Annotated in this window: 32 protein-coding genes; 20 read left to right on the top strand and 12 right to left on the bottom strand. The window is 56.1% G+C overall.

The features are described 5' to 3' along the window. Window positions 1–496 precede the first annotated feature (496 nt). On the top strand, window positions 497–1291 hold the full coding sequence (locus VFE46_17435) for a M90 family metallopeptidase (GenBank protein ID HZZ29782.1): 795 nt from the start codon (window positions 497–499) through the stop codon (window positions 1289–1291). Window positions 1292–1331: 40 nt separating this feature from the next. On the opposite strand, the gene VFE46_17430 is transcribed toward VFE46_17435, so the two are convergent. Then, window positions 1332–1730, bottom strand: a complete 399-nt coding sequence (locus VFE46_17430; GenBank protein HZZ29781.1) for a hypothetical protein — start codon at window positions 1728–1730, stop codon at window positions 1332–1334. 156 nt (window positions 1731–1886) lie between these two features. Beyond that, complete coding sequence (locus VFE46_17425; GenBank protein ID HZZ29780.1) at window positions 1887–2039, bottom strand: hypothetical protein; 153 nt, start codon at window positions 2037–2039, stop codon at window positions 1887–1889. Window positions 2040–2215: 176 nt separating this feature from the next. On the opposite strand from VFE46_17425, the gene VFE46_17420 reads away from it, so the two are divergent. Continuing rightward, entirely contained in the window at window positions 2216–2629 is a 414-nt protein-coding gene (locus VFE46_17420) for a VOC family protein (protein ID HZZ29779.1), read from the top strand. Window positions 2630–2686: 57 nt separating this feature from the next. Here the strand turns inward: VFE46_17420 and VFE46_17415 are convergent, their stop codons facing one another. Further along, window positions 2687–3709, bottom strand: a complete 1023-nt coding sequence (locus tag VFE46_17415; GenBank protein ID HZZ29778.1) for a hypothetical protein — start codon at window positions 3707–3709, stop codon at window positions 2687–2689. A 95-nt stretch (window positions 3710–3804) separates the two neighbouring features. Between VFE46_17415 and VFE46_17410 the strand changes: the two genes are divergently transcribed. From VFE46_17410 to VFE46_17400, 3 genes are all read left to right on the top strand, one after another. Beyond that, a complete protein-coding gene (locus tag VFE46_17410; protein HZZ29777.1) occupies window positions 3805–5319 on the top strand; it encodes an APC family permease in 1515 nt (504 codons plus the stop codon). Window positions 5320–5386: 67 nt separating this feature from the next. Then, a complete protein-coding gene (locus VFE46_17405) occupies window positions 5387–7927 on the top strand; it encodes a phospholipase C, phosphocholine-specific (GenBank protein ID HZZ29776.1) in 2541 nt (846 codons plus the stop codon). A 116-nt stretch (window positions 7928–8043) separates the two neighbouring features. Further along, the gene (locus VFE46_17400) at window positions 8044–9465 is read left to right on the top strand and encodes a PQQ-dependent sugar dehydrogenase (protein HZZ29775.1); all 1422 of its coding nucleotides are present in this window, start codon (window positions 8044–8046) and stop codon (window positions 9463–9465) included. Here the strand turns inward: VFE46_17400 and VFE46_17395 are convergent. Genes VFE46_17395 through VFE46_17385 form a run of 3 tightly spaced genes read right to left on the bottom strand, consistent with a single transcriptional unit; the run spans window position 9462 to window position 14395 of the window. Next, entirely contained in the window at window positions 9462–10055 is a 594-nt protein-coding gene (locus VFE46_17395) for a hypothetical protein (GenBank protein ID HZZ29774.1), read from the bottom strand. The genes VFE46_17400 and VFE46_17395 overlap by 4 nt on opposite strands. Window positions 10056–10060: 5 nt before the next feature. Further along, window positions 10061–10906: a hypothetical protein gene (locus VFE46_17390; GenBank protein ID HZZ29773.1), complete on the bottom strand. Its 846-nt coding sequence runs from the start codon at window positions 10904–10906 to the stop codon at window positions 10061–10063. A gap of 45 nt (window positions 10907–10951) precedes the next feature. Further along, window positions 10952–14395, bottom strand: coding sequence for a pyruvate carboxylase (locus tag VFE46_17385; protein ID HZZ29772.1), 3444 nt, complete (start codon window positions 14393–14395; stop codon window positions 10952–10954). A gap of 287 nt (window positions 14396–14682) precedes the next feature. Between VFE46_17385 and VFE46_17380 the strand changes: the two genes are divergently transcribed. From VFE46_17380 to VFE46_17370, 3 genes are all read left to right on the top strand, one after another. Beyond that, window positions 14683–15147 carry a YhcH/YjgK/YiaL family protein gene (locus VFE46_17380; GenBank protein ID HZZ29771.1) on the top strand — a complete coding sequence of 155 codons (465 nt, stop codon included), beginning with the start codon at window positions 14683–14685 and terminating at the stop codon, window positions 15145–15147. Between the two features lie 97 nt (window positions 15148–15244). After that, window positions 15245–15985 (top strand): endonuclease/exonuclease/phosphatase family protein, encoded by a 741-nt coding sequence (locus VFE46_17375; protein ID HZZ29770.1) that lies wholly within the window; start codon window positions 15245–15247, stop codon window positions 15983–15985. 196 nt (window positions 15986–16181) lie between these two features. Beyond that, entirely contained in the window at window positions 16182–19211 is a 3030-nt protein-coding gene (locus tag VFE46_17370; protein HZZ29769.1) for a hypothetical protein, read from the top strand. Between the two features lie 40 nt (window positions 19212–19251). Here the strand turns inward: VFE46_17370 and hemL are convergent, their stop codons facing one another. From hemL to VFE46_17355, 3 genes are all read right to left on the bottom strand, one after another. Then, on the bottom strand, window positions 19252–20532 hold the full coding sequence (gene hemL / locus VFE46_17365; GenBank protein ID HZZ29768.1) for a glutamate-1-semialdehyde 2,1-aminomutase: 1281 nt from the start codon (window positions 20530–20532) through the stop codon (window positions 19252–19254). A gap of 121 nt (window positions 20533–20653) precedes the next feature. Beyond that, window positions 20654–21670: a porphobilinogen synthase gene (hemB, locus tag VFE46_17360; protein HZZ29767.1), complete on the bottom strand. Its 1017-nt coding sequence runs from the start codon at window positions 21668–21670 to the stop codon at window positions 20654–20656. A 225-nt stretch (window positions 21671–21895) separates the two neighbouring features. After that, a complete protein-coding gene (locus VFE46_17355) occupies window positions 21896–23854 on the bottom strand; it encodes a serine/threonine-protein kinase (GenBank protein ID HZZ29766.1) in 1959 nt (652 codons plus the stop codon). Window positions 23855–24004: 150 nt separating this feature from the next. Here VFE46_17355 and VFE46_17350 point away from each other — a divergent pair, with 150 nt between their 5' ends. The 12 genes from VFE46_17350 to VFE46_17295 all read left to right on the top strand — a co-directional run bounded on the left by VFE46_17350 (window position 24005) and on the right by VFE46_17295 (window position 44935). Then, window positions 24005–25579, top strand: coding sequence for an MmgE/PrpD family protein (locus VFE46_17350; protein HZZ29765.1), 1575 nt, complete (start codon window positions 24005–24007; stop codon window positions 25577–25579). Window positions 25580–25637: 58 nt separating this feature from the next. After that, window positions 25638–26018 carry a clan AA aspartic protease gene (locus VFE46_17345; GenBank protein ID HZZ29764.1) on the top strand — a complete coding sequence of 127 codons (381 nt, stop codon included), beginning with the start codon at window positions 25638–25640 and terminating at the stop codon, window positions 26016–26018. Between the two features lie 55 nt (window positions 26019–26073). Then, window positions 26074–26961, top strand: a complete 888-nt coding sequence (gene truB / locus VFE46_17340; GenBank protein HZZ29763.1) for a tRNA pseudouridine(55) synthase TruB — start codon at window positions 26074–26076, stop codon at window positions 26959–26961. A gap of 300 nt (window positions 26962–27261) precedes the next feature. Continuing rightward, entirely contained in the window at window positions 27262–30210 is a 2949-nt protein-coding gene (locus tag VFE46_17335) for a DNA translocase FtsK 4TM domain-containing protein (protein HZZ29762.1), read from the top strand. Window positions 30211–30564: 354 nt separating this feature from the next. After that, window positions 30565–31425: a PEP-CTERM sorting domain-containing protein gene (locus VFE46_17330; protein HZZ29761.1), complete on the top strand. Its 861-nt coding sequence runs from the start codon at window positions 30565–30567 to the stop codon at window positions 31423–31425. Window positions 31426–31657: 232 nt separating this feature from the next. Then, window positions 31658–33688, top strand: a complete 2031-nt coding sequence (locus VFE46_17325) for a tetratricopeptide repeat protein (GenBank protein HZZ29760.1) — start codon at window positions 31658–31660, stop codon at window positions 33686–33688. A gap of 216 nt (window positions 33689–33904) precedes the next feature. After that, on the top strand, window positions 33905–36007 hold the full coding sequence (locus tag VFE46_17320) for a tetratricopeptide repeat protein (protein ID HZZ29759.1): 2103 nt from the start codon (window positions 33905–33907) through the stop codon (window positions 36005–36007). Between the two features lie 18 nt (window positions 36008–36025). Continuing rightward, a complete protein-coding gene (locus VFE46_17315) occupies window positions 36026–38074 on the top strand; it encodes a tetratricopeptide repeat protein (GenBank protein HZZ29758.1) in 2049 nt (682 codons plus the stop codon). A gap of 17 nt (window positions 38075–38091) precedes the next feature. Next, window positions 38092–38349: a hypothetical protein gene (locus tag VFE46_17310; protein HZZ29757.1), complete on the top strand. Its 258-nt coding sequence runs from the start codon at window positions 38092–38094 to the stop codon at window positions 38347–38349. A 478-nt stretch (window positions 38350–38827) separates the two neighbouring features. Beyond that, window positions 38828–40474: a citramalate synthase gene (gene cimA / locus VFE46_17305; protein HZZ29756.1), complete on the top strand. Its 1647-nt coding sequence runs from the start codon at window positions 38828–38830 to the stop codon at window positions 40472–40474. A 407-nt stretch (window positions 40475–40881) separates the two neighbouring features. Further along, a complete protein-coding gene (locus tag VFE46_17300; GenBank protein ID HZZ29755.1) occupies window positions 40882–44412 on the top strand; it encodes a valine--tRNA ligase in 3531 nt (1176 codons plus the stop codon). 118 nt (window positions 44413–44530) lie between these two features. Next, window positions 44531–44935 (top strand): bifunctional nuclease family protein, encoded by a 405-nt coding sequence (locus tag VFE46_17295; protein ID HZZ29754.1) that lies wholly within the window; start codon window positions 44531–44533, stop codon window positions 44933–44935. Window positions 44936–44999: 64 nt separating this feature from the next. Here VFE46_17295 and VFE46_17290 read toward each other — a convergent pair whose 3' ends face one another. The 3 genes from VFE46_17290 to VFE46_17280 form a co-directional block, all read right to left on the bottom strand. Next, window positions 45000–46766: an aspartate kinase gene (locus VFE46_17290; GenBank protein ID HZZ29753.1), complete on the bottom strand. Its 1767-nt coding sequence runs from the start codon at window positions 46764–46766 to the stop codon at window positions 45000–45002. Between the two features lie 53 nt (window positions 46767–46819). Continuing rightward, complete coding sequence (locus VFE46_17285) at window positions 46820–48031, bottom strand: cofactor-independent phosphoglycerate mutase (GenBank protein ID HZZ29752.1); 1212 nt, start codon at window positions 48029–48031, stop codon at window positions 46820–46822. Between the two features lie 477 nt (window positions 48032–48508). Next, on the bottom strand, window positions 48509–50188 hold the full coding sequence (locus VFE46_17280; protein ID HZZ29751.1) for a polymorphic toxin-type HINT domain-containing protein: 1680 nt from the start codon (window positions 50186–50188) through the stop codon (window positions 48509–48511). Between the last annotated feature and the right edge of the window lie 303 nt (window positions 50189–50491).

Raw genomic sequence — 50491 nt, 5'->3', positions numbered from 1 at the left:
CCGGCGTGGGCGAAAGTCCACCGTGGGTTCGAATCCCTCCCCATCCGCTTGTTATCCAATCGCTCGTAATGCCGCCGGAAAAAGAACGTAGATTTTTTGAAATTTGCTTGCGTCGGACAGTGTTCCTGAGTATTATTCACTCGGAATCTTTGGCAGAGGCACGGTTATTTTCTCTTTCCGTAGAGCCTCGGCCGTAATGGGGTACAGCTCTGGCCCTTTTTTGCTTCAACGACAATCGGCGTTTTCGCCCGTCGAAAATTCCGGACTTCGTCCCGATTGGGATGACGTTGTGGTGCACGCATAGGTTATCAAATGAACCGTATTGCCCGCCGTTGCGCGGCCTGAGGGCTGGCGCGGGTCGTGGTCGCGACTGACAGAGGCGCGGCGGGCTCTTTTTAATTCACTTGATTTCCTGCTTAGCAATTCTCTGTTGCCGCCCTGCAATCGTCTTGCTGGCTGACGTTCACAGTTTTTTTGACGCAAGGTGAACCAATCAATGTTCTCTTGGTTCCGCGCACGCCATCGGCAGCAACTGCTACGCGAACCGTTTCCGGCGGAGTGGTTCAGCGTGCTAAGCCAGCAGGTGCGGCATTATCGGTACTTGGATGCTGAAAAACGCGCCCGCCTGCAAGGTTGTGTACAAGTGATGGTCGCCGAAAAGGATTGGTTTGGCGGCAGCGGATTTCAGTTAACAGACACCATGAAGATTACCATTGCCGGTTACGCCGCCGTGATGACATTGGGACTGGACGAACCGTATTACTTCGACAGATTGAAATCGATCATCGTTTATTCGGGCGCGTACATGTCGCATGTGAGCCAATACGATCTCCATCCGCCACTGGGTTCACTTGGGCCTCGGTTAGGGGAAGCATGGCACCACGGTCCGGTGGTTTTGTCATGGCAGGAAATCGCCGGCGCACAGAAAAGTCGGCCTGGCAATAATTTGGTCGTCCATGAATTTGCGCATCATGTCGACGGGCTAGATGGCAGTGTCGACGGAACTCCGGCCATTGTCGGTCGCGAACAAAGCCGCACCTGGTATCGCGTGACCGAAACGGAGTACGAACGGATTTGCAGCGAAGCAGCTCGTGGGGAAGCAACGCTCTTAGATCGATACGGCGCGAGCAACCGGGCCGAATTTTTTGCGGTCGCCAGCGAATGCTTCTTCGAACGACCACACGCCCTGCGCGAGCGCCATCCCGCGTTGTATGAGGTGCTATCCAACTTTTACTGTCAGGATGTCGCTGTCTGGCTTCCAGACGCCATAGATTTACAAACGCCACCATAATACGGTCGTTCGCCTTCGAGGGAACCAAGGCAAAAAAGCTTCAGCTCAATTCCCTGCGTACCGCACGACGAGCAATTCGACGAGCTCGGCGCGTGCGGATTCGCGAGCGGGCCCCCTGCAGCATGCTCCTGATCGGCCGTTCAAACGCGGTATGCTCGCTCTCGGCAATCCGTTGCATTTCGGCATGCAATTGTTCCTTCGCCGCTTGCCGGCTGGAAAGTTTTACATCGCCGGCAACCCAACGAAACAAGCCCCGTTCATCGGTGCACAAAACTACATAAGCCCAGGAATTGTTGCAACGGTGATAAATGACCGTGCCCAGCACTCGGTCATCGTCAGTAGCGTACCAAGCTTTTTCGACCGCGAAAAACTGCAGAACCGGATCACGATGTGGCACTAGCACTTGAACAATGTTGTCGTCGATTTCTCGAATCTGCATACGTCACCTCGCTTTCGCACAGGGCTGTGAGACTTCCCCGCAAACCGAATGCCGAAAGCAAAATGTGACGCAGTTTTTCGTTAAAAACGGATAAAACGGGATTGCGCAAGACCGGTCTGGCAGCGCGTCAAGCACCTGCCCGCGACCTTAATCCCGTTACAGGGGTGGCAAAGGACGCTGGTATTTCCACCGTTGCGCATGTGCTTGTGCGTGATCGGTCGGATCGGACCGCCGCGACCGATCGGCACCGAGAAATAGGTAGGCAGTAAATAATGTACCGGTTAAATAACCGGTAATGAACAGCAACATGGCTCTGCGCTCGCCCTCTTGGAAAAATCCATTTGTTGCAGCAAGAGACAACTCCGCCCGGCCGGGGTTCGCCAATTGAGCAAGAATTTGCGATAGAAATCTGCGCGCAGGCGTCTTACGATAGAGCCTTCGCTTACCGTTATTGATTTTCGCGCTGCCGCACGCATTCGCTCCCTATGCCAAAAATCACAGGCGTTTTAGAAACTTCGCTGTATGTGGCCGACGTAAATCGGGCGGCCCATTTTTATGAAAGCTTATTTGGCTTTCACCGAATGTTTACCGACGATCGGCTGTGCGCGCTGTCCGTCGACGAGAAGCAAGTGTTGTTGATCTTTCAGCGCGGGGCTTCGGTCGAACCTATTCCACTGGCCGGCGATGTGCTGCCCCCGCACGATGGCACGGGCTCCTTGCATTTGGCATTTGCATGCACAGCACAAGAGCTGTCGCACTGGGAAGAACACTTGGCGCAGCACGAAGTACCCATCGAAAGTCGAATCCGCTGGGAACGCGGCGGCCAGAGCATTTATTTTCGTGATCCGGACGATAATCTCATTGAACTGGCGACGCCTGGCATTTGGCCCATTTACTAACCGTCACAATTTGGCAAGGCGATTGCGCGCCCGCGCAATATTAATCGCAGGCTGATTTCACGGATTGGCGTACTTATTTCGGTCACATTGAATTTTGCCGTCCGCGTCGAGAGTTAACTCGGCTAGTTGAATTACGCTGCGGCGGTTGGCCTCGGTAAAGTAATAAATCAAACATTGATCGCCCTGCACGATAATCGCGGGGTGTTTTCCGACACGATTATCTTGCGGCCGCTTGCCTTCGGTGCCGGCGAGCACGGTGTTGTTCAGCACCCAATCGCCCGTGCCTGTTTCGGAACGATAAACCGGCAAGCTGCGGCCGGCGTCGACAATGAGCCAATAGACTCCTTTCCAATACCACGTAAACGGCGCCTCGTGGCCGTGCCCGCCAACCACTTCTTTATCGACGGTCCAATCGTTCAAATCGCTGGAATGGGCCATCCAGGTGTGCGAGCCGGCCGCTTCGTCTTTGTACCACAAGTAATACATGTCGCCGATTTTTAGCACCATGGGATCAATGCAACGCAGCGACGATAACTTGAGTGTGGAGTTGAATTTCCAGTTCACCCCATCATCGCTGGTAAAGTGCTCGATCGTGCGGTCTCCCGTCCAATTGCTGAAAATGCCGTGCACTTGCACGACGAACATGTGCAGCGTCCCGCCTTCCCAAAGTAAACAAGGCGCCCACCAAGTAATCGACGCCGAAAGTGGATCGCCTAAATGTCGGTCTCCCTGGCAAACACCAGCATATTTCCAATGCAGGCCGTCAGGGGAAGTCGCTATGCCAATGGCGCTGCCGTGAACCCAATCGACTCCTTTGGGGTTTTCCAGCGACGCCCGCCGCTGCGTGTAATACATCCACCACTCGCCCTTGCGATCGCCTCCCTTGCCGGGCATCCAAATGACATACGGATCGGTCGCGCCGTGCCAAATGGGGTCATCGTACATGGGGGCGGGGGCATGTTCGACGTCGATATGCGTTGGCCGGTCGCCCGAAGCGGAAGGTTCAGCGGTCCAAGCCACGCTCCATTGCTGAAGCCTGACCGTGAAAAGCAAAGCAAGCAAAACGAAGCGGTGCATCATCAAAGCATCCTGTTGTTTCGTATCCGTGCTTCGAGTATACCCGATGACACTGCGCGAACCCAATCTTTTGCTGCCCGTATGTAATGACCAACGACATGCCTGCCTCTGCCAGCGATTCAAGCGATGCTCGCCAGCCGCACTTCCAACGCACTTTGGGATTGTGGCCAGCAGTAGCGGTGAACATGACGCAAATGTGCGGAATCGGGCCGTTCATTACCATTCCGCTGGTGGTGGCCGCGATGGGCGGCGCGCAAGCCATTTTAGCTTGGGTGCTGGGCGCAGTGATTGTGTTGGCCGACGGCCTGGTCTGGGCGGAGCTCGGCGCCGCGATGCCCGGAGCGGGCGGAACCTATTTGTACCTGCGGGAAGCGTTTCAATATCGAACCGGGCGGCTGATGCCGTTTTTGTTCATCTGGACGGCAATCTTGGCCATTCCGCTGATTATGTCGACCGGCGTGATCGGTTTGTTGAAGTATATCGCCTATTACGGACCCGTCTTAGTTCATTCCAACGCGATCGCAAACGCGGACGTTGATTCCAGTTGGAGTTTGATCGCTCTCACCCCGACGGGAATTGTTGCAGCGTTCGGGATTGTCCTGATTGTGGTGATCGCCCTGTATCGAAAAAACTCGTCGGTTGAAAAGCTGGCCATCGCCTTATGGATAGTAATGTTTGTGTCCATCGCGGGGGTCATGGCCGCTTCGTTCAGCCACTTCGATGTGCGCCAGGCTTTTCATTTTCCGCCAGGGGCTTTTCGAATGGATCGTGCATTTTTTTTGGGGCTGGGGGCAGCGCTGGTGTTATCTGTTTACGACTATTTGGGCTACAACACCACGGCCTATATGGGATCCGAATTGCGCGACCCGGGGCGAGTGATTCCGCGGTCGATTACTTACTCGATCCTGGGCATGATGGTTATTTACTTGGTAATGAACATCGGAATTTTGGGCGCTTTGCCGGTGGATCAGATTAAAAACTCCGATTTCTTTGCTTCCATCGTGATCGAGCAGAATTGGGGGAAGTTGGCGGCCAAGATATTAACCGGGCTGATCGTGGTGACGGCACTCGCTTCGATATTTACCGGCCTCTTGGGTGGATCGCGCGTGCCGTTTAATGCCGCGCGCGATAAACTATTTTTGCCAGTGTTTGGCCGGCTGCATCCGCGGCTGAACATTCCACATGTGGCAATTTTGGTGATGGGATTGATTACGGCCCTCGGCTCATTGTTTAAGCTCGATGCGGTCATTAACATGCTCACGGCCGTTACCGTGTTAGTGCAGGGCATTGCACAAATTGCGGCGCTCAGTGTGTTGCGCTATCGGCAACCAGAACTAAAGCGGCCATATCGAATGTTTTGCTATCCGCTGCCGAGTATCATCGCGCTGGTCGGATGGATTTACATTTATGTGGCCGCCGGCTGGCCCATGCTGCTCGATCCCCAATCGGTGGAGAAACTGCATGGGGCCGAGTATTGGCAGGCCGTTTTATTGGCCCCCGGCCCGTTGTCGTTGGCGTGGTTGTTGCTAGGCGTCATTGCCTTTCTGACTTGGGCGCGCATTGAAAAAACGTGGCCGTTCGGTCCGAAGGAAATTCGCCACGATTTTGCCTAAACCACGCCTTGCCGATTAAGATGAACAAACCAAAACCGCTCGTTTAGCAAATCGGGACAAAATCGCCATGCAAACTCGACGCGAGTTTTTGAAAAACGCCGCATTATTCTCCGGTTCGATGGCGCTGTGGGGCGCGCTCGACGGCCCCATTCGCAAGGCACTGGCCATTGATCCTGAGCCAGGCAGCACTTTTTTGGACGCCGAACACATTGTCCTTTTGATGCAGGAGAACCGCTCGTTCGACCATTGTTTTGGAACACTTCAAGGCGTGCGCGGCTATAACGATCCGCGCGCCATTACGCTCGCTAACAACAATCCCGTTTGGGTGCAAACGAGCGCAGCCGGAAAAAGCTACGTTCCCTTCCGGTTGAACATCAACGATACCAAAGCCACGTGGATGGGCTTCTTGCCGCACAATTGGGCCAGCCAGGTCGATGCCCGCAATCACGGCCAGTACGACAAGTGGCTGGAAGCCAAGCGCTCCGGCCACAAGGAATATGCCGACATTCCGCTCACCTTGGGCTACTACAATCGGCAAGATATTCCCTTTTACTACTCGCTCGCCGATGCCTTTACGGTGTGCGATCAGCATTTTTGCTCATCGATTACGCCCACGCTGCCCAACCGGCTGTATTACTGGACGGGCTCCGTCCGTCAGCAGCAAACGCCGGAGTCCGCGGCGTGCGTGCGCAATGAACAAATCATGGATGAACTTTTGGTCGGCTGGAAAACGTTCCCTGAACGTCTGGAAGATTTGGGCATTTCGTGGCGAATTTACCAAAACGAGCTAACCGTGCCGACCGGTTTGACTAAAGAAGAAGAACCGTGGCTAGGCAGCTTTGGCTGCAATGTGATGGAATACTTTCAGCAATATCACGTGCGGGCCAACCCACGGCATCGGGCATACTTTCTCAAGATACAGCCCGAACTGCCGAGAAAAATTGCGGCGCTGAAGCAGCAATTGTCTGACGAAAAGATCTCGGCGGCGGAAACAACGCGGCTCAAAAAAGAGCTGGAAGATTTGACGAAAGAACTCAAGCAAGTGGAGTTGGAGCGCGCTCATTGGGACGAGGAAGAGTTCGACAAACTCCCGCCTCGCGCCAAAAGTTTGTATGAAAAGGCGTTTACCACCAACTCCGGCGATCCTGCCTATCGGCAGCTTAGCGAGTTAACGTACAGCGCCGATGGCGCCCATCGCCACGTTCAAGTGCCCAAAGGAGATGTGCTGCATCAATTCCGCGAAGATGTCGCCAACGGAAAATTGCCGACGGTTACCTGGCTGGTGGCGCCGGAGCGGCTTTCCGACCATCCGGAGTCGGCCTGGTACGGAGCCTGGTACATTTCCGAATCGCTGAAAATTCTTACCGACAACCCCGAAGTCTGGAAGAAAACCGTTTTCATTTTGACGTACGACGAAAATGACGGCTATTACGATCATCAGCCGCCGTTTGTTTGCCCCAATCCGCTTAAACCCGAAACCGGTTTTGCTTCCAAGGGGGTCGACACCAGTTTGGATTACGTGCAACTGGCGGCCGACGAAAAACTGCAAGGAAAAGTGCGCGGGCCGGCGCGCGAAAGCCCCATCGGCTTGGGCTACCGCGTGCCCATGGTCATTGCTTCCCCCTGGAACCGCGGCGGTTGCGTTTGTTCCCAACTGTTCGACAACACTTCGGTGCTGATGTTCCTGGAAAAATTCCTCACGCACAAAATTGGGCAGAGCGTTGTGGAAACGAACATTAGCTCTTGGCGGCGCACGGTATGCGGCGATTTAACTTCCGCCTTCCAACCCTCCCCGAAGGAGGGCGAGAGCAATCCCGCCTACTTCGCCCGCGATCCATTTGTCGAGCACATTTATCAGGCGCAGTTTAAGCCGCTGCCTGCGGGGTATCACACGCTCAGCGAGGCGGAAATCGACCAAATTCGCAAAGATCCTCCTGGTTCGCCGCTAATGCATCATCAAGAGACTGGAATTCGCCCCTCCTGCCCTTTGCCTTATGATTTGCGCGTCAACGGTTCGCTGAATTCCGACGCAACCGCCTTTCGAATTCAATTTGCAGTGAAAAAGGAGCGCCTGGGCGAACGCGCCGTAGGATGCCCCTTTATCGTGTATGCTCGAACGCACCACAACGAAATGAGTATCCGCAATTATGCGGTTTCAGCCGGCGACACCTTGGAAGATGTGTGGCTGCTGCGCGACTTCGAGGGCGGCAACTATCATCTGCAAGTTTACGGCCCCAACGGTTTCTTCCGCGAATTTATGGGCAGCGCTGAAGATCCCGCTTTGGAAATCCTCCCGGAATATTCCACCGCGAGTTCCAGCGATCAAACACTCAGCGGCAACATTGAATTGCAGGTTGTCAATCACGACAAGCAGCGCGAATTCGAAATCCAAATTCTCGATCGTTCGTACAAAGCCAGTGATCGTACGCACACCGTGCCGGCTGGCGGCAAGTCAGCAATCGTGATCGACACGCAGAACAGCCATCACTGGTACGATTTTGAAGTGCGCGTTGCAAAAGTCGGCGGCTACCATCGCCGCTTCGCCGGGCGAGTCGAAACGGGCCAATGGGGCTTCAGCGATCCGGCCATGGGTCGAGTCCTCGGATAATTTTTCGATATAAAATTATTGGTCGCTGCTTGCATCCAATGCTGAAATCGGCACAATGATTGCACGCGGGCGTGCACTGTCCATATTCTTGGGGCAGTTTACGGGAGAACAGAGCAATGCGTGGAGCATTCTTCGGCTGCGCCGCCGTCCTACTGTTGGCAGCGACCGCCACAACTGCTTTGGCGTTGACCAGCCCGGTTGTCAAAGGATCAATTTCTATCAAATTGAATCTCGTGGCAACCGTTCCGTCTGCCCAAGGCGCGCCGCAAGATCTGGTTTCCGCCAACGATGGCACGGGCCGGCTATTTGTCACCACCCGCAACGGCGATGTCGATATTTTGAAGGGCGGCGCGTTAAATTCAGCGATGCCGTTTTTAAATTTGCCGGCGGACGGAATTTCGGTATACACCGGTGGCGAGGGTGGATTCTCGGGCTTGGCGTTTAGTCCCAGTTTCACGACCAACGGCAAGTTCTACACTTTCGATACTGAGCCGTTCAGTTCGGCCAATCCCGCGACCGCGGGCTTCAGCTCACCGGAACTTCTGCCCAACGGTACGACCACGCCCAACAACCAAATTTTGATTCGCGAATGGACCGTTTCTACGACAACTCCAGATTTTGCGAATGCCACTTCGCGGATATTGCTGCGCATCAATCATCCGGAAGATAACCATCAAGGCGGATCATTGAAATTCGGTCCCGACGGAAATTTATACATTGGCTTGGGCGATGGCGGCGGCAACGATTTCAATGTCAGCGTTACCTCCGCGACCGATGGCCACAACAACACCATTGGCAACGGCCAAGATACGACGGTTCCCTTCGGAAAAATATTGCGGATTGATCCTAACGGTACCAACAGCGCTAATGGTCAATACGGCATTCCGTCAACCAATCCGTTTGCCTCCGGCGCGGGAGGCAACTTGAAGGAAATCTATGCTTACGGCTTTCGCAATCCTTATCGCTTTAGCTTCGATTCCGCCACCGGCGCGCTGTGGGTCGGCGATGTCGGACAAAGCAATCGGGAAGAAATCGACACCGTGACCGGCGGTGGCAATTATGGCTGGCCGTTTCGTGAAGGAACCCGCGATAACAGCGGCTCCAACGGTTCGGGGCGCACCACGCCTGGTGGTTTCACTTCGATTGCCCCCGTCGGCGAGTACACCCACGGCGACGGCGAGGCCATTATCGGCGGTTTCGTGTATCACGGCTCCCTGATTCCAGCACTCCAGGGAAAATATGTCTTTGGCGATTTGGGGGGAACGTCTGGTGCCACCGGCCGCATGTTCTACATGGACACAACCACGGGCGCTATTAGCGAATTCAATTATTTGGGCAGCACCGTACCAACCTCCAACTTGTATGGCTACGGCCAAGATTCCAACGGTGAGTTGTACGCCCTATTCTCCAACGGCAACATCGTGGCCTTGGTGCCCGAGCCCAGTTCGTTCGTGCTGTTGGTTTTGGCTACCGCGGCGTCATTCGTTGCTTTGCGGCAGCGGCAGTTACAAAAATCGCTGCGCAAAGTTGCCTGCTAAGGCTCTCGGTGGTACAAGCTCAAATCCCAGCCGGAGAGTCCGGCGAACGGATCGTGCTCTACTAAGTGGAACGCAACTCCGCCAGGCGCAGTGATTGTTTCTGGAGGTTCAAAATGCGAATCTAAACTATGGACGAGATACCACTCGGCTGCGAAGCTCGTTTCAGACGATGGCGGATAGGTTTCAATCGGCCTGGTCATTGAGAGTTGGCGTGCATAAAAATCCAGCATTGCATCTTGTCGCGAAGGGTTATCGACCAGCACGATGGCCCGCGCTCCCTTCGTTTGCTCTTCAATCGTTTGCAGTATGGGCAGGTAATGGTTGCGCTGGAGGATAATGAGATCGGCAATATGCCGGCTATTAGCAACCATGAACGCCAAAAGCGCCACGATTGTGAACACGCGGCCAAACTTTCCGCGGCGCCAAATCGAGCCCAAGATGTCAGACCACAAGAGCAACGTAAACAGCACACTGTTCAAAAAGTAACGCGGATATATATCTTCCCGTGGGGCCACCGCTAATATCAAAATCGGGAATACGAAAATGACACACAGGTAAAATGTTGCCCGTTGCACCGATTGCCGAAACACACTGACTAGCGCCGCCACCGTGAAAGCAGAGTAACCGCAGCCGCTGCGTAGGAGCCGGGCGGATCGAACGGTCCCCCCACGGCCAGCGACAGCGTTTGAACAATCACGCTCAGAACTGGCGGCGATTCGCCACTGCCAATGGTCAATTGGCTCAGATTGATCCAATACAGCCAGCCAAAAAACAGGCCGGGAATGATCGTGCGGCAGATGATTGCGGCCACCGATGGCAGCCGCTTCCCCTCCTGCTGCCGGTGGCCGAATGGAATCCACGTGTACACCTGGGCCGACAAGTACACGGTTAAAAACAGCGGGTGGGCCAAAAAACCCAAAATGCAGCTCGCACTAAATAAAATCTCCCAATTCACGTTGGCCGACGCCTCGGCCGCGCACAAACTGCCGAAGGCTGCCAGTGCGAAAAACATTTCGTAGGCGTAGCCACGCGCTTCGGACGAGTAATTCACCAACAGGTAGGAGCAGCCGGTTAAAATCACCCCGGCCAACATGGCGGCCCAACCGTGTCGCCGGGCAATTAAAACCGCCAGCAGCACCGTCAACGTTCCGAAAATTACCGCCGGCAAGCGGTACATCCAGGCAGTCCCGTCCGGGCCAATCCAATACACGACCAGCGAATTCAGAAAATGATTGTTATCGTGCTTGACGCGGAGCACGATGTCCGTTGGCGAGTGCACGGCGGCCTGCACGCCTTGGATCGTCCACACTTCGTCAAACCACAATTCTCCACGCGCGGCTGCCAGGCGGAGCGCGGCGATAATCAATCCCAACGCCACCAACAGAATAATAAGCCCGGGTCGAGAATCTTTTTCCGCGGCGCCGATCGTGGGAGAAGACATGGCCGATTGCACCGCTTGCCGCAACTTGAAGGCAAAATTCAGCCGCTATTCCATTTGCACCACCAGCTCGCCCGCTTCGACCGGAGTGCCCGGCTTCACCAACACATCGGCAATTTTTCCGTCGGCTTCGGCATAAACGGTGGTTTCCATTTTCATGGCTTCCAGCGACAGCAGCTTTTGCCCTTTCTTTACCGTGTCGCCAGTTTTCACCGGCACCGTAACCACCAGCCCCGGCATCGGGGCGGCAATTTGTTTGGGATCGGTCAAATTCGCTTTCGGTCGGCGAACCGTTTCGGCCTGCACCGATTTATCGACCACCGACACGCTGCGCGGCTGGCCATTCAGCTCGAAAAACACGGTACGGGTGCCGTCGGGATGCGGCTCGCCCACGGTCAGCAATTTGATGATTAGCGTTTTTCCCGGCTCAATTTCCAGCGCCAATTCTTCCCCGACTTGCTGGCCGAACAAAAAATACGGCGTGGGGAACATGCTGGTATCGGAGAATTGCGCCACGTGCGTCACGAAATCTTGATACACGCGCGGATAAAGCAAATACGAAATGACATCCTGCTCCGTTGCTTTGCGCCCCAGCAGCTTTTCCACTTTCGCCGCGGCGTCGGCGAAATCGGCCGGCGGTAGTGTTTCGCCCGGACGCCCTTTCACCGGCTGCACATTGCGGAGAATGCGTTTTTGCACCTCCGGCGGAAAACCACCGGGAGTTTGGCCCATGCGGCCGGCCAATAAATCGACGGCGCTTTCCGGATACTGCAATTCGCGGCCCGGATCAAGCACCGCTTCCGCCGGCAAGTTGTTGGTGACTAAGAACAGGGCCAAATCGCCGACGGCTTTGGAAGTGGGCGTAACCTTCACAATGTCGCCCAGCAGACGATTCACGTCCGCATACATGCGGCACACTTCGTCCCAGCGGTGCGATAAGCCCAAGGCCCGGGCTTGCTCTTGCAAATTCGTGAATTGCCCGCCGGGCATCTCATGCAAATATAAATCGGCGTCGGGCGCTTTCATGTCGCTTTCGAAGGGCGTGTAAAATTCCCGCACTGCCTGCCAATAATGCGCCAGCTTACGCAACGGTTCGCTGCTGACGCCGGTTTCGCGAGCGTTGTGATGCAACGCCTCGACCAGGGCATTCAAATTCGGCTGCGAGGTCAGGCCCGACATGGGCGCCAGCGCTGCGTCGGCAATGTCGACGCCCATTTCAGCGGCTTTTAGCACCGACGCTGCAGCCACGCCGCTGGCATCATGCGTATGGAAATGAATGGGAATGCCGATTTCGCTTTTCAGTGTTTTTACGAGCAGCTCCGCCGCGTACGGCTTGCACAAGCCGGCCATGTCTTTGATCGCCAGAATGTGCGCGCCCATCTTTTCCAGCTCTTTGGCCAATTCGACATAGTACTTCAGGCTGTACTTGGGGCGCTGTGGATTCAGAATGTCGCCGGTGTAGCAAATGGCCGCTTCACAAATGCCGCCATGCTTGTGGACCGCATCCATCGCCACGCGCATGTTTTCGGTCCAGTTGAGCGGATCGAAAATGCGGAATACATCCATGCCCGCTTCCACGCTTTCTTTGAGGAAAGCCTGAACGACATTATCGGGATAATTCGTGTAGCCGACCGCATTGGAAGCCCGAACCAGCATTTGGAACAAAATGTTGGGAATGGCGGCTCGTAAATCTGCCAACCGTTGCCAAGGGCACTCTTTGAGAAACCGCATGGCGGTGTCGAACGTGGCCCCGCCCCACATTTCCAACGAAAATAGCTGGGGCACCAAGTGCGCATAGGCTTCGGCTACTTGCAGCATGTCATGCGTGCGCATGCGTGTGGCCAGGAGCGATTGATGGGCATCCCGCAGCGTGGTGTCGGTCAGCAACAATCGCTTTTCGTCCAGCACCCAGCGGTTGAATTTTTCCGGCCCCAACTCCAGCAGTTTTTGCCGTGTTCCCGGCGGCGGCAATTGTTGTCGATCGAACGTGGGCACCGCCGCCGGCTCCCGGCGAGTGCTCCGCGGCCGATCTTTCACCAACGAGTTTCCGTTGACGATGATTTCGCCCATAAATTGCAATAATTTGCTGGCCCGATCGCGGCGCAGCGGCATGTGGAACAGTGCCGGCGTTTCGTCAATGAACGTGGTCGTGCACTCTCCGGCTTGAAACGTCGGGTGCATGATCAGATTGTTCAAAAACGGCAAATTCGTTTTCACGCCCCGCACGCGGAACTCGCTTAAGCAACGCTCCATGCGGGTGCAGGCATCTTTGAAGCGGCGCGCCCGGGCCGTGACTTTCACCAACAGCGAATCGTAATACGGCGTGACCACGGCGCCGGAGAAAGCCGTGCCGGCATCCAGGCGAATGCCCATGCCGCTGGCCGAGCGATATGCCATGATGCGGCCGTAATCGGGCACAAAGCGGTTCTCCGGATCTTCCGTCGTCACTCGGCACTGCAGGGCAAAGCCGGTGGTGCGAATGTCTTCCTGGCAAGCCAAGCCAATTTCCGGATCTTCCAGGCGATGCCCCTGCGCAATCAGAATTTGGCTTTTCACAATGTCAACGCCTGTCACTTCTTCGGTGACGGTGTGCTCGACCTGAATGCGCGGATTCACTTCGATGAAATAGAATTGACCGCTATCTGCATCGACCAAGAATTCCACCGTGCCGGCATTTTCGTAGCGCACAGCCCGGCCGATGGCCAGCGCGGCATCGCACAGCTTTTGTCGCAATTGCGGATCGAGCTTGGGGGCCGGCGCAATTTCCACCACTTTTTGGTGCCGGCGTTGCACCGAGCAATCGCGCTCGTATAAGTGCACTAAATTGCCGTGCAAATCCCCCAACAGTTGCACTTCAATATGTCGGGCGTGGCGGATGTACTTTTCGATGAACACTTCGCCATTGCCGAAAGCGGCCGCCGCTTCTCGCTGTGCGGTTTCCAAGTTCGTGGCCAGTTCTTCCGGTTTAAGAACTACCCGCATCCCGCGGCCACCGCCACCGTGCGCCGCCTTCAACATCACTGGATAACCAATCTCGGCCGCCACTTTTTTCGCTTCTTCTAAACTGCTTACCGCTTTGGCGCTGCCGCCCAAGATGGGAACTTTGGCTTTTTCAGCAATTGAACGGGCCGCGGTTTTGTCCCCCAACTGTTCCAGCAATTCCTGACGTGGACCGACAAACGTAATGCCTGCTTCATCACAGGCTTTGCGTAAGGCAGGATTTTCGGAGAGGAAACCGTAGCCGGGGTGAATGGCGTCAACACCGTGAGAGACGGCCAGGGCCACGATCGATTGGATATCCAAGTACGACCGAATTGGCTCGCCGATTTTGCCGATCAAATACGCTTCGTCCGCTTTGAAACGGTGCAGTGCGTATCGATCTTCGTGCGAATAAATGGCAACGGTGCGGATGCCCAGTTCGTGGGAGGAACGAAAAACTCGAATCGCAATTTCGCTGCGGTTGGCAACCAACAGCTTGTGAATTGGCTTCATGAACCCTCAAAAATCCTGACGGAGCATCGGTCGACAACAGATTGAACTGGGCGTGAATTCGGGATGGTCTGGCGGCGCGGCCCGGCTGAGCACGGGCGCAGGCAACCATTCCGTTAATGTTACCTCACTCTCATTTTCCCGCCAGTCCCGACGATTTTTCGGGCGTTATCGGCCGCAAACATGCTCGCCGCAGCGGCACGGTTGGCAAGTCGAATCGGTCGTGGTACGTTCGCGGGGAAACTTGGGCCGGTTTTTCGGAGTAAGCCGTTCTCACAGGAAGGCGAAATATGATTGTCGATCGGCTGGAAGAGGCGGGCATTTATTGCCGATTGCATCCCGGGTTTGATGCCGCTTTTGATTTGCTACGGAGCACACCGTTTGAGGAAGTGCCCGACGGACGGCATGAAGTGATGGGCGATTCGCTGGTGATGATTGTCGAACACGTCGAAGGCCCAGGGCGCGATTCCGCCCGGCTGGAAGCACACCGCAGGTATATCGACGTACAATATATTATCCCCGCCAAGGGAGCGATCGCCCAAGAGTTTGGCTGGCGGCCGACGGCCAGTTGCACGGAAACGACTGCGGCCTACGACAAAGCAAAAGATATTGTGTTTTTCGGCGATCAGCCGGAACTCTGGCTGTCGCTGCCTCCGGGGCATTTTGTGGTGTTCCTTCCTAGCGATGCCCATGCGCCCGTGGCCGTGCCCAACAAAATTCACAAAGCGGTAATTAAAGTGGCGGTGGCGTGGTGAGGGGCAGGTATCAGGGGTCAGGGATCAGGAGTCAAAGGTTGACTTCTTGACCCCTGATCCCTGACCCCTGACTCCTGCCCTCGCCCCTTCGGAAACCATGCGTCTTCTGAGCTACAACATCCATAAGGGAATTGGCGGCCGCGACCGGCGTTGTCGCTTGCAACGGATCATCGACGTTGTCGAAAGCCAGAACCCTGACATCTTGTGCTTGCAAGAAGTCGCCCATAATTCCCGCCGTTCGCACTATCACGACCAGCCGAGACTATTGGCCGACTATTTCAAGCTCACGGGCCAACTCTTTCAGCTGAATGTAAACTTCAAAAGCGGCGGTTATGGAAACCTGATCCTGTCGCGCTGGCCGTTCACAACGAAGCACCAAATTTCGCTGCGGTTTAACGCCAAAAAGCCGCGCGGAGCCCAGATTGTGGTGGTTGAAACTCCCGAAGGCCCTCTGCACCTTGTGAATTTTCACCTGGGTTTAAGCCACGACGAAAGACATTGGCAAATCGGACATTTACTAAATCATCAGCTGTTCCGCGAATCCCACACCCTGCCCACGCTGGTGGTGGGCGATTACAACGATTGGCAAAATCGTTTGCACCGGGGAACTTTGAACGAGCATGGCTTTTGTCAAATCACAACGCCTATCTATCGCTTCCGATCTTTTCCGGCCTACATGGCGCTCAGTTCACTCGATAAGGCATTTTTTCGCGGCGATGTGCTGATCCGGCAGGCCCATGTAGTGCGTAATGCGCTCGCGCGCAGCGCCAGCGATCACTTACCAGTAGTAATTGATTTTCATCTAGACCTCGCCGTGTTTAACCGCGCGAGCAACTAACGACCTTTTTGCTTGGTGCTTGGTGTGCATGCTCGTTCGAGCGGTGTGGGAGCATCTCTTGTGCCAAAACTACCTTGCCGCGGTTCTATTTTACCCCGCGACATTCGATCTTGATGCGCGTAAACTATGGGCGGACTGTGTCCTTGGCCGCAGCGGCGAGAATTCGATTTTGATGCCACTTGGAAAACATTGAACCATGCGACGATTCATTGCCTTATGGATTCCCATTCTCGCCCTGGGCTTTGCCGCTACCGCAAACGCACAATTATTGAAAGGCCGTGTCCGTCCACAGGAGCCGGAAGTGGAAGCGTTTGCCGGCGAGCCGTATGGCGTGGGTCGCTGGACGGTGGCATTGCCTCCGGGCGTAAATCCCGCGCTGTTGGGCAACAATGGCTTCACACTGACAGAAAAAACCGGCCGCACATTGTATCAGGCGTTTCAGGCGGAGCCGCTCCGCACCGCGGCGCGAGAAATCTTAGGCCGCCCACAAACCGCCACGGTCTACTTTCTGTTCACGGGTGATGCGCCGTTGGATTTGCAGCTTTACGCTCCGGTGGCGGCATCGATTAGCGTTACGCCCCAGCACGATCCGGTAGGCCACGAACGCTTGATTAGCGATTGGTGGGTGAAATACACGCGGCAGGCCAATCGGATTGATCGTCCGGCTGATTATCCGCCGTTGGTCGACAATTACTTACTCACCACGCTGGCGAGGCGGCTTAATTTACCGCCTGCTAGTCAAATTTCGCCGCCTCCCATACGCCTGTTGGCCGACGGCTTGCTGAATTCTGCCACAGGCGGACAACCGAAATTGCCGACCGCCCAAACCGGCGACGAACAAGCTAACCACCAACTCGGCTTGTTGCTGGGGAGCGAAAGTTTGCGCAATGAGATGCAAACTCAAGTTCTGCTGCGGCGCAGCGACACTCCGGAAGTTGCCAACCAACCACTGCCGGCTGGCGTTCAATTTACCAGCAGTGTGCCGGAAACCTTGGGCGAAGTGGCCATCGAGCCGCTCGCCGGTCACGTGCCAGCTGATTGCTTTTACATTCGCTACGGCAACTTCACCAACTATTTGTGGTTTCGCCACACGCTCGATCGCTGGAGCGGCGATTTGCAAAACTTGATTAATCGCCGCGGGATAGATTACGGCCTAACTCCCCGCATCGAACGGCAATTATCGCTGAAAGAATCCGTGCTGGCGCCAATCTTGGGGCCAGCCGTCATTGCCGACGTCGCCATGATCGGCAACGATTTTTTCTTCCGCGAAGGGGCCACCATCGGCTTTCTGTTTCAGGCCCGAAATAATTTGGCTCTGAATTCCGATTTCACCCAGCAACGTGCCGCCACATTGAAGCGAGAGCCGGGTTGCACGGAGGAGCAAGTCGAAATCGCTGGGCATACAGTGTTGTTCTTGTCCACGCCCGATAATCGAGTACGCTCGTTTTATGCCATCGACGGCGATTTTCATTTCGTCACCAATTCGCGGCATTTGGTGGAACAGTTTTACGAAGCGGCCGCCGGTAAACACGCCTTGGGCAGCAGCCCGGAGTTTCGCTATGCCCGATCGCTCATGCCCGGCAACCGCGATTACTCGGTTTTTGTGTATCTGTCGTCGGAATTTTTTGGCAATTTGGCAGGGCCCCGTTATCAAGTGGAAATGGATCGCCGCCTGCGTTCCGCTGCCGAAATTGACATGGCCTTGGTGGCCCAACTGGCCGCCCAAGGCGACGGCGTAAAAGTCGGCTCGCTTGACGATTTAATTAAGTCCCAATACCTGCCGGCTGGGTTTGGCCAGCGCTCCGATGGCAGCCGTTTGGAAATGACTGCCGATGGCGATTTTACCGATACCTTGCGCGGAGGCCGTGGAACTTTTGCACCGGCGGCCGATGTCGCGTTCCAAACCATCACCGCCGCCGAGGCTAGCCGGTATCAGGATTTTGCCGCCTGGTTGCAATCGAAATGGTCCACCATCGATCCGGTCGTGGCCGGTATCCGTCGTGAACCAAGTAAAACAAAAGAACCGGGCGTCGAACGAATTCTGATTGATGCCCAAGTCACGCCGCTCGCTGCGGCCAACTATCAAACCATCGCCACAGCCTTGGGCCCCATCAGCAAGCAAAAACTAGCGCCAGTGCCCGGCGATATTGCGACCGGCGAGGCCAGCCTGAGCGGGAATTTGTTGGCTTCCAAAGGATTGGCTGCGCCGCAAGGTGCTTACCGCTTGTTCGGCGCTTTGCGAGATGCCGCCCCGCAAGGATTGAATTCCAATCCCGGCGCGGCAGGCGAACCAACTGCTTCGCAAACCGCAGCCCCCGCCCAACCATTGCTACAAATTCAGCCGGGGCAAGGCGGTGTACTGAACGGTCCTTTGGGGGGCGTTTTGGCCAACGCCTTGGGAAACGGCCAGGGCATTTCCGGACTCAGTTCGCTTTCGCCCCTGTCACTGCTGCCGCCGTTTTATTTTGGGGCCACTCCCACACCGGCGCTGTTTGCCTCCATTGGCGTCGGGGAAGTGCCGCTCGATGCCGCCGACTTTGGGCGCGCGCCGTCCGGTTTGTGGCAGCGGCGCATGGGGCAGTTCACCATTGCTTCCATGCAGCGCGAAATTTTGGAAACCATCACGCCCCAGTTGAAGTTTGTCGATGCGCCGCGCCCAGCACAGGCCTGGTTTCACGTGGGTGATTTAGGCCGTTCGAAGGTGGCCAGCACCGTTAACGGCATGTTCTATCTCAGTGCCAAAAATGCGGCCATCGGCAACGTCCGTTTTTTGCAATCGCTGACTGCCCAGTTGCGCGTGCCGCCGGAAGATTGCGTGAAAGTCGCCGAACGGTTGACCGATGCCAACTTGGTTTGCCCCGTGGGGGGAAAATATCAGCTTGAGGAACGGACCGGCACACTGCCCACGTGGATTTCCACGGCCCTGCCCTCCAACCAAATGCGATTGATTTCGGGCTTATTTACTCCTGCTCCGGCTAGTTACGTGGCCCCAGTATTGAACTGGCTGCGTGGATTGGATGCCGACGTGGCGCTGGATCAGCGCATACTTTCGCTGCATGCGGAAGTGGAAATGCAGAACGGTCCAGTAGGCGGACTGGCATTTCCAGCAGCCAACGGAAGCAATGCCGCAGCGGGAGCCAATGGCAATGCTCAACGCCTACCGACTCCGCCGAAGCCTCGCGGCGAAGAAATTCCACCTCCGCCGCTTCCGCAGCCGAATCCATAATGGCCGACAAGCGGCGGCATTCAAGGAAGAGGCAGTGCTTCTAAGTCGCCAGCGCTTCCCGAGCGGCGGCGATCGTGGCATCAATATCTGCTTCGGTATGCGCTGCCGAAACAAAGAAAGCTTCAAACTGGCTGCACGGCATGTACACGCCGTGGTCGATCAACTTCCAAAAATACTGTGCAAACCGCTTGGTGTCGCAGCGGCTGGCCGTGGGCCAATTGGCAATTGGTTCGCCGCTGAAAAATAGTGTGAGCATGCTGCCGACACGGGCTATGGTGTGTGGAACTTTGGCGGCGGCAGCCGCTTCGTGTAGTCCTTTGGCCAGTCGGGCCGAAAGCTGCTCCAATCGTGGATACGGATTGGTGTCGCGCAGCGTTTTCAACATGGCAATTCCCGCCGCCGTGGCCAACGGATTGCCGCTGAGCGTGCCGGCCTGAAACACTTTGCCAGCCGGCAGCACGTGTTCCATAATGTCCGCCCGGCCGCCGTATGCACCCACAGGCAGGCCGCCGCCGACAATTTTTCCCAGCGTGGTTAAATCGGGCCGAATGCCAAACAGCGACTGCGCTCCACCATACGCCACGCGGAAGCCGGTCATTACTTCGTCAAAAATCAACAGTGAACCGTGCCGCTGCGTCAATTCTCGCAATGCGTGCAAAAAGCCGTCGATGGGCGCCACCACGCCCATGTTGCCCACAACCGGTTCCACGATGACGCCGGCAATCCGTGGGCCATGTTCTTTGAACGCCGCTTCCAAACCCGGCACGTCGTTGTATTGCAGCAGCAGAGTGTCCTTCGCCGTGCCTGCCGTGACGCCCGGCGAGTTCGGCACGCCTAGCGTCGCCGCACTGCTGCCGGCCGCCACCAGCAAACTATCGACGTGGCCATGATAATTGCCGGCGAACTTCACAATCACGTCGCGCCCCGTGAATCCGCGAGCCAGGCGAATGGCGCTCATCGTGGCTTCGGTCCCGGAATTCACCAGCCGTACTTTTTCCACGCTCGGCACCGCCGCGATAATCAGCTCGCACAGTTCGCTTTCCGCTTCCGTGGGAGCGCCAAAACTGGTCCCCTTCTCTGCCGCGGCACGCACTGCTTCAATCACTTGCGGATGTGCGTGGCCCAAAATCAGCGGTCCCCACGAACCGACGTAATCGATGTACCGATTCCCGTCGAGGTCGTACAAATAAGCCCCTTCGCCGCGCTCAAAAAAAATCGGCTCTCCGCCGACTCCGCCAAACGCCCGCGCCGGGCTGTTTACGCCGCCGGGCATCAACCGTTTGGCGCGTTCGAAGGCTGCTTGGCTTTTATCGCGGGGCATCTTTTAATTCTGCGCTAAGATGATTTTCTCTTTGGGTGATAATAGCCGGCGGCTCACAGCCGCCGGTAGGAGCGTCAGTTGTAAATTGACCGACGAATCTCCGATGGTCGTGGTCCACAGGCTACAGGAGAAGCCACCCTGCCGCTTCTTTCGCCCAATACGTGATGATGATGGAAGCGCCGGCTCGCCGAATGGCCGTCAGCATTTCCAGCGCCACCGCTTGCTCGTCGAGCCAGCCATTTTTCGCGGCGGCTTTGGCCATGCTGAACTCGCCCGACACATTGTAAGCCGCTAGCGGCACACCCGGGAACCGTTCCCGCACGTCGCGGATGATATCGAGATATGCCAGCGCCGGTTTAACCATGACGATGTCGGCCCCTTCGGCCAAATCGAGCTCCACTTCACGCAGCGATTGCCCCGAGCTTGCCGAGGGATCCATTTGATATCCACGCCGGTTGCCCGCCTGCGGCGTGCTTTCGGCGGCATCGCGGAAAGGGCCATAAAACGCACTGGCGAATTTGGCGGCGTAGCTCATGATGGGCACGTGCACCATGTTCGCGCCGTCCAAAGCGCGGCGAATGGCGCCGATCATGCCGTCCATCATGCCGCTGGGGGCGACAATATCTGCCCCGGCCTGGGCATGGCTGAGCGCCTGCTTGGCAATCAGCGCCAGCGTGGCATCGTTGTCGACATCCAGCCGGCCGGTTTTTTCGTTCAGCACACCGCAATGGCCATGGTCGGTATACTCGCAAAAACAAACGTCGGTAATCACTAGCAGATTCGGCGCAGCCTGTTTCACCGCCCGAATGGCCTGCTGCACAATGCCGTGGTCGCTGTAGGAATCGCTGCCGGTGGCATCTTTTTTCGCCGGGATGCCAAACAGCAGAATTCCCCCCAGACCTAAATCGGCAATGGCGCGAATTTCTTCTCCCAAGCGGTCAGGCGACCACTGGAAGTGCCCCGGCATGGAGCCGATTTCCTGCTTGATGTTTTGGCCAGCCCGCACAAACAGCGGCAGCACAAAGTTGCCCGGATGCAAACGAGTTTCGCGCACTAGTTCCCGCACCAGCGGATGATACCGCAGCCGCCGCAGCCGGGTGGTGGGAAAGCCGGAGGAGTGTGAATCGTGTTGGGCCATGTTATTCTTATAGTTCAAACCTGTTTGAACCGCAAAGAACGCAAAGAAGAATTTTTATTAGGAAGCCATGAAGTCAGGAAGCCCGGAATAGGCATTGGATAATTCGCATTGAACATACTGGTCAGTATTCGAAATAGTTGCAAATTCTTTTCCTATTCTCCTAGATTCCTGGTTTCCTAATGAAATTGTCTTTGATTTTCTGTGTTCCTTCGCGTTCTTCGCGGTTCATTTTTCCTGCTGGAGTTCCGCTTTCGCTTTCGCCACCGCTTCGGCGGCCCAGGGCCGGTCGCCGTACAATGTGATAATGCTTTGCCAAATTGCGCGGGCTTGCTCGGGCGACGTTTGCCGCAATTGTTCGGCCCGCTTCAAATTGGCGGTAATCAATGCTTGATATTCGGGAATGGATTTGGCTGCTTGGTCACGCAGCTGCTTCAATTCCCAGCGCGCAAATTCCACGGATTGAGCTGTCCGGTCGCTGGAGTCAGTTTCGGCGCCGTACAACTGCACCAAGGCTTGCAACTTGTCGATGGTGCGTTGCGGGTCGATGGTCACGGCGTTCATCGCTTCCAAGTAATCGCGCTCGACGGGGCTTAAACTATCTTCGCCAGTCAGTAAGCGGGCGCGCAACCGAAGCTGACGCTCCTGCCGTTGCAAGTTGATTTCTTCCTGGTAACGCTTCACGTCGGCGGTCCGCTCGTGTTCGGGAAACCGGCTGAGAAAGCTGTTCACGTCGTCTTCTGCATTCGGCAAGCCGCTGCCGTCTCCTTCGCCGGCGGCCGCATCGATGCGGACCAGCAATTTTTCCGCCGACGGGGGACGCGATAAATACCAGACCAAGGCGGCAATCATCGCCAGGCTGAACAACAACAGTCCGATTTGAATGATCGACGAATTACTTTCGCTGGCGCGTTGCAGCACTTCTTGCTGGCGCTCGTCTTCTTCCACCGTAGTGAACCGGCTGGAAGTGATGGCGGTTTGCGATCCAGGCACAGCCGCAGCGGCGGCAACTGAAGCCGCTGGCATCGCAACAGAATTCGAAAGCACCGTTTTACGGGGCGCAGAACCCACGCTGGGGGCCGCACCGGCTACAACTGGAATTGGGCCACCGGCCGCCATGGACGGCGCCGGGGCAATCATGGTGGAGGCATTTGGATCGTACGGCATTGCCGGCGGCGGCGGAGTGCCGGCACGAGTGGCCGATCGCAAATCGCTGCTGGATGGCGACGGAACCGGCGGCGTGCCACTGGTGACTGTCTGATTCGACGGTGGTTGAACGGCGTCGGAGACGGTTTTGTTCCCGGCCAGCTCCAAGTCTTCCTCAAATTGAGGAACCGGCTCTTCGGCGGGGCGTTGACGAATCATCGACAGGCCGTGTTCCATGGCCGCCAATTGCCGGCTCAGGACCAAAGCGTTTGGCGCGCGAGCGGCAGGTTCTTTCGACAACAGGCGATTGATCAATTCTTCCAACTCCGGCGGAATGTCGCTGGCATAACGCGACAAGGGCGGCGCCGGCTCAAACCGCTGCTTGTGCAGCATTTCGGCCAGCGAAGCGGCGCGAAACGGCGGCCGTCCGGCGAGCATGGCGAACATTACCCCGCCCAGGCTATACAAATCGCTGAGCGGCGTAACACGCTCGCCGGTGGCTTGCTCCGGCGACATGTATTCGGCCGTGCCGACTAAGGCGCCATCCATCGTCAAGCGGTTGTTGCCAAACAGCCGGGCGATGCCAAAATCGGTGAGCTTGATGTCAGAATCGTCTTCGTTCAACAGCAAATTCGCCGGCTTGATGTCGCGGTGAATGACGCCATGATCGTGCGCATGCCGCAGTGCTTTGGAAAGCTTGACGGCATATTGGACCACTTCGCGCCAGGTAAATCGGCGTCCTTGTTGCAGCTCCTCCTCGACGCTGTGCCCGCGAACCAACTCCATCACGTAATATAGGTATCCTTGTTGCTCGCCGAAGCCGAGCATCCGCACGATGTTAGGATGCTTTAGTTTTTTCAGCGTGTTGATTTCCAGTTCGAACCGTTCGCGGAAGCCTTCTTCGTCGGCCAGGTGCGGATTGAGGACTTTGATGGCGCCGGCCTCGCCGGTTTCGACGTTTTGTCCCTCGAATACGGCGCCCATGCCGCCCCGGCCAAGCCGTTTGCCAATTTTGTACGGTCCCAGGCGATCGAATTGCATGGTTTCAGTGCCGGCGTAGAATGGACGATTCTGCAGATATTTATTGTACCTGGTTTTGCTCGGCTGACATCCGTCGCAACTAACATCCGCGTGAATAGCGTCTCTGTCCACAGTTTGCTTTCGCGGCCAATTAGCTTTGGAGTTTCTGATTTGAGCGAATTTATCACCTTGCCCGCCGATACCAACCAAGCTCGCGGCATCGCTGAATATGCAATCCATTTTGTCCGGGTCAACAAGGATTCAGCCGGCCCTTCCGAGAGGGTTTGGCAAATGCTGGAGCGATTGCACATAGATAGCGTGGCCTGCGGCGTTTCGGCCTTAGCCTGTGGCTGCAATGCACCCACGGTCCTGCGGCAGGAAGCGCTGGAATACCTCGCAGCATCTCAACAACTCTCTTTCCTGGCGGGAGAGGGCTGGGTGAGGGGGAAAACTGCTCACGGCGCAACCTGCTTCGGCTCCCATGTTGCTGTCAAACCGGAAAAGGCTGTCCTCGCCAACTGTTCGGCCGTGCGCGAATGGGATGCCAACGGCACCAACTTTGGTTACGATCCGGCGCGCGGTCACACCGCCGGCGAGTTCGGCCACAACGATTTTTATCCTGTCGCCATTGCCGCGGCCCAGCAGACTGGGCTCGATGGCGCCGCTGCCTTGCGCGGCATGTTGGCGATTGACGAAATTCGTGGCCGTCTGGCCGAAGTGTTTTCGCTGAAAACGTATAAACTCGATCACGTGGTGCACGGGGCAATTGCGTCGGCCGCCGTGTATGGAGCCATGCGGGGGGCCACGGCAGAGCAAATTGAATTGGCCATTGGCTTGGTCGTGGCGCATTACATTCCGTTTCGCGCCATTCGCCACGGCAAACAACTTTCCGATTCCAAGGGAGCTTCCGCCGCCATCAGCGCCGAAGTGGCCGTGCTGAGTGCCCAACGGGCATTGCGAGGTTTTGTCGGGCCCGCCGATGTGTTCTGCAATCCAGAAGCTGTTTTCTGCTTGTTCGAAAAGCCGGCCCGCAATGGAGAAAGCCCGTTTGCATTGGCGTTGGCTACCGGCGGCGATGATTTCGCCGTGCTGGGCATGCACTTCAAATTGGGACTGTACGAACATCAATCGGCCGGCGCCATTCAAGGCTTAATCGACGTTTTATCACGCCAACCACGGCTGCTGGAAAATCCCGAACAGTTGCGCTCGGTGCGCATCAGCATCTACGAGCCGGCATTTCACATTATTGGCGATCCGGCCAAGCGCGATCCCCGCACTCGGCAAAGCGCCGACCATTCGATGGTTTACATTGTCGCCACGCTGCTGCGCAAAGCCTTTGAACAACAGCGCACCGGCTGGAAAGAGTTGATGCTGCTGCCGGCGGATTACGACGAAGCCGCGTTGGTGCATCCGCTGACTCGGCAACTCATGGAAAAAATTGAATTCCGTCACGGCGGTCCGGAGTACGACGCCAAATATCCTGACGGCATTCCCACCACGCTGGAAATCGAACACGCACAACTTGGCAGGCAATCGAGCGGACTGGTGATGTATCCGCTGGGCCATGCGCGAAATAAGGATGCCACCGCACTCGACGACGTGCTGAATTACAAATTTCGCGCTTTGGCATCGCTGGGGGTGGAGCATCCGGAAGAATTGCACGCCCGATTTTCGAACTTGCGGCAAAAAACCGCCACGGAGATCGCCAGTTTGTTCGATTTTCCTATCCGCGGTTTAGCGGATTGACGGGGTTGTGGTGTTGTCCACAGATTCGTGTGTAACGTACAATTAGGTTATTCGCATCATGGGGTTGATTACCGTGCAATTGACGCTCTCGAATCCAAGGCGGCCGGAAATTGAACCCGTCCAGACCGACGCGCTGGTCGACACGGGCGCTGTATACCTGGTCATTCCAGAACGAGTGCAAGCCGACTTGCAGTTGGAAGAGCAAAGCAAAAAGGAAGTCACGCTCGCCGACGGCTCTCGGCGATTGACGGCCTATGTTGGGCCCATTGAAACGCGCTTCAAAAATCGCGTTGCCTACGTCGGCGCTGTCGTGATGGGCGATGAAGTGCTGTTGGGCGCCATTCCGATGGAAGATATGGACCTAATCCTTATACCGCAACAGCGCATCGCCGATGTGAACCCCAACAGCCCGAATGTGGCTTCGGCCAAAGTCAAATAAGCAGGTTCCTGCCCTCGGCATTTGCCTTCTGCTGTTATTTTTTGGCGGAATTCTTGTGTCACACTACTTCGGTCTGCTCAATATTTACAAACCTGCGGGAAAAACTTCGCGTTGGGTGGTCGATCAGGTGCAGCGTTTGGTGAAGCCCGCCAAGGCCGGCCATGCCGGCACTTTGGATCCACTGGCCACGGGCGTGCTCATGGTGTGTGTCGGCCAGGCGACGCGGCTGATCGATTACGTGCAGCAAATGCCCAAGCGCTACCGCGGCACATTTCTCTTGGGGCGCAGCAGCCCGACGGAAGATACCGAAGGCCTGGTCACAGAGTTGCCCAACCCTCCTGTGCCGACCCGGTTAGAAGTGGAAACGGCCGCCGCGAAATTTATCGGCGAGATTGAACAGCGTCCGCCGGCATTTTCCGCGCTGAAAGTATCGGGCCAGCGTGCGTATAAACTGGCCCGGAAAGGACAAACGGTTGAATTGCAGCCTCGGCCGGTCACCATTCACTGGTTGCAAGTAATGGATTACAGCTATCCCGAATTGACGCTGGAATTGCAATGCTCTAGCGGCACTTATGTGCGTTCCTTGGGGCGTGATTTGGCCGAATCGCTGGGTACCGCCGCCATTATGAGCCGATTGAAGCGCACCGCCATTGGAAAATTCCTCGCGGAAGACGCCGTCGAAGCCAGCACACTGACTCAAGATAACTTGGGCCAGCATTTGCTAGCGCCGCAATCGGCGGTAGATCACTTGTCGGCCATCACGCTGGACGAAGCCGAATTACAATCCATCTTCCGCGGCTTGTTCATTGTTCGGCCAGCTTCCGCAACCGAGCCACCCGCGGCGGAGTTTGCCGCGCTTGACGGCTGCGGAAAGCTTGCGGCCATTCTCCACCGACGGCGCGACGGCCTGCTGGGTCCTGTGCGAAATTTTTTGCCCGACTGAGTTTGCAAAAACCGCGGGCTTTTGGCGGCTGCCGGTCGTCAAACTTTTCCTCTTCGGCATAGGCCGATGCCATTGCCGCCGATCTCGCTCACTTCCGCCTCGTCGAAGCCCTGTGTTGCACAGAGAGTGGTAAAATTCCTTGCGGGACTAAAAGCAAACACACTCACCCGGAGCAATTTTCGAGCAGGGATGCAACGGCCAAAAGCCAGCCAGTGACGGAGCGCGATCCCAAACACGGTTCCCCGCCGAATTTGGAAATCATCACCCGCCGGTCCGCGGCCTGATTTTGCAAACGCATCTATGCCCGAAAAACGTAGTCATAAACTTGACGTGGTAGCCGTGGCGCTGTTGGCGGTCGTGTTGTTTTTGACCGTCGCCTTGCTCACGTACCATGCCAGCGACGTCTCCAGTCCTATTCCCACGGGCCAGCTCATTAACGCGCCGCCGGCGGGACATTCCACTTCGGTGGTCGCCCGGCTGGGCAATGCCTGTGGGCGATCGGGGGCTTACGCCGCTGAGCTACTGTATCGACTTCTAGGTTGGGGCGCATTTTTCTTCGTGGGCTCGCTGCTAGTGATCGATGTCTGGCTGCTCTCGCGCCGACCGCTGAACGATTTGGTGCTCCGCGCCTGCGGCTGGCTGATGGCGCTATTGGGCAGTACCACAATGTTGGCGCTGGTAGGGCCGGCCATTTCGCCGGGACCGGTCATTGGGCCGGGCGGTTACTTAGGAGCCGCCGGCCGGGCGCTATTGGAAATTAATTTCGCCGTAACGGGCGCATTCATTCTGACCATTAGCCTGCTCTTGGGTGGGCTGCTGTTGTGTACCGATTATTTGCTCCTTCGCCTGGTGGCAGGGGTGTTGCGTGTGCCGGCCAAGTTCACACTGGTTGCCGCCGGCCAAATGTTAGGCCGCACGTTTACCCTGCCCCGGCGAAAGCAAACGGACCTGGACAATGTAAGCATCGGCGCTGAAGCCGAGCCAGCCGTGGTCATTCGTGGCAAACGGCTAGAAGGCAGCGCCAGCGCCGACGATGAACATGAAGACAAAGAAAAAGAGGAGGTGAGCGAAGATGTAAAAGTGAAATCGAGCAGTGCCGCCAAACCCGTTTCGGGAAAAAATGAGGAACAGGAGGATCACGATGCAGATGAACATTCGGAAGGCGAAGAAGCATCCCAGCCGGGCGCGTCCGCCGCCCCCAGCTTAGGTGCTCGCTTAGCTTCCGCGCTAAAAATTCGCAACCTGGGCAAAAACGAGGACCGCGACGAAGTGCTCAACCAGCTCGACGCCGCGGCCAATCACACCGATGAGGTCATCGATTACGAATTCCCCTCGCTCGATCTGCTGCTTCCCGGCGACAGCGTGCACCTGGAGGAACACGAAAAAGAAGTGCGCCTGAAAGCCAAAATGCTGGAAAAAACGTTCCTGAATTTTGGCTTCAAAGTGAAAGTAGTGGAAATCGAAACCGGCCCCGTCATTGCCCAGTACGAAGTCGAATTGGAAGCCGGACTGCGGCTTTCGAAAATCACCAGCCTGGCCGACGATTTGGCCATCGCCTTGCGCGTTCCCAGCGTGCGCATTGTGGCCCCCATTCCCGGCAAGAACACGGTCGGCATCGAAGTGCCCAACAACGATCGCCAACTGGTGCGCTTGCGGGAGGTGATTGAGGAAACCAACGGCCGCGTCAAAAAAATGCGTATTCCGCTGTATTTGGGAAAAGACGTGGCCGGCAACCCCATGGCGGTCGATTTAGCCACACTGCCGCACTTGCTCATTGCAGGCCGTACCGGCACCGGCAAAAGCGTGTGCTTGAATTCCATCATTGTCTCGATGCTGATGACCCGCAGCCCCAACGATGTGCGCATGCTGATGATCGATCCGAAAATGGTCGAGCTCAGCCCGTACAAAAATCTGCCCCACCTGATGCACCCGGTCGTGACCGACATGCGCAAGGCCGAGGCGATTTTGGCTTGGGCCGTCGAGAAAATGGAAGAACGCTACGCTTTGCTGGCCCGGGCCGGCGTGCGGCACATCAGCGTATACAACCAGTTGGGCGATGAAGAATTAATGGATCGCCTGAAGCCCGAAACCGACGAAGAACGCGCCGCCATTCCGCATCATCTGCCGTACATTGTCATCGTGGCCGACGAAATCGCCGACCTGATGATGACCTCCGCTAAAGAGGTGGAGCAGCACATCATCCGCTTGGCGCAAAAAAGCCGGGCGGTTGGCATCCATTTGGTGCTGGCCACGCAAAAACCAACTGTGGATGTCATCACCGGCCTGATCAAATCGAATTTGCCGGCCCGCATTTGCTTCCAAGTCGCCAGCCGCACGGATAGCCGTGTGGTGTTGGACGAAATGGGCTCGGAAAAACTGTTGGGCAATGGCGATATGCTGTTTCTGCTGCCTGGCACCAGCACCATGTTGCGTGGCCAAGGCACGTATTTGAGCGATGACGAAATCAACCGAGTGCTCGATTGCGTCGGCACCACGCAGCCGCAATTCGTGACCGAATTGGTGCAGCTCAAGCCGGCCGCGGCGGGCGATGGCAATGACGCCGAAAAATTCAAAAACCGCGACGAGCTGTACGAGCAAGCCGTCGACGTGGTCATTCGCGAGGGGCGTGGCAGCGTTTCGCTGTTGCAACGCGCCTTGGGGATTGGTTACGGCCGCGCTGCGCGACTGATTGATTACATGGCCGAAGATGGCATCGTGGGCCAATACAACGGTTCGCAAGCCCGTGAAGTGTTGATGACGCTGGAGCAATGGTCGGCCATCATCAATCCCGGCGAATCCGGCGGCGGCACTCAGCCCGTGGCCGGTAGCACCGGAACTTCCAACACCGTGACTTCGCCCATGCCGGCTGCTCCGGCTTGGACTTCGGCTCCTACAGCGTTGAGCGTGGCTTCGCTCCCCAAGCTCAAGCGCAATCGCATTCTGCCCGACCCCGAGCCAGAAGATGATGATTCACCCCTCTCGCATTCGGAGCACGAATCGATCCATCGCAATGCGGATGACGACGAGGAGGACACTGGAGACGTGGAGGATACTGAAGACGAGGACTACAACGCCGACAATGAAGCGGACGAAGACGAATTCGACGGCGATACGGATGCTGAATTGGAAAACGAAGTCCACGACAAGCTGGAGGACGAGCCCGCTTCTGAAAATTCCACGTCGCGCGCAAACTCCGGTTCTGCGCGAACATCGCTACCCGGCGATCAGCGCGGCCGCTTCTCTGCATAGCTGCCTGCCGCCGGGCTCCTCGGCATGTGGCCGCTCAGCGGAATTCTGGCGAAATACCCCCTCATTAGCTCGGGTCTATTTCCGGCCTTTCCCCACCCGATGGAGGGCGGAAACTCCACCCAAGCGATAAATTCTTTGAAATTCTCACCAAATGCTTGCAGACCCCGCATCCGCCAATAATAATGCGGCTGTATACACACGTGAAATGAGAAGAGAGCAGACGCAAGTTTTCACGCCGGAACGCGAAGAAAACTTGCACGAAGACGGTGAACAGATTGAGGCTGGCATCCTAAGTTTTGCAATTTCAATCGCCCTTAATACTTTCAGCACCGTTTTGTTAAGGAAATCCTGCTCATGAGAAAGTCTACCTTGTTTGCTTCTTGCGCTTCGGCAATTGTCGTTGCCTTTGCCGTATCCGCGACCAACGCCGCCCCCATCATTCTGTACTCCGCTGACTTCAATTCCGACACCGCAGGACATGCTGCGAATTTTAACACGCCAGCGACGAGTTACACCGACACCAATCTTGTCACGGCGTCAACTGCGCAAGACAGTTGGGTGAACTCAAGCGGGCTGGCTACAAATCCGCTAATTGTCTCCGGTAGCGCCACCAACGGCTCGGTCGCAATGGCTGCCAGTGGCGAAGATGATCGCGCCACATTTTCCACGGTGACGGCGGTTCCAGGCACGTCAATGTTTTACCTCTCTGCCGACATTAATCTTTCATCCGTCAGTGCGACGGGAGATTATTTCTTTAACATGGGTGATGGCGGAGCCAGCAACTTCAACAACAAAGTTTTCGCTAAGTCCAGCGGTGCTGGCTATGTTCTTGGCACTTCAGTCAATACCAACGTCGCCAGTGCCTCGTTCGGCTCGACTGTGCTTGCATTCGGAACAACTTACCACATCGTCCAAGAGTACGATTCCCTTATTGGCAGCGGAAATGATACGACCGAGCTCTATCAATATGCTGCCGGCAATACTCAGATTACTCCTAATGGTGGCGACACAATCTACGCCTCAGGTGCCGGCACAGCGAACGATGCCACGCTCGTTGGCGGTGTGTATCTGCGTCAAGGAAGCGGTGGCCCAGTTCTGACGATGATCGACAATATCGTCATTGCAACTAATGTGGTGCCCGAACCTGCGACATTAACGCTCCTCGGCCTTAGTGTAATTGGCTTGATCGGCGTCGCTCGCCGCAAGCGGAGTTGAAAGCCATTGATCGATCAATTTGATTCTCAATTAACCCTCGGTCTTTGGCCGAGGGTTAATTTTTGCACAGAATGCACGCTGTTTGATGATCACAGCACTCATGACATAATTAAAGCTGAGAACTTTTCTTTGTCTTTGATGTATGATGTCGATGTCTCCAGGCCCGCAATCTGTTCCGGTCAGGCTTAACATCTCGAATTTCTGGCGGACGGTCGGATCAAAACAGTGGGGTGTGGCCTTCATCGTTGCGGCCACACTGGTGGCGTATTGGCCGTCGTTAAGCGGTGGGTTCATCCTAGATGATGATCTGCTGCTAACGGACAATCCACTAATTAAAGCTCCCGACGGAATATTTCAATTCTGGTACTCGACCAACCAGCCCGATTATGTTCCTCTGACCAGCAGCACTTTATGGTTAGAGTGGCGGCTGTGGGGGATGCATCCGACAGGCTACCACATCACAAATTTGGTTCTGCACATCATTGCTTGCCTTTCAATTTGGCAGCTATTGCGGCAGCTTTCGATTCCCGGCGCTTTTTTTGCGGCGTTGTTATTTGCCGTCCATCCTGTCAATGTCGAAAGCGTAGCCTGGGTCGAGCAGCGCAAAAACACGCTGTCGCTGGTGCTGTTTCTGTTGTCCCTGCTTTGGTATTTAGTATCGGAACAATCCGCTGAGCCCGCCGATCAAGAGGGCCGGCCTGGCGTAAACCGCTGGTACTGGCTGAGCCTACTGTCGTTTGCCCTAGCGATGTGCAGCAAAGGCTCTGTGGCTATTCTGCCGCTCGTGCTGCTGCTGATCGTGTGGTGGCAGCGTGGTCGAATTACAAAGCAAGACCTGTTACGCAGCGCCCCATTTTTTCTTCTGGCTGCTGCGATAACGCCCATCATCATTTGGTTTGTTACTCACGGTTCCGGAGCAGCGGTTCGCCACGTCACGTTTCTTCAGCGTTTATTAGGGGCCGGTGCAGCCATATGGTTCTACTTATTCAAGGCGCTGCTGCCAACACATCTGCTGTTTGTCTATCCGAATTGGAATATTGAGCCGGCCGATCCGCTGTGGTGGCTGCCTTCCGCTGCTGCTCTAATCGTAACGGCACTGCTTTGGTGGCGACGCAATAGTCGCTTGGGCCGACCCTTGTTCTTCGCTTGGACGTTTTATTGCATCGCGCTGCTGCCAGTGCTTGGATTTACCGATTCCGGTTATGCGAGATTTTCGCTTGTTGCCGATCATTATCAGTACATCGCGCTCATCGCCGTGACATCACTGGCCGCCGCCAGTTGCACCACGTGGCTCAACCATGCACATTCCAGCACCGGCCGGTTCGCGCCTATGGCCACGGCCTCCTTGATAACCGGATGTTTGATGCTGCTCACTTGGCGACAAAGTCGACTTTATGACAGTCCTATTTCTCTGTATGAGGCGGCGCTCGCGGAAAATTCAAATTCCTGGATGCTTCACTATAATTTGGGCATTCCGTTAATTAAGGTGGGCCACCTACAAGATGCAATCGGCCATTTCCAAAGGGCTTTACAGCTGAATCCCGACTATCCAGAGGCTTACCTGAACCTTGGCATTGCATTGGCCGGTGAAGGAAAAATAGCGGAAGCCACAGACCATTTTCAGCACGCGCTACAAATCAAACCCGACTACGCCGAAGCCCACTACAACCTCGCGAACATCTTGGCCCAAACAGGACATCTACCGGAAGCAATTGAGCACTATCAAGAGGCGGTGCGGCTAAAGTCGGACTTTGCTGAAGCTCACAATAATCTCAGCACCGCGCTGTACCAAACAGGAGACATGCTGGAAGCAATGCATCAAGACAAGCAAGCCTTGCAAATCAAGCCCGATTATGCAGAGGCCATGAGCAACCTCGCGAACTGCCTGTTGCAACTGGGCTACTTGGAGGAGGCTGGAGAATACTACCGACAAGCCTTGGCATTGAGTCCTGACTTTTATGACGCCCACTTCAACTTGGGTTTGGTGCTCCTTAAAACACGGCGGCCACAGGAAGCAATTAAACATTTTGAGCAAGCGTTGCACAGCAATCCAGATGATCTCGATGTCTGCACCAATCTGATAAATGCCTACGCCCTTGCGAATCGCCCGCAAGATGCCATTTCGACGGCGCTCAAGTCAATCGTTTTGGCGCGCGCCCATGGTCAGGCCGCGCTCGCCCAGCAAATTGAAGCCGCGTTGGAACAATATCGCGCCCAGCAAGCCGCGAAACAAAATTTTTCTCCTGCCGGCAGGATTCCTTAACTATCGTTGTAAATTTTTTCCCCTTTAATTGCCGCCAGCAGCTGGGCCGTGTGTCGCCCGGCCACTGCGCTTCCCAAACCCACACGATAGTGTTCAAGCTTCTGAAGCCATGTCCAGACGATCGAAACCAACAAGCCGTGCATTGCAGAAGAACAAGGCGCCGTCGAACCCGCATGTCGGGCCAGCGCCGTAGCGGCGGAGGCCAGAGGGGGCTGGATGCTTCGGTCAACCACCGCTCGAACACTGCTGGGAACGCTCGTCATTATTGCCGCGGCAATTGCGTATCTGCCGGCGCTCCACGGGCAGTTTATTTTGGACGACGATTTACTGGTGACGGAAAATCACGTCGTTCAAGCGCCTGACGGGCTGTATCGAATTTGGTTTACCTCGCAAGTGCCCGACTATTGGCCGATCACCAACTCTTCCTTTTGGCTCCAGTGGCGGCTGTGGGGAATGAATCCGACGGGTTATCACGTCACGAACGTGGTTTTGCATATTCTCAATTCGCTGTTGCTGTGGGCAATTCTGCGTAAGCTGCAAATTCCCGGCGCATTTTTGGCGGCCGCGTTGTTCGCTTTTCATCCGGTGAATGTGGAATCGGTGGCTTGGATTGCCCAGCGAAAAAATGTGCTCTCGATGCTGTTTTTTCTGCTAAGCCTGGGCTGCTATCTGCAATTTCAAAGGGCTCTGCCGGCCGAAGGTGGCGAATTGCCCGCCGCGACGCACCGGCCGCGAAAAAAACGCTGGTACGCTTTGAGTTTGATCGCTTTCCTGCTGGCCATGCTTAGCAAAGGGTCCGTGGCGGTCCTACCGCCGCTGCTGTTGCTCATTACCTGGTGGCGCGCCGGAAAAATTACCAAGCGTGATCTGTTTCAAACCGCGCCATTTTTTCTGTTGGCAATTGTACTCAGCCTGGTCGACATTTGGTTTCAGGGGCATGGCAGCGGCGCGGCAATTCGCTCTGCGGGAGGAGAGGAACGTTTGCTGGGAGCCGCAGCCGTCGTGTGGTTTTATCTGGAAAAAGCCCTGGCCCCCTTTGGCCTGACGTTTGTTTACCCGCCGTGGAATATCGACACCGCGGATTGGCGGTGGTGGATTCCGCTGACTTCCGCCTTGGCGGTTACGGCGGCACTGTGGTTGCTGCGCAATTCGCGGCAGGCGTATTGGGCGCGGCCGCTGCTGTTTTTTTGGTGTTTTTTCTGCATCGCGCTGGTGCCGGTGATGGGATTCATCGACGTAGGCTACATGCAATATTCGCTTGTTGCCGATCATTACCAGTACATTGCGCTGATTGGAGTGGTCGCGCTCGTGGCCGCCGGCTGGAGTATTTTGCAGCGAACGCGCATCGGATGGGCCAAATCCGCCGCCGCAATAAGCGCGGGGCTTGTTCTCGTTGGGCTGGCCATTTTGACCTGGAAGCAAAGCGGCCTCTATGCTGGCCCCATTCCGCTTTATGAAGATACTCTACGGAAAAATCCAGACTGCTGGCTCGTCCAAAATAATTTGGGGGTAGCGCTGTCGGAAAACAACCAAGCGGGTGCCGCGCTTGCACATCTGGAGCAAGCTTCGCAAATCAATCCCAATTCTGCCGACGCACTGGCCCGCAATAATCTGGGCGTAGCGCTAACCGAAAGCGGCGACTTAGAACAAGCCCTGGAGCTTTTTCACCGCGTGTTACAGATGAAGCCTGATTATCCCGACGCCGAAGATGGCCTGGGCATGGCGCTGTACAAAGCCGGTCAAATTCAAGAGGCCCTCGCGCATGTCCAGCGCGCCGTGCGTTTAGAGCCCAACAACTTCAAAGCGAATTGCAATCTGGCGCTGCTGCTGGCCAAGGCGGGGCAAATTCCCGAAGCGCTCGCGCAATCGGAAATGGTAATTCACATGAATCCATACTCTGCGAAAGCGCATAACAATATTGGAATTGTCTTGGCCGAGGCCGGCCGTCTGGACGAAGCGCTCGACCATTTTTCCCAGGCCGTTCAACTTAACCCGGACGATGCAGCGGCCTATTACAATTTTGGCAGCGCGCTGGCCAAGGCCAGGCGACCCCAAGAGGCTGTACAGCGCTTGCAAGAATCACTAAAACTCAAGCCCGACTATACTGAAGCTTGGGCCAATTTAGCCGCCGCATACGCCGCCGCTGGCCAAACCGCCGAAGGCATTGCCGCCGCCCAGAAAGCGTTGGCCTTGGCCCGTGCGCACAACCAAACACAATTAGCCGAGCAAATTGAAAAATGGCTGCAGCGAACGCAGTCGTCTGATAACTCTTCCCAGAACTCACCTTCGCAGCCCCGTGTGATGGCTCCCGCACGTTAACGTGCCCCGCAATTTCCGATGATGCTTTTGTCTCCCCCAGCCAACGGTGTCGGCGCTGATTCAATTGAAGGTGCGCAAACACCCAAAATGCATCAGGCGTGGTTTTGGCTGGGCGTGGCCGCAATTATCGTGAGCTCATTCCTCGCTTATTGGCCGGCCATCCATGGAAAATTCATCTGGGACGATGAAATGCTGGTCGACAATAACGTGCTGCTCCGCGCTCCCGACGGCCTTCTGCGAATGTGGTTTTCGACCGAGCCGGCCGATTACTGGCCCATGACCAATAGCAGCTTCTGGCTGGAGTGGCAGTTGTGGAACGCGAACCCCACCGGTTACCACATCACGAACCTGTTGTTGCACATCGCCTCCGCCTTCCTTTTATGGGCGATCCTGAAAAAGCTGTCGCTTCCCGGCGCGTTTCTAGCGGCATTATTGTTTGCCGTGCATCCGTTGAATGTGGAATCGGTGGCCTGGATTTCGCAGCGCAAAAACACGCTGTCGATGTTCTTTTATTTGCTGTCGATTTTGTCTTACGTGCAGGCGGAGCTTGCGCCGCGGCCGGAAAATCGAACCTGGCTTCCCGGCGTCAACCGCTGGTACTGGCTCAGTCTGGCCGCGTTTCTGCTGGCGATGTTAAGCAAAGGCGCCGTCGCCATTTTGCCGTTGTTGCTCCTGCTGCTGGTGTGGTGGATGCGCAAGCGAATCACTCGGGCCGATGTACTCCGCACGGTTCCGTTTTTTCTCATCGCCGCCGTACTCACGGTCGTGAACATTTGGTTCCAGACACACGGCGTGCACGAAGTGATTCGCAATGTCACGCCTACAGAGCGCGTGCTCGGCGCCGGCGCGGTGGTTTGGTTCTACCTGTTCAAATCGCTGTTGCCCATCGACCTGATGTTTGTTTACCCACAGTGGCACGTTCAGGCCAATGCTTGGGTGTGGTGGCTGCCGCTGTGCGCCGCGTTCTTGGTGACCGCAGTCTTATGGTGGCAACGAAATACGCGCTGGGGGCGACCCCTGTTTTTCGTGTGGATGTTCTTCTGCGTGGCGCTGGTGCCGGTGATGGGCTTCACCGACGTGTACTATATGAAGACTTCGCTCGTGGCCGATCACTATGCTTATTTTGCGCTGCCGGCCGTCGTCGCCCTGGTGGCGGCCGCATTCAGCCTGGCAATTTATCACCTGCGTGGAGCGTTCCAGATGGCGATGCTGGCGCTTCCGATCCTAGTCGTGGCCCTGTTCACCGCCGCCAGTTTTCAACAAAGCCGCATTTACAGCGATCCCACCACGTTGTATCTGGCCACGCTGGAAAAAAATCCCGCCTGCTCTTGGGCCTACAACAACCTGGGCGTCGAGCAAGACAAGCTCGGGCAAACTCAAAATGCCATTTCGTATTTCAAGCAAGCGCTCAATATCGAGCCAGAATATCCCGAAGCCCTCAATAATTTAGGCGCCGATTTATTCGCCACCGGGCGTCCCCAAGAAGCCATCGAGCTGTATCGGCACGCGCTGCAAATCAAGTCCGACTTTCCCGCCGCCGAAACCAATTGGGGCAATGCCCTCCTCGCGCTGGGGCACCCGCTGGAAGCGATCGAACATTTTCAGCATGCCATTGAGCTCCACTCGGATTACGCCCTGGCTTATTACAATTTGGCCAACGCATTCTTGGGCTTGAACCAACTGGATCAGGCGATCGAAAATTATCAGCGTGCGATTCGGCTCTACCCGGAATATACCGATGCCCACTATAACCTGGGGCTGGCTTACCTGCGTGCCGGCCGCCCCGGCGATGCGGTTACTCAATTCGAAAATGCGTTGCGGCTGAATCCAGCGTCGGGGCGCACCCATTTCAATTTGGCCGTGGCCTTGGAAAATCTGAACCGGCGTTCGGAGGCAGTAGCGGAATATCGCCAGGCATTGCAGGCGGCACGCAACGAAAAGCAATTCGAGGTGGCCGATCAAATCGAAAAAATACTGGCCAAATTTCCGTCGGAGCAACCCGATCAACCAAAGCAAATCGTTCCGAAAAATTCCTTGCCGCAAGCCATCCCGTCCAGTCCGCAGTAACTATAGGAAACGGTTGCGTGCCCCGGCATAAAAAGAAATCTGCCCAACAGAAATCACCCGCGCCGGCGGCTGCCACCACGACCCAAGCGCTTGCGGCAGCCGATTTGGCCTTGGAGCATGGTCGCCGTTTGGGCCAAAGCGCGTTTGTGAAAAAGTTCGAGAAGTGGCTTTCAGATTATCAGCGTCTATTGCGGGATTCACCGCTTCTGCCGGTAAATCCCGAACAAAACACCGCCCTGCCGCCGGCTTCGTCGCCTAATTTCAAAAAAATGTAGTGGCGATGGGTGGCCGGGGTCGAGGCCGCCGAGCCCCCGGAATCCAATCCGCTGGGGGCTCACTTCGTTCGACCCCAGCCACCCAATAAGCACGACCGCCGCCGGCCGTCCGTTGACAGAAGCCGGTGGCAAAGATATGGTTGGTAAAGAGCAATCCAAACGGCCCTACAGTTTTCCGAGCCTGATGATCCACGTCGCACAAAGCATCGAAAGTTTCGTTGCCCGGCGGTCGAGCCTGTCGGTGATCGTAGGCATTATTATTCGGGAGGTGCGGCCGTAAGGGCTTCGCATAAGCGAACACATTTCAGCCCTGCGGTCGGACCAACCGGCCGCAGGGTTTTTTGTTGAATGGGGAATGCCGAATGCGGAATGGGGAATGACAAAACAAACGATTTGCTCATCCCCCACTCCCAATTTGTTCATTCATCATTCCCCATTCCACATTCCCCATTTGATCACCACTCACCACTCACGCACCATGCCCCGCATCCAAATCTACGACACCACGCTTCGCGACGGCAGCCAAGGCGAAGGCGTTAACTTTTCGCTGCAAGATAAGCTGCTGATCACCCAGCGGTTGGACGAGCTGGGCTTCGATTTTGTCGAAGGAGGCTATCCCCTTTCCAACGAAAAAGACGCCCAGTTTTTCCAGCGCGTTCAGCAACTCAAACTGCAGCACGCCCAGGTGTGTGCTTTTGGCATGACGCGCCGCAAAGGGGTCAAGCCGGAGCAAGACCCAGGCATGAAGGCGCTGCTGGAATCGGGCGCGAAAACCATCACCCTTGTCGGCAAAACATCGGCTTTTCACGTAACCGAAGTGCTGCGCGTTTCGCTGGAAGAAAACCTGGCGATGATTGGCGAAACCATAAAATATTTGTGCGACTGTGGCCGGCAAGTCATTTACGATGCCGAGCATTTTTTCGACGGCTGGAGGCTCGATTCGAATTATGCCGCCCAAACCGTGCGCGCCGCCGCCGAAGCCGGCGCGAAATTGGTTGTGCTGTGCGATACCAACGGCGGCAGCATGCCAGAGGAAGTTGCTGAGTTCACGAAAGCCGCCCAAGCGGCGCTTCCTGTGCCGGTGGGCATTCACACCCATAACGATTGCGATTTAGCCGTGGCCAACTCGCTGGCCGCGGTGGCCGCCGGAGCGGTGCAAGTGCAAGGCACCATCAACGGCGTCGGCGAGCGCTGCGGCAATGCCGATTTGATTTCGGTCTGCGCGAATTTGGCCGTCAAGAAAACCGGTTACGAAGTGCTGTGCCCCGGCGGCGCGCAGCGGCTCACGGAGCTTTCGCGCTATGTGTATGACCTGGCCAATATGAACTATCGTTCCAACCAGGCATTTGTCGGCCACAGCGCTTTCGCCCACAAAGGGGGCATGCACGTGCACGCCGTCGCCCGGGTGACCAACAGCTACGAGCACATTGCGCCAGAGCAAGTCGGCAACGAACGGCGCATTTTGGTGAGTGAGCTGTCGGGCCGCTCGAACATTGTGGCCATGACCACCAAGCACAATTTGCAGGATAACCGCGAATTGATGGACCGCATTCTAGCGCAAGTAGTGTCGCTGGAAAACCAGGGCTATCAATTCGAAGCGGCCGAAGCGTCGTTCGATTTGTTAGTCCGCCGAGTCGCCGGCACCTTCCGCCCACACTTTGATACGCTGAAATATCACGTTTCGGTGGAGCGCAACGATGCCGCACTCTCCATTCCCCATTCCCCATTCCCCAATTCCGATCGGCCCGTCCCCCCACACACCGAAGCCACCGTGAAACTTCGCGTGGCCGATAAAATTCGCCATGAAGTGGCCGAAGGAGACGGCCCGGTGAATGCCCTGGATGCGGCCCTGCGAAAAGCGCTGAACGGTTCCTTCCCTAACCTGCGCGAAATGAGCCTTGTCGATTACAAGGTTCGCGTCATCAATAGCGAAGCGGGCACCGCCGCCGGCGTGCGCGTGACCATTGAAAGCCGCGATGAGAAAGACATGTGGGGCACCATCGGCGTGAGCGAAAACATTATTGAAGCCAGTTGGAAGGCGCTGGTCGATGCCATCGAGTACAAATTGTGCAAAGATGAGCAACCCAGCACGGCACACGGGAATGTGGCGAGTGCAACGCGGTAGTGCTTAGCCGCAACCGAGCTTGTTTAGCCGCGAGGCGCCCGCCGAGCGCTTGACGCGTGTCGCCAAGGCTCGACAGCTTATCGCATGATCGTGGCCCAGATTTTCACTAGAAATTGGGCCACGGTTTTTGTTATGGTGTATCGACGCTGGATTTGAGCACCTATTCAGCAACGCAGCGGCTTGCCGACCGGCCGCTGCCAACTCCATTGCAACATGGACCAGGCCGGCGCGAAAAAACCATCAACAATGCACACTTTGGGATGGAAACTCGAATCGTTTTGTCATGGGCCGCACCAGGCAGTGCCGGGAATTGCTGCCGGCTCGCTACGGTGCTGCCGACAAAACACTGCCGTTCTGTCACGAAATAAAATCCGGATACAACTGACACTCACCTTCTCGATGGACCAATGAGCACCACCGCCCCAGCCACTGCCGACCTTCCCAAGCAGTACGATCACGCTGCCGCGCAAGACCGGTGGTACGCCTTCTGGGAATCGCGAGGTTACTTCAACAGCGACCCGCCGACTGCTCATAAAGCCGGCGATGGTATCGCCGGTGCCGCCGCATCTTCTCCCTCTCCCTCGACGGGAGAGGGCCGGGGCGAGGGTGCCGTCAAGCCAAACGGCAAGCCCTTCACCATTGTCATTCCGCCTCCCAATGTCACCGGTGCGCTGCATTTGGGCCACGCCCTAAACAACACGCTGCAAGACATCGTCATCCGCACGAAGCGAATGCAAGGCTACAACACGCTGTGGATGCCCGGCACCGATCATGCCGGAATTGCCACGCAGGCCGTGGTCGAAAAGCGGTTGCGCGAAGAAGAAGGACTGGACCGTCACAAGCTCGGCCGTGAGGAATTGGTCAAACGTATTTGGCAGTGGAAAACCCAGTACGAAGCCCGCATTCTCGGCCAGCTCAAGCAAATGGGCTGCAGTTGCGATTGGCGGCGGACACGCTTCACGCTGGATGAAATGTGCGCCCGGGCCGTGCGGCACACGTTCTTCCACATGTTCAAAGATAGGCTGATTTTCCGCGGCAAACGGTTGGTGAATTGGGACACGTTTCTGCAAACCGCCGTGGCCGACGACGAAGTGTATCATGACACCGTGAAGGGGCACTTCTGGCACATTCGCTACCCTGTGATCGGCGCAGATAAATCCCAGGGGGAGCCCGAGTTTGTCACCATCGCTACCACGCGCCCCGAAACCATGCTGGGCGATACCGCCGTGGCCGTGCATCCCGATCCGGCGGCGGCACTGGATAAAGTGGAGCGTGAATTGCGCGAGAAACTGGACGCAGCGTCGGCGAAGGAAAAAGCCACGATCCAAGCGGAAATCGATTCGCTTAGCCATCGCCGCCAGGCGATATTGCCCGGGCTGCTCAAACTGCGCGACATGGCTCAGGCCGGCCGCAAGTTGATGTTGCCGCTGGCGAACCGTGAAATTCCGCTCATCGTCGATCAATGGGCCAAGCCAGAACTCGGCTCCGGCTGCGTGAAAATCACCCCGGCCCACGATGAAAACGACTATCAAGTTTGGCAGCGGCACAAGGAAATTGGCGCCATTAACATCATGACGCCCGAAGGGACGCTCAACGACGCCGTGCCGGAAAAATATCGCGGCCTGAAAATGCACACCAAAGGGCGCGAAGCCGTCATTGCTGATTTGATAGCGATTGGTTTGCACAATCCGGAAACCGATCGGGAAGATCGTGAGATTGACTTGGCCCATTCCGACCGCTCGAAGACGCCGATCGAGCCGTACTTGGCCGATCAATGGTTCGTCCGCATGGGCGACAACCCCGACGGCACCCCCGGCCTGGCCCAGAAATGTATGGACGCCGTTTCTGACTATAAAACCGCGACCGTTGGTCGCGCTGCTGAACCCTCTCCCTCGGGGAGAGGGCAGGGTGAGGGGGCCGCCGGAAAAATCAAAATCACCCCCGCCCGTTATGCCAAAAGTTATCTCGACTGGCTGGGCGAAAAGCGTGACTGGTGCATCGGCCGCCAACTCTGGTGGGGCCACCGAGTGCCGGTGTGGATCCGTGAAATGAAAGTTAGCGAACTCTTTGACAGTGAAGACCCACGCACTTACTGTTTGTTTGAGCAAACCTTTGTGGAATCAGTTGTATCTGTAGAAGAACTGGGTGGCACGCGACGTTGGCATGACATCGAAGTCAACATGCCTGGTAGTGTCGAATTCAGGCAACTTCAGGAGACCTATGATAAGGAAGGTGACTTCGATGTCCGCGTGTATATCTGCCCTCGACCATATTTGCCGTTGACTATTGAGCAACGACGCGAATTCGCAGATTCCGCTAATGACGCTCGTGTTCGCTCTCACGACGATCCACTCGAACAAGATCGTGTTCAGCGTTTTGCCGAAGATGCTGGCTTCGTCCAAGACCCCGACGTTCTCGACACCTGGTTCAGCTCGGCTCTCTGGCCCATGAGCACCCTCGGTTGGCCGGGGCCGGCGCTGGCAGATCAACCTCAGGGACCGGCCAATCCGGAGTGGAACGATCAAAAATATTACTATCCCACGAGTGTGCTCATTACCAGTCGCGACATCATCACGTTGTGGGTCGCCCGCATGGTGCTGACCGGCTTGTACAACGTGGGAGAAATTCCGTTTCACGATGTGTATATTCACCCCAAAATTTTGGACGGCTACGGCGAGACCATGTCCAAAAGCAAGGGGAACGGCGTCGACCCGATCGACATCATCACCAAGTTCGGCGCCGATGCTTTGCGGTTCGGCCTGGCGTACATGGCCACGGAAACGCAAGATGTGCGGATGCCGGTGGAATTTGAATGCCCACACTGCCAAAAGCTAGTGGAGCAAACCCAGAAGAACCGCACACAGCCGCGGATCGATTGCCCGCATTGTAAGCAACCGTTTTCGACGCAGTGGGCCGCCAAGGCGGAAGATGCGGCGTTGCCCCGCGCCGCCGTGGTGAGCGAACGGTTCGAGCTGGGTCGCAATTTTTGCAATAAGTTGTGGAACGCTGCTCGATTTGCGCTGTTGAATTTGGAAGGGTATGCCGCAGGTCCGGTCGCCATCGACAAGTTGACGGTTGAAGATCAATGGATTTTGAGCCGGCTTCCGACCGTGACATCACAAGTTTCCGAGGCGCTGGATCAATACAAATTTGCTGATGCAGCGCGCCTGCTGTACGATTTCGCTTGGGACGAGTTTTGCAGCTTCTATTTGGAAATGAGCAAGTCACGGTTACAGAACGAAAGCACCCGGTCCACGGCCCAACGGATTTTAGCGCACACGTTGGATGTTATTTTGCGGCTATTGCACCCCATGACGCCGTTTATTACCGAGGACGTTTGGCAACGATTGAATGCAGCAGCGCCCATGCGTGGGCTCACCAAACCGCAAGCAGCAGCGGAAAGCGTGATGATTGCACCGTGGCCGCTAGCGGATTTATCGCTGGTGAACGAAGAAATTGAGGCGCGGTTTGCACGGTTTCAGGAAGTTCTGGGCGGTTTGCGGGAAATGCGCGCCAGGCAGGGAATTGCTCCGAAAACGACCATCCACTTTGCCGCCAAGTGCGATATCGCCACCAGCAAATTACTTGAGCCCATGCGGGCGTATTTTGAAACCATGGCTGGGGCCGTACTGACCGAAATTGGTTCCAGCGTGGCTGTACCGCCATTATCCGCAAATTTCACGGCCACCGGAATTGAGGTGTTTGTCGATTTGGCCGAACACATTGATGTTGCTGCGGAAATTGCTCGTCAGCAGAAAGAAAAAGCAAAGCAAGAGCAGATGATTGCGGCGAAGGAAAGGCAACTTGCCAACGAAGCATTTGTGAGCCGCGCACCGCCTGCAGTGATTGCCAAGGAACGAACGGCTCTGGACGAACTGAAAGCCACCAGAGTCTCAACAGAAGCCACGTTGGCCATGTTACAAGCCAAGAAAAAATAGCAGATTCTGCAAGCCACTGGATTGCCAACTGCACGCCATTTTATAATTGGGAGGTATCGCACGGAGTGACCGTTGTCGTTCGCCGCCAGGTGCGTAATCATTCGTAAAGGATTGAGCTATGCCAGTGCAGATGGAATTGTCGCGGATCATCATCAGCGAAATCAACGACCAACAGGTGATTTATCTGAAGGAGGTTGATGGCGATCGGACATTCCCGATTCTCATTGGCATTTTTGAAGCCACGAGTATCGATCGCCGCGTAAAGCAATTTCATTCCCCTCGGCCGCTTACGCACGATCTGCTAGTGAACATTATCGATCAACTCGGCGGTGAATTGCAGGACGTGGTGATTAGCGAATTGAAGGAACACACGTATTACGCGTTGCTCCGAGTGCGAAAGGAAGGCGAATTGATTGAAATCGACGCCCGACCGTCCGATGCCATTGCCGTAGCGGTGACCGCCGATCCGGCGCTGCCGATTTACGTGGCCGAAGAGGTGCTGAACGATGTATTGGGAGAATAATCCATAGTAAGCATACCTCATCGTAACGCCGTGCAAACACGTTACGAATTGCTCTTACCCGGTTTTATCTCGTTCCGAAAGTTGTTTGAAGGCAAGCTAACGCACGTTGTCCCACGGCACCGTCAACCAGCACATTCACCCGTACTTCGCTGGTGCTCATCAAATCGAGATTGATACCGGCATCTGAAAGCGATTTAAACAAACCCAGCGCCACTCCGGAATGGCTGCGCATACCGATTCCTTGCACGGAAATCTTGTCGATCTTGGGGGAACTGCTCACGCTCCCGCAACCGCATTGTGAAGCCACACTCTGGGCAATGGCCGCACTCCGCTGCAAATCGGCTTCGGGAACCGTAAACGTGAGGTTGGCTTTCCCGGCCCGACTATAACTCTGGACAATCATATCTACAAAAATGCTCGCTGCGGCGATTTCTTTGAACAAAGCCGCCGCTGTACCGGGGCGATCTGGAACGGCTTCGATTGACACGCGGGCCTGTTTTTCATCGAGTGTGATTTCGTCGATGGTCAAATCTTCCATCCCTTGCAATTCACGGACGATGTCCAGTGCGGTCGAAAGCAAGGCATGGGCGCCAGAATCGCCAGGGCCGCCATTAGCAGGTTCTTTGTTCAAACCAAATGCGGCATGAACGGCGCGTAATGCCGGCAAGGCCTGCTCGCGAGCAATCAGCACGCTAATTTTAATTTCACTGGTGGTGATGGTCTCAATATTGATGCCGGCTTCGCCCAGGGCATTGAACATTTTTTGGGCAACGCCGGTTTGTCGCGCCATACCGAGGCCGACGACCGAAAGTTTGGCGACGTCGTCGTCGTGACTCACGTTGGCCCCGCCCAGTTCCACGGCGGCTTCTTTGGCAATCTCCAGTGTTTGGGCTAAATCGTTCCGCGGCACGGTGAATGAAATGTCGGCTTTGCCGCCGGCGCTTACGTTTTGCACGATCATATCGACGGCAATGTGGCGCTGGGCCAACTGCGAGAAAATCGCATGGCTGATTCCAGGCCGGTCAGGCACCGCTTCCATCGTAACTCGCGCTTCATCCTTGACTAGGGCGGCGCCGCTGACAGGCTGTTTGGTTGATTCCGATTCGGCCACGATCATCGTGCCCGGCACATCGCTAAAGCTGCTGCGCACATGAATTGGAACGTTGAATTTCTTGGCGAACTCAATCGAGCGGCTGTGCATGACCGCCGCGCCCAAGCTGGCCAGTTCCAGCATTTCGTCGTAACTGATGCGCTTTAACCGACGTGCTTCGGGAAGCTGCCGTGGATCGGTGGTATAAACGCCGTCCACGTCGGTATAAATTTCACAGGCATCGGCTCGCAGCACGGCGGCCAAAGCCACGGCGGTGGTGTCGCTGCCGCCGCGGCCGAGCGTAGTAATGTTGAAGTTTTCATCAATTCCCTGGAAGCCGGCCGCAATGACGATGTTTCCCTCATCCAGCAGTTGCCGCATGCGATCGGTCGAAATGGAATGAATGCGGGCTTTGGTGTGTGTGCTATCGGTTCGAATTCCGATCTGTGCTCCCGTCAGGCTAACAGCTTTCGAGCCGAGCGATTGAATCGCCATGGCCATCAACGCCACGCTGACTTGCTCGCCGGTTGAAAGCAGCATGTCCATTTCGCGCGCGCTGGGTCGATCGGTAATCTGACCGGCTAGGTCGACCAGGTGATCGGTCTGATGCCCCATCGCGCTAACGACCATCACCACTTGATTTCCTTGCTGTTGCGTGCGAATGGCCTTTCTAGCCGCCGCCAGAATTTTCTGGCTATCGGCTACGCTGGTGCCGCCAAATTTTTGAACTACAATGCGCATTGATGTAAATTTGGATTGGAATGCAAATGACGAATGTGTTAGTCAAAAAACCACTAATTTGCTGGTCGGCCGAGGAAATGCCCCATCAATCGCCAGCCTTCTTTGAATGCTAATTTCGATTCGCCGGCCGCTATTTCATCATAGGTCGCAGCACTGTCGGGCTGAATGCCGGCGCCGGCCATCGCCACGGGCACAAAGCCGTGACTGTGGGTTTTCAAACGGATGGGCGTGGGATGATCGGGAGAAATCAAAATGCGGTAATCGCCTTGCTTTTTGAGCGCCGCATGCAGCGGGGCGACAATGTGTTGGTCGATCTGCTCCAGTGCCTTGATTTTTTCAGTCGTGTTGCCCATGTGCGAAGCTTCATCGGTCGCTTCCACATGCACGCAAATGACGTCGGTGCGGGATAACGCTTCGATCGCGTATCGCCCCTTGGCAGCGTAATCGGTATCAATGTAACCGGTTGCGCCGGGCACTTCGATTCGCTGCCAGCCGATCAGCGCCGCCAATCCGCGCAGCAAATCGACGGCGGTAATCATCGTGCCTCGCACGCCGTACACTTTTTCAAAGGGAGACAATCGCGGCGTGCGGCCCAAACCCCACAACCAAATGTTTGTGGCCGCTGGGTGGCCTTGGGCACGGCGAACTTTATTCACCGGATGATCGGCAAACAAATTCACGCTATCCGACATCAAGTGATTCAGCAAGTCGCTTCCCGGTCCGCGCGGATAATCATCAAGGACCGTCTTATCCGTCAAGTCATGCGGCGGTGTAGCGCGGGTATCTTGGGAAAACGGCGCTGCTTTCTTCGCACCGCGAAAAACAAGCAAGTTGCGGTAACTTACCCCGGGATAGAATTGCAGCTGTTCATTCCCGAGCTTTTCCTGCGCGGTGGCGAGCAATTGCTTTGCTTCGTCGGTGGAAATATGGCCGGCGGTAAAATCCAGCATGATTTGATTTTCAACCGTCACCAAATTGCAGCGAATGGCCCAGTCTTCCGGACCCAATTCAATTCCTTGCGCCGCGGCCTCAAGTGGTGCACGCCCGGTGAAATGCTCCAAGGGGTTGTAGCCCAACAAACTTAAGCAGGCCACGTCGGAACTAGCGGGGAGCGATGGCGGCACATTATTCGAGCGCGCCACAATCCCCGCCTGCACCACGGCATCCATCGCCGGGGTGTGGGCCGCCTGCAATGGCGTTTTTCCGCCCAGCGAATCTTGCGGCTCATCAGCCGCCCCGTCGGGAATAATGATGGCGTATTTCACGGGCGTTCCAGGGCTAGGGATGGCATTTCAAAAGTCGGATAAACCATTTTGTCCCGGATTTTTTTTCGCGGGACAAAAATCGCAACGGAATCGAAATTTCTCGGTAAAACCGGTTCAAAGGCGATGAAATTTGTCATCAACGAGTTCATTGTTGGCCATTTATTGATGCGGCGATTGATGCGGTTGATAGCGCCCAATGCAAATGTTTGTGCGGGGCCGTCGCCTAATTTGATTTTGGGTAGCTGGAGTCGAACGAAGTAAGCCCCCAGCGCCTTGAAATTCCGGGGGCTCGGCAGCCTCGACCACGGCCACCCACGGATTCTGATTCAAATTGGGCGACTACCCTGTGTGGGCGGGGCAACCCACTCCACACATTAGGTACGCTCAGATTAGCACATCGGTGGCCCTAAGGGCAGGCAGTTTTTAGGCCACTGGCCGTGGTGCAAACGGCATAGAATCACGGACCGAAACGGAAACTCACTTCGCGTCCGCCAGGCCCGGCACGGTTGCCATCGTGGGCCCGCGCAGCAAATTATCGTGCACTAACAGTTTCGCGCCGCTGACAAAGTAATCATGAAAATCGGCCACGACCAGGTTGAAGCACACGGCCTCATCGCTCGGCTCCGCGCTGTCAATCTGCATCATGCCTCGCGCCGTGTGCAACCATTGGCCCGCTTTTAGTTCCTTGGCCATTTGCCAGCCGATGCCAGATACCCAAAACGGATGCCCGCGCGTCGAGCGAATGACCGTCTCGCCCAATTTCGTTTCGATGAGCGCACTTGGCGGGCGAATCGTCGTGCCAATCACCGGCTTGTACGCCAGTTCGCTGGTTCTCGAATCTTGCGCCAGCACCAGCTCGCCGACTTTAATGTTTTCAATCTGCATCGGCCCACTCATCGTCCACACCGGCGTGCCAGCAGGAAAGCACGATACTGCCCGGCGAACGGTAACCGAACTAATATTATCAGGCTTTTGGGGCGGCTCATAAAACTCGTTGCTTTCTAACCACCAAGACCACCAGGCAGTCGGATCACTTCCTAGTTGTTGCCCAGTTGTTTGCTCCAGCACGTCGGCCAGAACCGAATTGAATTCTTCCGCGTGCTGATTGATATGTTCGATTTTGTTGATCGTGTTACCAACCGCTCTTTCTCTCGACAAACCCGATGTGGCTTGTCCCACCAAGCTCGTTTTGTTTTCATAGGTAACAAGTAAATCATTCCGATCAGGCTCTTCTTGGTAGAGCTTTAACTGATGGACGAAGTTATAACTGCTAAAATTGAGAATGTCGTATTGGTATTGAATTGGCATTTTTAAGGCCAAGAGCAATATCGGAACGTAGCCGTACGGAGATCGCGACTTGAGTGCGTAGATCGCTGTCTTGGCAACTTCATCGTAGGGCGAAAACACGGCGAATCGTAACAAAGATTCCGTCGCTGCTTGCTGCGGCATGGCGGCCAAGCATTCGACAATCGCTTTGCCCACTTCGAGCCCGCTGTTGGAAAGCATTTTTTCCAAAGAAGGAATCGCCGCCGGATCACGAATGGCGCGAATTTGCTTGAGAATGTCGTCGCGCGTCTGTGGTTTTTCCCGCCACTGCTGCAGCCACTGGGCCGCTTGCTGTTTCCACTGATTTGATTCCGCGAACGATTGTTTTACTTGAGCTTTGATGTCATCGAGCTGCGCCGTCGGCACTAATTGGCCTCGATAACGCACCAATCCTAATTTCGTAGTGGCTTCCTTATTGCCTGGATCCAGATCGAGCGCGAACAGCAAGTGTGCCCGCTGCTGTTCTTTGAGGCCTGCCTTTTCGCACCAGCGGGCCAAATTAAGTTGCTCATCAACGGTGACGCCGGCCTGATCGCGCAGTTGGCGATATTCGTCCAGCTTGGCCGAATGCGCATCGCGCTTGGCGGCTTCGTCGACTGAAACCCAGCCTGTGCTCGATTTCACTTCGCCCCGTTGCCAGTGTGCCGGCGCATAGTCGGGCGCAATTGCCAGGGCTTGTTTGAGCAGCGCATCACGTTCCGCCGGCTTGCCGGCCGCTTCGGCTTTTAACGCCTGCTGCACCAACTTTGCGGCCTGATCGATTTTCGCATTCGCCGGCTGCGCCGCTGGTGGCTGTTTGCCTGCCGCCGGAGCATCTGCTGCACGGCACATCGCCGCTCCCAAAACTACGGCACCAAAAGCCAGCGCCGCCAGTACGCTACCAAGCTGCCCACGTAGGCGAGTCTGTTCACGTAGGCGAGTCTCTCCGAGACTCGCGGGCGCGTTTCGGAGAAACGCGGCTACGCGAAACGCCAGTGCGATCTCGCGAGCACCATTCGCAAAAGAGTTCCGCATGGTTGCCTCCTGCCGGAAACCGGCATTACGATGCGGCAGATTCGATCGACCCACGAAATTCTCTGTACCCCACGATCATCCCTATCCGCCCGAATTCTACCAAACCTCAGGGGGATTTGT

The organism is Pirellulales bacterium (genome assembly GCA_035656635.1).
GTDB lineage: Bacteria > Planctomycetota > Planctomycetia > Pirellulales > JADZDJ01 > DATJYL01.
This window is presented reverse-complemented; position numbering and strand designations above follow the sequence as displayed.

What these genes read in the sequence shown, in the direction of transcription:
- VFE46_17435 (HZZ29782.1), top strand. Translation starts at nt 497, where the DNA reads ATGTTCTCTTGGTTCCGCGCACGCCATCGGCAGCAACTGCTACGCGAA.
- VFE46_17430 (HZZ29781.1), bottom strand. Translation starts at nt 1,730, where the DNA reads ATGCAGATTCGAGAAATCGACGACAACATTGTTCAAGTGCTAGTGCCA.
- VFE46_17425 (HZZ29780.1), bottom strand. Translation starts at nt 2,039, where the DNA reads ATGTTGCTGTTCATTACCGGTTATTTAACCGGTACATTATTTACTGCC.
- VFE46_17420 (HZZ29779.1), top strand. Translation starts at nt 2,216, where the DNA reads ATGCCAAAAATCACAGGCGTTTTAGAAACTTCGCTGTATGTGGCCGAC.
- VFE46_17415 (HZZ29778.1), bottom strand. Translation starts at nt 3,709, where the DNA reads ATGATGCACCGCTTCGTTTTGCTTGCTTTGCTTTTCACGGTCAGGCTT.
- VFE46_17410 (HZZ29777.1), top strand. Translation starts at nt 3,805, where the DNA reads ATGCCTGCCTCTGCCAGCGATTCAAGCGATGCTCGCCAGCCGCACTTC.
- VFE46_17405 (HZZ29776.1), top strand. Translation starts at nt 5,387, where the DNA reads ATGCAAACTCGACGCGAGTTTTTGAAAAACGCCGCATTATTCTCCGGT.
- VFE46_17400 (HZZ29775.1), top strand. Translation starts at nt 8,044, where the DNA reads ATGCGTGGAGCATTCTTCGGCTGCGCCGCCGTCCTACTGTTGGCAGCG.
- VFE46_17390 (HZZ29773.1), bottom strand. Translation starts at nt 10,906, where the DNA reads ATGTCTTCTCCCACGATCGGCGCCGCGGAAAAAGATTCTCGACCCGGG.
- VFE46_17385 (HZZ29772.1), bottom strand. Translation starts at nt 14,395, where the DNA reads ATGAAGCCAATTCACAAGCTGTTGGTTGCCAACCGCAGCGAAATTGCG.
- VFE46_17380 (HZZ29771.1), top strand. Translation starts at nt 14,683, where the DNA reads ATGATTGTCGATCGGCTGGAAGAGGCGGGCATTTATTGCCGATTGCAT.
- VFE46_17375 (HZZ29770.1), top strand. Translation starts at nt 15,245, where the DNA reads ATGCGTCTTCTGAGCTACAACATCCATAAGGGAATTGGCGGCCGCGAC.
- VFE46_17370 (HZZ29769.1), top strand. Translation starts at nt 16,182, where the DNA reads ATGCGACGATTCATTGCCTTATGGATTCCCATTCTCGCCCTGGGCTTT.
- hemL (HZZ29768.1), bottom strand. Translation starts at nt 20,532, where the DNA reads ATGCCCCGCGATAAAAGCCAAGCAGCCTTCGAACGCGCCAAACGGTTG.
- hemB (HZZ29767.1), bottom strand. Translation starts at nt 21,670, where the DNA reads ATGGCCCAACACGATTCACACTCCTCCGGCTTTCCCACCACCCGGCTG.
- VFE46_17355 (HZZ29766.1), bottom strand. Translation starts at nt 23,854, where the DNA reads ATGCAATTCGATCGCCTGGGACCGTACAAAATTGGCAAACGGCTTGGC.
- VFE46_17345 (HZZ29764.1), top strand. Translation starts at nt 25,638, where the DNA reads ATGGGGTTGATTACCGTGCAATTGACGCTCTCGAATCCAAGGCGGCCG.
- VFE46_17335 (HZZ29762.1), top strand. Translation starts at nt 27,262, where the DNA reads ATGCCCGAAAAACGTAGTCATAAACTTGACGTGGTAGCCGTGGCGCTG.
- VFE46_17330 (HZZ29761.1), top strand. Translation starts at nt 30,565, where the DNA reads ATGAGAAAGTCTACCTTGTTTGCTTCTTGCGCTTCGGCAATTGTCGTT.
- VFE46_17320 (HZZ29759.1), top strand. Translation starts at nt 33,905, where the DNA reads ATGCTTCGGTCAACCACCGCTCGAACACTGCTGGGAACGCTCGTCATT.
- VFE46_17315 (HZZ29758.1), top strand. Translation starts at nt 36,026, where the DNA reads ATGATGCTTTTGTCTCCCCCAGCCAACGGTGTCGGCGCTGATTCAATT.
- cimA (HZZ29756.1), top strand. Translation starts at nt 38,828, where the DNA reads ATGCCCCGCATCCAAATCTACGACACCACGCTTCGCGACGGCAGCCAA.
- VFE46_17300 (HZZ29755.1), top strand. Translation starts at nt 40,882, where the DNA reads ATGAGCACCACCGCCCCAGCCACTGCCGACCTTCCCAAGCAGTACGAT.
- VFE46_17295 (HZZ29754.1), top strand. Translation starts at nt 44,531, where the DNA reads ATGCCAGTGCAGATGGAATTGTCGCGGATCATCATCAGCGAAATCAAC.
- VFE46_17290 (HZZ29753.1), bottom strand. Translation starts at nt 46,766, where the DNA reads ATGCGCATTGTAGTTCAAAAATTTGGCGGCACCAGCGTAGCCGATAGC.
- VFE46_17280 (HZZ29751.1), bottom strand. Translation starts at nt 50,188, where the DNA reads ATGTGCCGTGCAGCAGATGCTCCGGCGGCAGGCAAACAGCCACCAGCG.